The 56491-nt window shown below is 70.2% G+C and carries 55 protein-coding genes (2 of these 55 running past the window's edge); 45 read left to right on the forward strand and 10 right to left on the reverse strand.

What is annotated here, in order from left to right:
• Both ACFC1J_RS00290 and ACFC1J_RS00295 read right to left on the reverse strand, forming a co-directional pair.
• Positions 1-280, reverse strand: partial view of a hypothetical protein gene (locus ACFC1J_RS00290; RefSeq protein ID WP_375901462.1) — the 5' portion only. Its footprint begins 503 nt before the window's first position; 280 of the gene's 783 nt are visible here — the first part of the coding sequence; the start codon lies at positions 278-280; its stop codon lies beyond the left edge, outside the window.
• A gap of 84 nt (positions 281-364) precedes the next feature.
• The gene (locus ACFC1J_RS00295; protein ID WP_375901463.1) at positions 365-811 is read right to left on the reverse strand and encodes a YybH family protein; all 447 of its coding nucleotides are present in this window, start codon (positions 809-811) and stop codon (positions 365-367) included.
• 83 nt (positions 812-894) lie between these two features.
• Between ACFC1J_RS00295 and ACFC1J_RS00300 the strand changes: the two genes are divergently transcribed.
• The 6 genes from ACFC1J_RS00300 (at position 895) to ACFC1J_RS00325 (ending at position 5542) form a co-directional block, all read left to right on the forward strand.
• Positions 895-1533 carry a prepilin peptidase gene (locus ACFC1J_RS00300; RefSeq protein WP_375901465.1) on the forward strand — a complete coding sequence of 213 codons (639 nt, stop codon included), beginning with the start codon at positions 895-897 and terminating at the stop codon, positions 1531-1533.
• A gap of 94 nt (positions 1534-1627) precedes the next feature.
• Positions 1628-1840 carry a response regulator gene (locus tag ACFC1J_RS00305; protein ID WP_375901467.1) on the forward strand — a complete coding sequence of 71 codons (213 nt, stop codon included), beginning with the start codon at positions 1628-1630 and terminating at the stop codon, positions 1838-1840.
• Positions 1833-2447, forward strand: a complete 615-nt coding sequence (locus tag ACFC1J_RS00310; protein WP_375901468.1) for a CYTH domain-containing protein — start codon at positions 1833-1835, stop codon at positions 2445-2447. Before ACFC1J_RS00305 ends, ACFC1J_RS00310 begins: the two co-directional genes overlap by 8 nt.
• A gap of 93 nt (positions 2448-2540) precedes the next feature.
• The gene (locus ACFC1J_RS00315) at positions 2541-3695 is read left to right on the forward strand and encodes a type III polyketide synthase (RefSeq protein WP_375901470.1); all 1155 of its coding nucleotides are present in this window, start codon (positions 2541-2543) and stop codon (positions 3693-3695) included.
• Positions 3685-4407, forward strand: a complete 723-nt coding sequence (locus ACFC1J_RS00320; protein WP_375901472.1) for a methyltransferase domain-containing protein — start codon at positions 3685-3687, stop codon at positions 4405-4407. Before ACFC1J_RS00315 ends, ACFC1J_RS00320 begins: the two co-directional genes overlap by 11 nt.
• On the forward strand, positions 4394-5542 hold the full coding sequence (locus ACFC1J_RS00325) for an FAD-dependent oxidoreductase (RefSeq protein ID WP_375901473.1): 1149 nt from the start codon (positions 4394-4396) through the stop codon (positions 5540-5542). Before ACFC1J_RS00320 ends, ACFC1J_RS00325 begins: the two co-directional genes overlap by 14 nt.
• Positions 5543-5614: 72 nt before the next feature.
• Here the strand turns inward: ACFC1J_RS00325 and lpdA are convergent, their stop codons facing one another.
• Positions 5615-7012, reverse strand: a complete 1398-nt coding sequence (lpdA, locus tag ACFC1J_RS00330) for a dihydrolipoyl dehydrogenase (RefSeq protein ID WP_375901475.1) — start codon at positions 7010-7012, stop codon at positions 5615-5617.
• Between the two features lie 164 nt (positions 7013-7176).
• Between lpdA and ACFC1J_RS00335 the strand changes: the two genes are divergently transcribed.
• From ACFC1J_RS00335 to ACFC1J_RS00345, 3 genes are all read left to right on the forward strand, one after another.
• Positions 7177-7602, forward strand: coding sequence for an FHA domain-containing protein (locus ACFC1J_RS00335; RefSeq protein ID WP_105687337.1), 426 nt, complete (start codon positions 7177-7179; stop codon positions 7600-7602).
• Positions 7602-8279 (forward strand): MerR family transcriptional regulator, encoded by a 678-nt coding sequence (locus ACFC1J_RS00340; protein ID WP_375901477.1) that lies wholly within the window; start codon positions 7602-7604, stop codon positions 8277-8279. Before ACFC1J_RS00335 ends, ACFC1J_RS00340 begins: the two co-directional genes overlap by 1 nt.
• Positions 8280-8411: 132 nt before the next feature.
• Complete coding sequence (locus ACFC1J_RS00345; RefSeq protein ID WP_375901479.1) at positions 8412-8957, forward strand: MerR family transcriptional regulator; 546 nt, start codon at positions 8412-8414, stop codon at positions 8955-8957.
• An 84-nt stretch (positions 8958-9041) separates the two neighbouring features.
• Here the strand turns inward: ACFC1J_RS00345 and ACFC1J_RS00350 are convergent, their stop codons facing one another.
• Positions 9042-9851: a ParA family protein gene (locus tag ACFC1J_RS00350; protein ID WP_045272641.1), complete on the reverse strand. Its 810-nt coding sequence runs from the start codon at positions 9849-9851 to the stop codon at positions 9042-9044.
• Between the two features lie 82 nt (positions 9852-9933).
• Here ACFC1J_RS00350 and ACFC1J_RS00355 point away from each other — a divergent pair, with 82 nt between their 5' ends.
• The 3 genes from ACFC1J_RS00355 to ACFC1J_RS00365 all read left to right on the forward strand — a co-directional run bounded on the left by ACFC1J_RS00355 (position 9934) and on the right by ACFC1J_RS00365 (position 15985).
• Positions 9934-13347 (forward strand): pyruvate carboxylase, encoded by a 3414-nt coding sequence (locus ACFC1J_RS00355; RefSeq protein WP_375901480.1) that lies wholly within the window; start codon positions 9934-9936, stop codon positions 13345-13347.
• A gap of 137 nt (positions 13348-13484) precedes the next feature.
• The gene (locus tag ACFC1J_RS00360) at positions 13485-15494 is read left to right on the forward strand and encodes an AAA family ATPase (RefSeq protein ID WP_375901482.1); all 2010 of its coding nucleotides are present in this window, start codon (positions 13485-13487) and stop codon (positions 15492-15494) included.
• Complete coding sequence (locus ACFC1J_RS00365; protein ID WP_375901484.1) at positions 15494-15985, forward strand: peptide deformylase; 492 nt, start codon at positions 15494-15496, stop codon at positions 15983-15985. Before ACFC1J_RS00360 ends, ACFC1J_RS00365 begins: the two co-directional genes overlap by 1 nt.
• Positions 15986-16049: 64 nt before the next feature.
• Here the strand turns inward: ACFC1J_RS00365 and ACFC1J_RS00370 are convergent, their stop codons facing one another.
• On the reverse strand, positions 16050-17876 hold the full coding sequence (locus tag ACFC1J_RS00370; protein WP_375901485.1) for an AMP-dependent synthetase/ligase: 1827 nt from the start codon (positions 17874-17876) through the stop codon (positions 16050-16052).
• A gap of 168 nt (positions 17877-18044) precedes the next feature.
• Here ACFC1J_RS00370 and ACFC1J_RS00375 point away from each other — a divergent pair, with 168 nt between their 5' ends.
• On the forward strand, positions 18045-18734 hold the full coding sequence (locus ACFC1J_RS00375; RefSeq protein WP_375901487.1) for a lysophospholipid acyltransferase family protein: 690 nt from the start codon (positions 18045-18047) through the stop codon (positions 18732-18734).
• A 63-nt stretch (positions 18735-18797) separates the two neighbouring features.
• Positions 18798-20132, forward strand: a complete 1335-nt coding sequence (locus ACFC1J_RS00380; RefSeq protein ID WP_375901488.1) for a class II 3-deoxy-7-phosphoheptulonate synthase — start codon at positions 18798-18800, stop codon at positions 20130-20132.
• Between the two features lie 96 nt (positions 20133-20228).
• Here ACFC1J_RS00380 and pknB read toward each other — a convergent pair whose 3' ends face one another.
• Positions 20229-22157, reverse strand: a complete 1929-nt coding sequence (gene pknB, locus ACFC1J_RS00385; RefSeq protein ID WP_375901490.1) for a Stk1 family PASTA domain-containing Ser/Thr kinase — start codon at positions 22155-22157, stop codon at positions 20229-20231.
• Between the two features lie 91 nt (positions 22158-22248).
• On the reverse strand, positions 22249-23283 hold the full coding sequence (locus ACFC1J_RS00390) for a LysM peptidoglycan-binding domain-containing protein (RefSeq protein ID WP_375901492.1): 1035 nt from the start codon (positions 23281-23283) through the stop codon (positions 22249-22251).
• A 180-nt stretch (positions 23284-23463) separates the two neighbouring features.
• On the opposite strand from ACFC1J_RS00390, the gene ACFC1J_RS00395 reads away from it, so the two are divergent.
• Complete coding sequence (locus ACFC1J_RS00395; RefSeq protein ID WP_375902685.1) at positions 23464-23805, forward strand: Rv2175c family DNA-binding protein; 342 nt, start codon at positions 23464-23466, stop codon at positions 23803-23805.
• Between the two features lie 7 nt (positions 23806-23812).
• On the opposite strand, the gene ACFC1J_RS00400 is transcribed toward ACFC1J_RS00395, so the two are convergent.
• Entirely contained in the window at positions 23813-24898 is a 1086-nt protein-coding gene (locus ACFC1J_RS00400; RefSeq protein ID WP_375901494.1) for a polyprenyl synthetase family protein, read from the reverse strand.
• Between the two features lie 137 nt (positions 24899-25035).
• Here ACFC1J_RS00400 and ACFC1J_RS00405 point away from each other — a divergent pair, with 137 nt between their 5' ends.
• From ACFC1J_RS00405 to ACFC1J_RS00495, 19 genes are all read left to right on the forward strand, one after another.
• Entirely contained in the window at positions 25036-25407 is a 372-nt protein-coding gene (locus tag ACFC1J_RS00405; RefSeq protein WP_375901495.1) for a DUF3040 domain-containing protein, read from the forward strand.
• A gap of 261 nt (positions 25408-25668) precedes the next feature.
• On the forward strand, positions 25669-26100 hold the full coding sequence (gene mraZ, locus ACFC1J_RS00410; protein ID WP_045272464.1) for a division/cell wall cluster transcriptional repressor MraZ: 432 nt from the start codon (positions 25669-25671) through the stop codon (positions 26098-26100).
• A gap of 108 nt (positions 26101-26208) precedes the next feature.
• Positions 26209-27162, forward strand: a complete 954-nt coding sequence (gene rsmH / locus ACFC1J_RS00415; protein WP_375901498.1) for a 16S rRNA (cytosine(1402)-N(4))-methyltransferase RsmH — start codon at positions 26209-26211, stop codon at positions 27160-27162.
• A complete protein-coding gene (locus ACFC1J_RS00420; RefSeq protein ID WP_375901500.1) occupies positions 27159-27734 on the forward strand; it encodes a hypothetical protein in 576 nt (191 codons plus the stop codon). The genes rsmH and ACFC1J_RS00420 overlap by 4 nt, the downstream gene beginning before the upstream one ends.
• A 61-nt stretch (positions 27735-27795) precedes the next feature.
• Complete coding sequence (locus tag ACFC1J_RS00425) at positions 27796-29580, forward strand: peptidoglycan D,D-transpeptidase FtsI family protein (protein ID WP_375901502.1); 1785 nt, start codon at positions 27796-27798, stop codon at positions 29578-29580.
• 52 nt (positions 29581-29632) lie between these two features.
• On the forward strand, positions 29633-31045 hold the full coding sequence (murF, locus tag ACFC1J_RS00430; protein ID WP_375901503.1) for a UDP-N-acetylmuramoyl-tripeptide--D-alanyl-D-alanine ligase: 1413 nt from the start codon (positions 29633-29635) through the stop codon (positions 31043-31045).
• Positions 31042-32157: a phospho-N-acetylmuramoyl-pentapeptide-transferase gene (mraY, locus tag ACFC1J_RS00435; protein WP_375901505.1), complete on the forward strand. Its 1116-nt coding sequence runs from the start codon at positions 31042-31044 to the stop codon at positions 32155-32157. Before murF ends, mraY begins: the two co-directional genes overlap by 4 nt.
• Complete coding sequence (gene murD / locus ACFC1J_RS00440; protein ID WP_375901507.1) at positions 32154-33710, forward strand: UDP-N-acetylmuramoyl-L-alanine--D-glutamate ligase; 1557 nt, start codon at positions 32154-32156, stop codon at positions 33708-33710. The genes mraY and murD overlap by 4 nt, the downstream gene beginning before the upstream one ends.
• Positions 33673-34917, forward strand: a complete 1245-nt coding sequence (locus tag ACFC1J_RS00445; RefSeq protein ID WP_375901509.1) for an FtsW/RodA/SpoVE family cell cycle protein — start codon at positions 33673-33675, stop codon at positions 34915-34917. Before murD ends, ACFC1J_RS00445 begins: the two co-directional genes overlap by 38 nt.
• On the forward strand, positions 34914-35987 hold the full coding sequence (locus tag ACFC1J_RS00450; protein WP_375901511.1) for a glycosyltransferase: 1074 nt from the start codon (positions 34914-34916) through the stop codon (positions 35985-35987). The genes ACFC1J_RS00445 and ACFC1J_RS00450 overlap by 4 nt, the downstream gene beginning before the upstream one ends.
• A 69-nt stretch (positions 35988-36056) precedes the next feature.
• A complete protein-coding gene (gene murC / locus ACFC1J_RS00455) occupies positions 36057-37457 on the forward strand; it encodes a UDP-N-acetylmuramate--L-alanine ligase (protein WP_375901513.1) in 1401 nt (466 codons plus the stop codon).
• Positions 37458-37459: 2 nt separating this feature from the next.
• A complete protein-coding gene (locus ACFC1J_RS00460; RefSeq protein WP_375901515.1) occupies positions 37460-38476 on the forward strand; it encodes an FtsQ-type POTRA domain-containing protein in 1017 nt (338 codons plus the stop codon).
• Positions 38477-38643: 167 nt separating this feature from the next.
• A complete protein-coding gene (ftsZ, locus tag ACFC1J_RS00465) occupies positions 38644-39807 on the forward strand; it encodes a cell division protein FtsZ (RefSeq protein WP_375901517.1) in 1164 nt (387 codons plus the stop codon).
• The gene (locus ACFC1J_RS00470; RefSeq protein ID WP_375901519.1) at positions 39804-40487 is read left to right on the forward strand and encodes a YggS family pyridoxal phosphate-dependent enzyme; all 684 of its coding nucleotides are present in this window, start codon (positions 39804-39806) and stop codon (positions 40485-40487) included. Before ftsZ ends, ACFC1J_RS00470 begins: the two co-directional genes overlap by 4 nt.
• Before the next feature lie 39 nt (positions 40488-40526).
• The gene (locus ACFC1J_RS00475; RefSeq protein ID WP_375901521.1) at positions 40527-41027 is read left to right on the forward strand and encodes a cell division protein SepF; all 501 of its coding nucleotides are present in this window, start codon (positions 40527-40529) and stop codon (positions 41025-41027) included.
• A gap of 3 nt (positions 41028-41030) precedes the next feature.
• The gene (locus tag ACFC1J_RS00480; RefSeq protein ID WP_375901522.1) at positions 41031-41336 is read left to right on the forward strand and encodes a YggT family protein; all 306 of its coding nucleotides are present in this window, start codon (positions 41031-41033) and stop codon (positions 41334-41336) included.
• 135 nt (positions 41337-41471) lie between these two features.
• Positions 41472-42050: a DivIVA domain-containing protein gene (locus ACFC1J_RS00485; protein WP_375901524.1), complete on the forward strand. Its 579-nt coding sequence runs from the start codon at positions 41472-41474 to the stop codon at positions 42048-42050.
• 9 nt (positions 42051-42059) lie between these two features.
• Complete coding sequence (gene lspA, locus ACFC1J_RS00490; protein ID WP_375901525.1) at positions 42060-42716, forward strand: signal peptidase II; 657 nt, start codon at positions 42060-42062, stop codon at positions 42714-42716.
• A gap of 2 nt (positions 42717-42718) precedes the next feature.
• The gene (locus ACFC1J_RS00495) at positions 42719-43642 is read left to right on the forward strand and encodes an RluA family pseudouridine synthase (RefSeq protein WP_375901527.1); all 924 of its coding nucleotides are present in this window, start codon (positions 42719-42721) and stop codon (positions 43640-43642) included.
• Positions 43643-43668: 26 nt separating this feature from the next.
• Here the strand turns inward: ACFC1J_RS00495 and ACFC1J_RS00500 are convergent, their stop codons facing one another.
• Positions 43669-44268, reverse strand: a complete 600-nt coding sequence (locus ACFC1J_RS00500) for a TetR/AcrR family transcriptional regulator (RefSeq protein WP_375901529.1) — start codon at positions 44266-44268, stop codon at positions 43669-43671.
• 118 nt (positions 44269-44386) lie between these two features.
• On the opposite strand from ACFC1J_RS00500, the gene ACFC1J_RS00505 reads away from it, so the two are divergent.
• From ACFC1J_RS00505 to ACFC1J_RS00530, 6 genes are read left to right on the forward strand one after another with little or no spacing between them, the layout of a single operon-like run.
• On the forward strand, positions 44387-45001 hold the full coding sequence (locus tag ACFC1J_RS00505; protein WP_375901531.1) for a DUF6230 family protein: 615 nt from the start codon (positions 44387-44389) through the stop codon (positions 44999-45001).
• Between the two features lie 14 nt (positions 45002-45015).
• Entirely contained in the window at positions 45016-45564 is a 549-nt protein-coding gene (locus ACFC1J_RS00510; protein WP_375901533.1) for a DUF6114 domain-containing protein, read from the forward strand.
• On the forward strand, positions 45561-46289 hold the full coding sequence (locus ACFC1J_RS00515; RefSeq protein ID WP_375901535.1) for a hypothetical protein: 729 nt from the start codon (positions 45561-45563) through the stop codon (positions 46287-46289). Before ACFC1J_RS00510 ends, ACFC1J_RS00515 begins: the two co-directional genes overlap by 4 nt.
• Positions 46290-46338: 49 nt before the next feature.
• The gene (locus ACFC1J_RS00520; protein ID WP_375901537.1) at positions 46339-46911 is read left to right on the forward strand and encodes a GNAT family N-acetyltransferase; all 573 of its coding nucleotides are present in this window, start codon (positions 46339-46341) and stop codon (positions 46909-46911) included.
• A gap of 54 nt (positions 46912-46965) precedes the next feature.
• A complete protein-coding gene (locus tag ACFC1J_RS00525; RefSeq protein ID WP_375901539.1) occupies positions 46966-47556 on the forward strand; it encodes an RNA polymerase sigma factor in 591 nt (196 codons plus the stop codon).
• Complete coding sequence (locus ACFC1J_RS00530) at positions 47543-48691, forward strand: hypothetical protein (RefSeq protein WP_375901540.1); 1149 nt, start codon at positions 47543-47545, stop codon at positions 48689-48691. Before ACFC1J_RS00525 ends, ACFC1J_RS00530 begins: the two co-directional genes overlap by 14 nt.
• Here ACFC1J_RS00530 and ACFC1J_RS00535 read toward each other — a convergent pair.
• Complete coding sequence (locus ACFC1J_RS00535) at positions 48655-49176, reverse strand: NUDIX domain-containing protein (RefSeq protein ID WP_375901542.1); 522 nt, start codon at positions 49174-49176, stop codon at positions 48655-48657. The genes ACFC1J_RS00530 and ACFC1J_RS00535 overlap by 37 nt on opposite strands.
• Before the next feature lie 66 nt (positions 49177-49242).
• Here ACFC1J_RS00535 and dnaE point away from each other — a divergent pair, with 66 nt between their 5' ends.
• The 5 genes from dnaE to ACFC1J_RS00560 form a co-directional block, all read left to right on the forward strand.
• The gene (gene dnaE, locus ACFC1J_RS00540; RefSeq protein ID WP_375901544.1) at positions 49243-52761 is read left to right on the forward strand and encodes a DNA polymerase III subunit alpha; all 3519 of its coding nucleotides are present in this window, start codon (positions 49243-49245) and stop codon (positions 52759-52761) included.
• A 104-nt stretch (positions 52762-52865) separates the two neighbouring features.
• A complete protein-coding gene (locus tag ACFC1J_RS00545; RefSeq protein ID WP_375901546.1) occupies positions 52866-54320 on the forward strand; it encodes a hypothetical protein in 1455 nt (484 codons plus the stop codon).
• A 6-nt stretch (positions 54321-54326) separates the two neighbouring features.
• Positions 54327-55661 carry a histidinol dehydrogenase gene (gene hisD / locus ACFC1J_RS00550; protein WP_375901548.1) on the forward strand — a complete coding sequence of 445 codons (1335 nt, stop codon included), beginning with the start codon at positions 54327-54329 and terminating at the stop codon, positions 55659-55661.
• A gap of 10 nt (positions 55662-55671) precedes the next feature.
• Entirely contained in the window at positions 55672-56145 is a 474-nt protein-coding gene (gene nrdR, locus ACFC1J_RS00555; RefSeq protein WP_375901550.1) for a transcriptional regulator NrdR, read from the forward strand.
• 44 nt (positions 56146-56189) lie between these two features.
• On the forward strand, positions 56190-56491 hold the 5' portion of the coding sequence (locus tag ACFC1J_RS00560) for a quinone-dependent dihydroorotate dehydrogenase (RefSeq protein ID WP_375901552.1). The gene runs 721 nt beyond the window's last position; the window shows 302 of its 1023 coding nt (coding positions 1-302); it begins with the start codon at positions 56190-56192; its stop codon lies off the right edge, out of view.

Here is a 56491-nt window from a genome sequence, read left to right on the forward strand (position 1 = left end):
CGCCCAGGGTGGGCATGCCGACGGCGGCGCACCACGCACCGGTCCGCGAGGCGCCGGCGAGCAGCGCCCCGATGAGCCCAGGGGAGGGGGAGAGCTCGTAGGTCGTGCCGACCTGCAGGCCCCCTTCGGGGAGGATCGGCTCGAGGGGAGGGGGGACCGGGATCAGCGGCAGGTCGCTCCGGCGGCGCTGCATGCGGGTGATCTCGCGGCGCAGACGCACCACGTCCTCGGCGCGGGTGTCGGCGTCGGGGACGATCATGGAAGCGAGCGTCATCCCCATGACCTCCATTCTCGAATATCTCTTCTAATCCTGCAACTGCAGAGAAGACGATAACTCGTACATCCGACATGGAGGAAAGGGTGCTCAGACGGGGTGGGCCTCCTGGCGCACGTCCTCGTGGAGGTGCAGGATGCGCAGCGCGCCGTCCGCCCGGTGCTGCAGCACGGCGGTGTTGCGCGACAGCTCGGGGGAGACGGCCGCGCCATCGGGGTCCGTCCCATCCACCCGCAGCCACCAGGTCGCGACGAGGACGCCGCCGACCTCGCGCACGCGGAGATCCTCGACGGTCAGCGAGGTCTCCGTCCAGGTCGGCGCGCTCGGCTCCGCCGCGACCTCGGCGCGGCGGCCGCGGAGCACGGCGAGTTCCTCGAGCCCCGTCACCAGGGCGTCGGAGGCGGAGTCGAAGATCGTCACGTCCTCCGTGAGGCGGGCGTCGATCGCTGCGGGGGCGCCGCGCAGATAGTCGGCGTACATCCCCGTCAGCAGGCGATGCACGTCCTCGTGGGGCTGGGAGCGGTCGGTCGGATCCATCGCGCGAGGCTATCAGCTGTCGCGTCCGGTCCCGACTGTCACGCCGTTGACCCGGCGTGGACCACACGGCGTTCCAAGGAGCGGTGCGACGCTGGGCGGATGCGGGGGCGGACGCCGAGCTCGTCGAAGGAGCCCGGTCGCGGGTCATGGCGGGCGACGCCCCCGTGCTGCTCGTCCGGGTCGACAGCGCCGTGCACGCGGGTTATCCACACCCGCTCACGGCGGTCGCGTCGATCTCCTACCGTCGGGGGATGGATCCTGCTGCGGTGGTCGTCGTGCTGGCGCACCTCGGCCTGCTCGGGATCGGGATCAGACTGATCGCCGTCGACATCGCCGCGCACCGGCTGCCGGACCGGATCGTGCTGCCGACCCTCGGGGGAGCACTCCTGCTCGCGCTCGCCGACGCCGTGTTCGCGGGCGGGGGCGCCCGGCTGCCCGGAGCGCTGTGGGGGATGCTGATCCTCGGCGGCTTCTATGCGCTGCTGCGGGCGCTGAGCCGCGAGGGCATGGGCGGCGGCGACGTGAAGCTCGCCGCCCTCATCGGGCTGGTGCTGGGATGGCACGGGTGGCAGGCGCTCCTGGTGGGCGCGGCGTCCGCGTTCGTGCTGGGCGCCGTGCACGCGCTCTGGCTCATCGCGCTCCGCCGTGCGACCGGCGCGACGCACATCGCGTTCGGGCCGTGGATGATCGTCGGCAGCGCGCTCGGCGTCGCGGTCGCATGACGGCCGGCACGAGGACCCGGCGCGAAGGAGAGCGAGCGAGGAACGCCGTGCCGGGATCGCGTCCTGCGTGCGGGCGGGGGATTAGGGTGAGCACATGGCACTCGCACGGCTTCACGGCGGCCCGCTGGACGGGCAGATCCTCCCCCTCGCCGCGGAGGACGACAAGCTGATCCTCCCTTACAGCGAGACCCAGGTGGTCTACAACCGCCGGGGCGAGCCGAAGAACACCGGCCCGCACGACGGACCCACCGAGGTGGACTACTGGTACGAGGAGTCCCTCGAGGACATCGTGCCGTCCGATGACTGAACCGTCGCGCACGCTTGAGGTCGAGCGCAAGTACGACGTCGACGGCGACACGCCGCTGCCCGCCTGGGATGCAATCCCCGGCGTCGACGCGGTGACGGAGGGCGAACCCCGAGCTCTGGATGCCCGGTACTTCGACACCGCCGAGGGCGACCTCGCGCGGGCGGGCGTGGCGCTGCGGCGCCGCACCGGCGGTCCGGACGAGGGGTGGCATGTGAAGGGTCCGCGCAACCGGGACGGGCGCCTCGAGCTGGGCTGGCCGCTCGGCGAGGGCGACGAGCTGCCGTCCGCGGTCGCCGAGATCATCGCGCAGTGGACGACGCGTCCGGTCTTCCCCCTCGCCCGCATCGAGAACGCCCGCACCGCCTACCTGCTCACGGGTCCGGGCGGCGTGGTGGCCGAGTTCGTGGACGATCACGTCCGCGGCACGGATCTGCGCCGCGGCGGACAGCGGGAATGGCGCGAGTGGGAGATGGAGCTGGGGCCGGCGGCTCCGGCGGATGACGCGGGGCGGGACGTTTTCTTCCAGGCGGTCGAGCAGGCGGTCGTCGCCGCGGGAGGCCGCGAGTCGCTCTCCGGATCCAAGCTCGGGCGCGCGCTCGGATTCTGAACCGCCCGGGATCCGGATCCGCGAACCTGGCAGAGGCCGAGGAGGATCCGCAAGCCCCTTCCTGCCACGCGGGCGGCATGCTTGAGTGTCACCATGAGCAGCCCGGTGATGCTGAGGTCCCTGCAGACGGTGGTGCCGGACACGATCCTGCACCAGGACGAGGTGCGCGACGTGTTCGCCGCGCAACCGGGGCTCTCGCGGCTGGCGCGGCGGATCGTCACCGCCTCGTTCGATGGATCCGGCATCGACACCCGCCGCACCGTGCTCGACGAGCTCACGTGGACGGCGACCGACGCGGAGCCGGTGTTCTTCGACCGCGCGACGGGGGAGCTGCTGTCCCCGGCCACCGGCGTCCGCAACGATGTCTACGTGCGCGAGGCCGGCCGGCTGTTCGTCGCCGCCGCGCGCGCCGCCCTCGACGCCGACCCGGAGGTCGGGCCCGCCGAGGTCACGCACGTGATCACGGTCTCCTGCACGGGCTTCCACGCCCCGGGGCCGGAGTACGAGATCGTGCGCGCGCTGGGCCTCTCCGACTCCGTGCAGCGCTACCACCTCGGTTTCATGGGCTGCTATGCCTCGATGCCGGCGCTGCGTGCGGCGAGCCAGTTCTGCGCGGCGGATCCGAACGCCGTGGTGCTGGTGGTCAGCGTCGAGCTCTGCACGCTGCACCTGCGCTCCTCCGAGGATCCGGACGTGATCGTCGCCTCCTCGCTGTTCGCCGACGGCGCGGCGGCAGGCATCGTCACTGCGCGCCCGTCCGCCGCACCCGGGCTGCGCCTCGACCGGTTCCACACCGCGATCGCCCCGCAGGGCCAGAAGGACATGGCGTGGACGATCGGCGACCACGGCTTCGAGATGATCCTCTCCACCGCGGTGCCCCAGATCATCGGCGAGACCATCGTCGATGCGCTGCGTCCGCTCTATGCGGGGGAGCTGGGAGCGCCCTTCGAGGACGGCAGGATCGGCGAGGAGGTGCAGCACTGGGCGATTCATCCCGGTGGGCGCAGCATCCTCGACCGGGTGCAGGACCGGCTCGCGCTCAGCGACGCGCAGCTGCACCCCGCCCGTGAGACGCTGCGGCGGCACGGGAACATGTCCAGCGCGACGATCCTGTTCGTGCTGCGGCGCATCCTGGAGGAGGAGGGCGCGCGCGACGGCGAACGCGTCTCCGCGATGGCGTTCGGGCCAGGCCTGACCGCGGAGAGCGCGCTGATGACGGTCGTCGGCGCGGAGGGCGATGGGCGCTGACCTGTCCGCCCGCGCCGCCGATGTGCGCGAGCTGATGGACGACCCCGCCGCAGATCCGCAGACGCTGGAACGCACCTACCGTCGCTTCGGAGCGGTGAACGCCGTGGTCTCCCGTCCCGGCGCACTGTACCGGGGTGACATCCGGCCGTGCGCGAGGGCGGGGAAGGTGCGGATCCTGGACGTGGGGGCCGGTGGGGGAGATCTCTGCCGCGCGCTCGCCGCGCGGCTCGCCCGTGACGGACTCGCGGCCGAGATCACGGCGCTCGACGCGGACGAACGCGCCACGGCGTGGGCCGCCGCGCACGACGGCGGAGCCGGGGTGACCTACCGGCGTGCGCTCGTCGCCGATCTGGTCCGGGCGGGCGAGGTCTACGACATCGTGCTGTCCAACCACGTGCTGCACCACCTCGGTGCGGCCGAGCTGCAGGACATGCTCGCCGACACCGCGCGCCTCGCGGGGCCGGCGGGGCTCGTGGTGCATCGGGACATCGCGCGCAGCCGCATCGCCTATGCCCTGTTCGCGGCGGGGACGTGGCCGTTCGCCGGCAATCTGCTGGCCGGATCCTTCATCCGCGCCGACGGGCTGACCAGCATCCGCCGGTCGTACACGGCCGGAGAGCTGGCCGCCGTCGCACCGGCCGGATGGACCGTGCGGCGCGGGCTGCCCGCCCGCCTGGAGCTGCGCCGGGAGCCGGGCGATGAGCGATCCTGAGCAGCTGCTGGTCAGCACCACGCTGCTCGACCACGACGTCGTGATCGTCGGCGCCGGTCCGGTCGGGCTGCTGCTGGCCTGCCTGCTCGCCCAGGACGGCATCGATGTGGTGGTCTGCGAACGCCGCCGGGACGAAGATCCGCGCAGCCGCGCGATCGGAATACACGCGCCGGGCCTGGAGATGCTCGATCGCGCAGGAGTGGGCGCAGCGGCGCGTGCGGCATCGCTCGCGCTCGAAGGCGGCGACGTGCTCAGCCGGGGCCGAGTCCTCGCGTCGCTCGATTTCTCCGCGCACCGGCCCGTGCGCGTGCTCCCGCAGCAGCGCACGCACGCTCTGCTGCGGGAGCGGCTGCGGGCGCTCTCCGCGGGCGCTCTGCGTCCGGGCTGCAGCGTGCGCGCGGTCAGGGACGAGGGGGAGTTCGTGCGGCTCGCCGTGGACCGGCCCGCCGGTCGGCAGGAGGTCACCGCCGCGTTCGTGGTGCTCGCGGACGGCGTGCACAGCGCCCTGCGCCGGGAGCTCGGCTTCGGATGGCGCCGTCGCCCCGGCCGCGCCGCGTACACGATGGCCGATGTCATCGACCCCGCGGCCGGGGTTCGCGCCCAGCTGTACTGCGAACCCGGGGGGATCGTCGAGGCGTTCCCGCTGCCCGGCGGCCTGCGGCGCTGGGTGCTGCGGGGCGGCGGCGTGCACACCGGCGCGGAGTTCCGTGCGGCGATCGCGGAGCGGATCGGGCGGGATCCCGGGTTCGGCGACGAGGTCGGGCCGACGTGCTTCGTCGCGGCCCAGCACCTGAGCCAGGCCGTCGTCCGAGGCCGGGTGGCGCTGCTCGGCGACGCCGCGCACGAGATCAGCCCGATCGGCGGGCAGGGAATGAACCTGGGCTGGGTGAACGCCGGCCGGCTGGCTGTGGCGCTGCGCAGAGCCCTGGTGGGAGGCGAGACGGATCTCGGCGGCTACGCGCACGGGGCGTTGCGCGCGGCGCGCGCCGCCCAGAGGCGGAGTGCCTTCTACATGTCCATGGGCGCCCCGGCGCAGGGGGTTCCGCTCGCCCTGCGCGAGACGCTCATCCGGGTGATGGGGTCAGGGCCGCTCCGCCCGTGGGCCGCCGGGCTGGTGACGATGCGCGGCTTCTGACCGCTCGCGGCGGGACGACAAAGGGCCGGCCGCGCAGGAAGCGCGACCGGCCCTCGGCCTGTTCTGATGCGATCAGAGGTTGATCATGTGGCCCGCGAGCCCGTGGAACGCCTCCTGCAGCGCCTCCGACAGGGTCGGGTGCGTGTGCACGTTGCGGGCGGCCTCGAGAGCGGTCAGGTCCCACTTCTGCGCGAGGGTCAGCTCCGGCAGCAGCTCGGACACGTCGGGGCCGATCAGGTGGCCGCCGATGAGCTCGAGGTGCTCGGCGTCGGCGATGAGCTTGACGAAGCCCACCGGCTCGCCCAGGCCGTTGGCCTTGCCGTTCGCGCTGAACGGGAACTTCGCGACCTTGATCTCGCGCCCCTCGGCCCTGGCCTGCTCCTCGGTGAGGCCGAAGCTGGCGACCTGCGGCTGGCAGAACGTCGCGCGCGGCATCATCCGGTAGTCGCCCAGCGTCATGGTCTCGGCCTTGCCGATGGTCTCGGCGGCGACGACGGCCTGCGCCTCGGCGACGTGCGCGAGCTGCAGCTTGGCGGTGACGTCGCCGATCGCGTAGATGCCCTCGACGTTGGTGCGCATGTGGTCGTCGATGTCGATCGCGCCGCGGTCGGTGAGCGCGACGCCGGTGTTCTCCAGGCCGTAGCCGTTCACGTTCGGGGCGAAGCCGACGGACATGAGGACCTTGCCCGCCGTGATCTCGCCGGGCTGGCCGTCGCGCGTCTCGTACGTGACGTGCACGGAGGAGCCGTTGTCGGTGACGGTCTTGACCGCGGTCGAGGTGAGGATCTCGACGCCGAGCTTCTTGTACTGCTTCTGGATCTCCTTGGAGACCTCGACGTCCTCGTTGGGCAGCGCCCGGTCGAGGAATTCGATGATGGTGACCTTGACGCCGTAGTTGGACAGCACGTAGCCGAACTCCATGCCGATCGCGCCGGCTCCGACGATGACGATCGACTCGGGGAGGTCGCGGCTGAGGATCTGCTCCTCGAAGGTGACGACGTTGTCGCTCAGCTGCACGCCCGGCAGCAGGCGGACCGTGGATCCGGTCGCGATGATCGCGTTGTCGAACGTGACCTCTTCGGTCGTGCCGTCGGACTTCGCCACGGAGATGGCCTTCGGGGACGTGAAGGTCCCACGGCCGTCGTACTCGACGACCTTGTTCTTCTTCATCAGGAAGTGGATGCCCTTGACGTGGGTGTCAGCCACCTTGCGGCTGCGGTCGAACGCGGCGCCGAAATCGAAGTGCACGTCGCCCGAGATGCCGAAGAACTCGGCCTTGTGGGTGAACGTGTGCGCGATCTCCGCGTTCTTCAGGAGCGACTTGGAGGGGATGCAGCCCACGTTGAGGCACACACCGCCCCAGTACTTCTCCTCGATGATCGCGGTGGACAGACCGAGCTGGGCGCTGCGGACAGCGGCGACGTAACCGCCGGGGCCAGCGCCGAGGATGACGACGTCGTAGTGTGGCATGCTCCCAGCCTATCGCCCGCGCGGACGACCCCGGGCGGGCGATGCGGGGCGGATCCGGCTCCCGGGCGCCGCGTGCTTCCGATAGGCTGGAAAGCAAGAGGAGGGGGAGAACAGTGACTGAGAACGACGTTCCCGAAGGTGCTGTCCGCCGCGGCGGCGAGCCCATGCACGACACCACGCAGACGTTCGGCCACGACTCCGACCTGTCGTTCGTCCCGTTCGGCGCGGAGCTGACGGAGGTCGAGCAGGCGGCGATCGCCGCGCTGCCCTCCGGGTCGGCGCTGCTGCTGGTCCGCTCCGGCGCGCTCGCCGGCGCCCGGTACCTGCTCGACACAGCGGTGACCACGGTCGGCCGCCATCCCGAGGCGGACATCTTCTTCGACGACGTGACGGTCTCCCGTCGCCATGCCGAGGTCATCCGCACCGGCACGGCCTTCGAGGTCGTCGACCAGCGCTCGCTGAACGGCACCTACGTCAACGGCGAGCGGGTCGACCGCAGCGAACTGCGCAACGGCTACGAGGTGCGCGTCGGAAAGTTCCGGCTGAACTTCTTCGCCTCACCCGTGGATCTCGCGCAGGCGAACGACTGATGGCGGCATCGGCCGCCGAGCGTTCCGCCCCTTCCGGGCTGCTGAGCATCGGCCAGGTGCTCGCGCGCCTCACGCCGGAGTTCCCCGACGTGAGAGCCTCCAAGCTCCGCTTCCTGGAGGAGAAGGGCATCGTGAACCCGGTGCGCACCGCCTCCGGGTACCGCAAGTTCTCCGCGGCCGATCTGGAGCGCATCCGCATCGCGCTGACGCTGCAGCGCGACCAGTACCTGCCGCTCAAGGTCATCCGCGAACACCTCGACGCGCTCGAGGAATCCGGCGGTGCGCCGGAGCTGCCGGCGTCGATCGTGCAGGGACCGCGCCGGTACCGTCGCGACGAGCTCGTCCACGCCGCGGGTGCGTCGCACGCCCTGCTCGGCGATGCGGTGTCGAGCGGCATGCTGCCGGCGGCCGAGACCTACCCCGAGTCCGCGGTGTCGCTGCTGCGCGCTCTGGCGGCCCTGGACGGCCACGGCATCGGGCCGCGCCACCTGCGACCGCTGCGTCAGAGCGCCGAGCGCGACATCGCCCTCGTGCAGTCGGCGCTGTCCGCGCTGCTGCGCCGCACCGACACCCCGTCGCGGGCGCGGGCCAGCGAAATGGCCCCCGAACTGGCATCCCGCCTCGACGAGGTGCGCGCTCTCCTCGTCAAGGACGGGATCGGCCGGCTGCTGTCGTAACGAACTGATTGCGACACACCCCCGGCTCGGGACGGATGTCGTTGTCGCGGGTGCCGCGCTGTTCTAGCGTGGAGTCATCGACTTTCAGGTAGTGGTTGAAGGATGCTGTTCCTTCAGGATGAGGAGGATGCGATGAGCACCGAGGAACGGGGCGATGCACCGTCGTTCGGAGACGATCTCCTCTTCACCGACGGGCTTCCCGCGATGGACGACGAGGTCGGCTACCGCGGGGCCGTGGCGGCCCGTGCGGCCGGCATCACCTACCGTCAGCTGGACTACTGGGCGCGGACCGAGCTGGTCGTCCCGACCGTTCGCGGGGCGAACGGATCCGGATCCCAGCGCCTCTACGGCTTCCGCGACATCCTCGTGCTCAAGCTCGTCAAGGAGCTGCTGAACACCGGGATCTCGCTGCAGCAGATCCGCACCGCCGTCGACCAGCTCCGGGCCGCGGGCATCCGCGACCTCGCCGGTACCACGCTCATGAGCGACGGCGCCTCGGTCTACCTGTGCACCTCGAACGACGAGGTGATCGACCTGCTCAGCCGCGGTCAGGGCGTCTTCGGCATCGCGGTGGGCAAGGTGTTCCACGAGGTCGAGGCGACGCTCGTCGAGTTCGACGCCCTCGCTCCGGAGCCGATGGACGACCTCGCGGCACGCCGCTCCCGTCGCACCGCCTGACCGCGCGGCACGACAACGGAAAGAGCCGGCCCCTCGGGGACCGGCTCTCGTCGTATCTGGACTCTTCCGAGCCGCGGATTCCGTTCAGACGCGGGTGTCGTCGGGCAGCGCGATGCGCCCGGTGCGGATCACCCGGTCCAGGAGCGTGTCGAAGTCCGCGGCGAGCTCCTGCGCGGAGTCGCCGGGCCAGATGTGCAGCGGCTTCGCAGCGCCCTGGGCCTGCTGCAGCGAGGTGCGCTCCGGCAGCTGCGGCGAGAGCACGAGCGGGCCGAACATGTCGCGCAGCTCCTTGATGCGGAACTGGTGCTCGATGGACTGCGGGCGCACCCGGTTGACCACGATGCCGAGCGGCTGCAGTCGGGGGGACAGCCCGCGGCGGATCTCCTCGATCGCGCGCAGGGCGCGGTCGGCGGCGGCCACGGAGAACAGTCCAGGCTCGGTCACGACCATGACGCGGTCGCTCGCGGCCCACGCGGTGCGCGTGAGCGCGTTCAGCGACGGGGCGCAGTCGATCAGGACGAGGTCGTAGTCGGCCTCGACGGCGGCCAGCGCCTCCTCGAGCTTCCACACGTCGCGCACACTCGGATGCGGGCCGTCGAAGTTGATCGCGGACGGGCTGCCGATCAGCACGTCGATCGTCCCGGGGTGCACCTTCGCCCAGCCTGAAGACGTGATCGCCTGCCGGACCACCTTCTCCTTCGGGTTCGCCAGGACGTCGGCGACGTTGAGGCGCCCGGCGACCTGGATGTCCATGCCGGTGGAGACGTCGGACTGCGGGTCGAGGTCGACCACGAGGGTCCGGACGCCGCGGGCGAACGCTGCCGAGGCGAGGCCGAGGGTCACGGTGGTCTTGCCGACACCGCCCTTGAGGGAACTGACGCTGAGTACGTGCACGGAGACCACGTTACCTTCCTCTAGGCTGAGGAAACACTCAGCCCCCCGTGCGCGTCGTTGCGCAACCAGTGTTCGAGGTGCCATGTTCCAGAAGATCCTTGTGGCCAATCGTGGAGAGATCGCGATCCGGGCCTTCAGAGCCGCGTTCGAGGTCGGGGCGAAGACCGTCGCGGTCTTCCCTTGGGAGGATCGCGGATCCATCCACCGCCAGAAGGCCGACGAGTCGTATCAGATCGGCGAGGTCGGGCATCCGGTGCGGGCCTACCTCGACGTGGAGGAGATCATCCGCGTGGCGCGCGAGTGCGGCGCGGATGCGATCTACCCCGGCTACGGCTTCCTCTCCGAGAACCCGGAGCTGGCGTCGCGCGCGGCCGAGAACGGGATCGCCTTCATCGGGCCGCCGGCGCACGTGCTGGAGATGGCCGGCAACAAGGTGACGGCGAAGCAGCACGCGGTCGCCGCGGGCGTCCCCGTGCTGCGCTCGACCGATGCCTCGGACGACGTGGACGAGCTGGTCGCGCAGGCCGAGGGGATCGGATTCCCGATCTTCGTCAAGGCCGTCGCCGGCGGCGGCGGACGCGGGATGCGCCGGGTGGAGTCGATCGGCGAGCTCGCGCCCGCGCTGGCCGAGGCCATGCGCGAGGCGGGGAGCGCGTTCGGCGACGCGCGCGTCTTCCTCGAGCAGGCCGTGCAGCGGCCGCGGCACATCGAGGTGCAGGTGCTCGCCGACGGCACGGGGCACACCGTGCACCTGTTCGAGCGCGACTGCTCGGTGCAGCGCCGCCACCAGAAGGTGATCGAGATCGCCCCGGCGCCGAACCTCGACGACACGATCCGGAAGGCCCTGCACGGCTACGCCGTCGCCTTCGCGAAGTCCATCGGCTACGAGAACGCCGGCACGGTCGAGTTCCTCCTGGAGACGGCAGGCGAACGGGCCGGCGAGGTCGTCTTCATCGAGATGAACCCGCGGATCCAGGTCGAGCACACCGTGACGGAGGAGGTCACCGACGTCGACCTCGTGCAGTCGCAGATCCGGATCGCGGCGGGCGAGACCCTCGCCGACCTCGGCCTGGAGCAGGACAGCATCCAGCTGCGCGGCGCCGCGCTGCAGTGCCGCATCACGACCGAGGATCCGGCCCAGGGCTTCCGCCCCGACACCGGACGCATCACGACCTACCGCTCGCCCGGCGGCGCCGGCATCCGCCTCGACGGCGGCACCACGGCGGCCGGCTCGCAGATCAGCCCGCACTTCGACTCGATGCTCGCGAAGCTCACCTGCCGCGGGCGCGACTTCCCGGCGGCGGTGGCGCGCGCGAAGCGCGCTCTCGCCGAGTTCCGGATCCGCGGCGTCGCCACGAATATCCCGTTCCTGCGCGCCGTCCTCGACGACCCGGCCTTCGTCGCCGGCGACGTCTCGACCCTCTTCATCGAGGAGCGGCCGGGACTGCTCACCCGCAACCCGTCGAGGGACCGGGCCACGCGGCTGCTGAACTGGCTCGGCGATGTCACGGTGAACAAGCCGTACGGGGAGAAGCCGCTGTCGCCGTCGCCGGGCAGCAAGCTCCCCGGGATCGACCTGAGCGTCGAGCCGCCCGCCGGAGCCCGCGAGCGGCTGCTCCGCCTCGGCCCCGCAGGTTTCGCCCGCGCCCTCCGCGAGCAGACCGCGCTGGCCGTGACCGAGACCACCTACCGCGATGCGCATCAGTCGCTGCTGGCCACGCGCGTGCGCACCAGGGACCTGGTGCGCGTGGGCCCGCACGCGGCGCGCATGACGCCGCAGCTGCTCTCGATCGAAGCATGGGGCGGCGCGACCTACGACGTGGCACTGCGCTTCCTCGCCGAGGACCCGTGGGAGCGCCTGGAGGCGCTGCGGGCGGCGATTCCGAACATCCCCCTGCAGATGCTGCTGCGGGGGCGCAACACGGTCGGATACACGCCGCGGCCCGTCGAAGTGACGAACGCGTTCGTGCGCGAGGCGGCATCGACCGGGGTGGACATCTTCCGGATCTTCGACGCGCTCAACGACGTGTCGCAGATGCGTCCCGCGATCGACGCGGTGCTCGAGACCGGCACCGCCGTCGCCGAGGTGGCGCTCTGCTACACCGGCGATCTGCTCGATCCCGCGGAGCAGCTCTACACGCTGGACTACTACCTGCGGCTCGCGGAGCAGATCGTCGAGAGCGGTGCGCACATCCTGGCGATCAAGGACATGGCGGGGCTCCTCCGGCCCGCGGCCGCGGCGCGCCTCGTGTCCGCGCTGCGCGAGCGGTTCGACCTGCCGGTCCAGGTGCACACGCACGACACCGCCGGCGGGCAGCTCGCGACGCTGCTGGCGGCCAGCGCGGCGGGCGCCGACGCCGTCGACGCCGCCGCCGCGCCGATGTCCGGCACGACGAGCCAGCCGTCGCTGTCCGCCCTGGTGGCGGCTCTTGCGCACACCGAACGCGACACCGGGCTCGATCTGCAGGCGATCGGCGATCTCGAGCCGTACTGGGAGGGCGTCCGTCAGCTCTATCGGCCCTTCGAGTCGGGGCTGGCCGCGCCCACGGGACGCGTGTACCACCATGAGATCCCGGGCGGCCAGCTGTCGAACCTGCGGCAGCAGGCGATCGCACTGGGCCTCGCGGACGAGTTCGAGCGCATCGAGGACATGTACGCGGCGGCGGACCGGATCCTCGGCAGGATCCCCAAGGTGACGCCGTCCTCGAAGGTCGTCGGCGATCTGGCGCTCGCGCTCGTGGCCGCGGGCGCGGATCCTGCGGACTTCGAGCAGAACCCGCAGAACTACGACATCCCCGATTCGGTCGTCGGCTTCATGGCCGGTGAGCTGGGCGACCTGCCCGGCGGATGGCCGGAGCCGTTCCGCACGAAGGTGCTGGCGGGGCGCCAGGTGTCGATCGACGTCGTCCCGATCTCCGCCGACGAACAGCGCGCGCTCGACGGCGAGAGCCTCGAACGACGGCAGACGCTGAACCGCCTGCTGTTCCCCGGCCCGGCCGCCGAGTTCGAGCGCAATCGCGCCGCGTTCGGCGACCTGTCCGCCCTCGGCACGCCGGACTACCTCTACGGCCTCGTGCCGGGAGAGGAGCACGTCGCGGAGATCGATCCGGGGGTGCAGCTCTACGTCGGGCTCGAGGCGATCGGCGAGGCGGACGCGAAGGGCATCCGCACCGTCATGACGACGCTGAACGGCCAGCTCCGTCCCGTGTTCGTGCGGGACCGCTCCCTCAAGGTGGACGTCCGCGAGGTGGAGAAGGCCGACACGTCGAAGCCCGGTCAGGTGGCGGCGCCGTTCTCGGGCGTGGTGACTCTGAAGGCGGAGGTCGGCGACGCCGTCCGCGCCGGCGAGCCCATCGCCTCGATCGAGGCGATGAAGATGGAAGCGGCGATCACGGCGCCCGTCGACGGCGTCGTGATGCGTGTCGCGATCGCCGCCACGCAGCAGGTCGACGCCGGCGATCTCCTGGTCGTGATCCGCCCGTCCCACGTGGACTGAGCACGGCGGACAGGGGCGGAGGGCGCGCCGCGCAGCGGGCCCTCCAGCCCGGCCCGCCGCGTCGGGGTGCCGCGACGTGCACTAACCTTGTGCGTTGTGATGCGCGCCGACAGGGCGTATCACGGGGGAGAAGCATCATGAGCACAGAACGCAGGAACACACAGAGCGAGGATCCCGGGGAAGCCCTCGGAATCCTCGATGGCACCGGTGCCATCGGCACCGTCGGCATCGGGCTGCTCGGCGACGCCACGGCGCAGGTGCCGGTCGCTCTGCACGTCGCGGACGACGACGATCTCGTCGACGATGACGTCACCGACGGGGAGGCCTTCGCCGACCTCGTCCTCGACGCCGACCCCGCCGCTCTCGTCCGCGAGGACGACGGCATCGGACGGATCCATCTGGGAGCGGGCTTCTCGGACATCGTGATCGAGATCCCGGCGGCCGCAGCCGAGGACGTCGTGGTGGCCGAGATCGTCGAGGACGGCGCAGGGGCGGACCACGAGGCCGAAGCCGAAGTCGAGGACGAAACCGCCGAGCCGGCGCAGGAAGCGACTCCCGATGAGCCCGTCGTGTCCGAGGACGTGGCGGGCGAGGCCGACGGCGACGTCGCGGATGCGGAGCCTGTAGGCGAGGTGCCTGCGGACGAGGCGCCTGCAGACGACGTGCCCGCGGACGAGGTGCCCGCAGACGACGTGCCCGCAGACGACGTGCCCGCGGACGAGGCGCCTGCAGACAACGTGCCCGCGGATGACGTGCCCGCGGACGATGCGCTTGCCGACGAGGCGTCTGCTGACGAGGACTCCGTAGACGAAGCGCCCGTGGACGAGGTCGCTCCGACCGCTGCCGACGACACGTTCGAGGACGCCGAGGACCTCGCGGAGGCCGCGATCGCGGCCTCCGCGCCCGAAGCCGTCGAGGTCGTCCCGGGCTCCGGCCCGATCGAGACGGACACGCACGCCGACGATGCCGCGGAGCCCGCCGAGGAGCAGGACGCACCCGATCGGACGGAGCCGGCCACGGCGCCCGTCGCTGAGTCGATGGCACTCCGCGCCGTCGACGCGGCCGAACCCGCACCGGTGCCAGGGCTCGAGGGGAACACCGCACCCTCCGCCGCGGCCGAGGAGGAGACCATGACCGCCGACCACCCCCGCACACCAGACCCCGCCCTCGCGTCGCGTCGGCTGGACCAGTTCGGCGACCGGGAGCGGGAGAGCGCGGACCTGCTCACCGCCGACCGGCTGCTGGACCCGAGCAGGCTGGTGGGCCCCGAGCCCGAGGGGCTCTGGAGCCACCTGCTCTACACCGTCTCCGGCCGCCGCATCAACCTCGGAGACGGCAAGCGCGCGCAGCAGCGCAAGGCGCTGAGCGCGCGCATCGCCGCACCGCTGTCCGGAACGGCCCGCTTCGTCCCCGTGCTGAGCCGCAAGGGCGGTGTCGGCAAGACGACGGTGACGGCGCTGCTCGGGATGGCGCTTGCAGACTCGCGCGAGGACAGGGTCATCGCGGTCGACGCGAACCCCGACCGCGGCACGCTCGCCGACCGCATCGCGCGCACCAACAGCAAGACGGTGCGCGACCTGGTGCGGATCCATGACCAGGTCACCGGCTATCACGACATCTCCGCCGTCGTCTCGCGCGATGCGACCCGCCTCGACGTGCTGGCCTCGGATGCGGATCCGCGGGTCTCCGAGGCGTTCAGCGACGAGGACTACGACCAGGTCGCCTCGGTCGCCGCCCACTACTACTCGCTCGTGCTCACCGACACGGGCACCGGCATCGTCCACTCGGTGATGGGCGCGACCCTGGATCGTGCGGACACGATCGTGATCGTCGCCGGCCTCAGCGTCGACGAGGCGCGGCTCGCGTCCGAGACGCTCACGTGGCTGGAGACCAACGGATACGCCGACAAGGTGCGCGAAGCCGTCGTCGTGCTCAACCAGTCCACGCCCGGCTCGCCCATGGTGCGCCTCGGCGAGCTGGAGGCGCACTTCCGCACCCGCGTCGCGCACGTTCTGCGCATCCCGTACGACGCCCGGATCGCCGCCGGCAGCGCCATCACGTTCGCAGCGCTGCAGCCCGAGACTCGTCAGGCCGCGCGCGAGCTGGCCGCGATCGTGGTCGAGGGCCTGAGGGAGCAGGCGGCCTGATGGCGGTCCGCGAGATCCGGCTCTTCGGTGACCCCGTGCTGCGCACCGTGTGCGCGGAGATCGACACGATCGACGACGGCGTGCGCGCCCTCGTCGCCGACCTCGTCGACAGCGTCGAGCTTCCCGGCCGCGCCGGGGTCGCCGCCCCGCAAATCGGCGTGGCGCTGCGCGCCTTCAGCTACAACATCGACGGGGAGATCGGCTACGTGCTGAACCCGGTCCTGGTCGAGGTGCGCGGCGAGCCGGTGCCGACGGGCGAGGGCTGCCTGTCGGTGCCCGGTCTCTGGCACGACGCGCTGCGCTACCCGTGGGCCCGCGTGGAGGGCATCGACCTCGATGGCGAGCCCGTGGTGCTGGAGGGGGAAGGACTGCTGGCCCAGGCCCTGCAGCACGAGACGGACCACCTCGACGGCAAGGTCTATCTCTCCCGGCTCGCCCCCGAGACCCGCAAGGTCGCCATGCGCGAGGTGCGCGAGAGCTCCTGGTTCTGATACGACCCGACGACATGAGGAAGGGCCCCGGGGCATCCCCGGGGCCCTTCCTCATGTCGTGAGGTCAGCCCAGCGGCACCGTCGTGGTCGCGGTGGTCTCGTCGTAGATCGCGGCGACCTGAGGTGCGAAGTCCTTCATGATCACGTTGCGCTTGATCGAGAGCTTGGGCGTGAGATGCCCGCTCGCCTCGGTCCATTCGGAGGGCAGGATCGTGAACTTGCGGATCGACTCGGCACGCGACACGCGGGTGTTGGCGACGTCGATCGCGCGCTGCACCTCGGCGCGGACCGCATCGTTCGCGGCGGCGTCGGCGAGCGACATGTCCGCAGGGAGGCCGTTGTTGGCCAGCCACGACGGCAGCATCTCGGGGTCGAGCGTGACGAGGGCCGCGATGAACGGCTTCTGATCGCCCACCACGACCACCTGGCCGACGATCGGGTTGGCGCGGATCGGATCCTCGAGCGCGGCGGGGGAGACGTTCTTGCCGCCCGCGGTGACGATGATCTCCTTCTTGCGTCCCGTGATCGTCAGGAACCCCTCGTGGTCGAACGAGCCGAGGTCGCCGGTGCGGAACCAGCCGTCGTCGAATGCGGCGTCCGTGGCCTCCGGGTTGTTCCAGTACTCCTTGAAGACGTTGATGCCGCGCACCTCGATCTCGCCGTCGTCCGCGAGACGGATGCCCACTCCGGGCAGCGCGGGGCCGACCGTGCCGATCTTCGACTTGTCGGCGAGGTTCACCGTGGCAGGCGCTGTGGTCTCGGTGAGGCCGTAGCCCTCCAGGATCACCACGCCGAGGCTGTGGAAGAAGTGGCCGAGGCGGGCGCCGAGCGGCGCGGATCCGGAGATCGCGTACTGGATGTTGCCGCCCATCGCCTCGCGCAGCTTCGCGTAGACGAGCCTGTCGAACAGGGCGAACTTGATCTTCATGCCGAGCGGGATCTTCGCGCCCTCCTCGACGAGGCGGGAGTGCTCGATCGCGGTCGCCGCGGCGGCGCGGAAGATCTTGCCCTTGCCGCCGGCCTCGGCCTTCTGCTCGGCCGAGTTGTACACCTTCTCGAACACGCGCGGCACGGCGAGGAGGAACGTGGGCTTGAAGGATCCGAGCGCCGGGAGCAGCTGCTTGGTGTCGGGCTGGTGGCCCGTGCGCACGCCGGCGTGGATGTCGAGGATCGAGATGAACCGCGCGAACACGTGCGCGGTCGTGATGAACAGCACGGTCGAGGCGCCCTGGATGGAGACCACGTCGTCGAGCGACTTCGCCGCGTTGCGGGAGAGCTCCACGAAGTTGCTGTGGGTCAGCACGCAGCCCTTGGGGCGGCCGGTCGAACCGGACGTGTAGATGAGCGTGGCGATGTCCGCACCGTTCGCGATGACGCGACGACGCTCGACCTCCTCGTCCGGCACGTCGGCGCCCTGCGCCGTGAGCTGGGCGATCGCGCCGAGGTGCATCTGCCACACGTCGCGGACGAGGGGGAGGTCGCCGCGCACCTCGTCGAAGCGGGTGAAGTGCTCCGGGGACTCGACCATGAGCGAGATCGCCCCCGAGTCCTCCATGATCCACTGGATCTGCGAAGGGGAACTGGTCTCGTAGATCGGCACCATGACGGCGCCGGCGTAGAACAGCGCGAAGTCGACCAGGGTCCACTCGTAGGTGGTGCGGGCCAGGAAGCCGACCTTCTCTCCCGGCTGGATCCCGGCTGCGACGAATCCCTTCGCGAGGGCGATCACCGCGGTGCGGAAGTCCGCGGCCGTGATGTCGCGCCATCCTGCGCCGTCCGGCACGGAGAACAGTGCGAGGTTCGGGGTCTTCTGCACCCGCTGCTCGAGGAGGTCGGTGATGTTGTCCTCGGGTGCGGCTTTCACGATCGCGGGGACTTCGAACTGGACCACGGCAACTCCTTCGGGGCCGGACGCGTACATGCTTCCCAGGAGTCTATGCCATGGGGCGCCTGGGGAAAGGGCACCCGTCGTGAGATTCAGTCGCACGATCGGTGGAACTGCGTCGCAAGCGCGCACCCTTTCTCGCCCTGGTGCCGGTGGCGGGATAGACTGCGGGCGATGATCTACTGGTTCATGAAGTACATCGCCATCGGCCCGCTGGTGAAGGCGATCTTCCGTCCGTGGGTCGTGGGGCGTCAGCATGTGCCCGTCACGGGTGCCGCGATCATGGCGAGCAACCATCTGTCCTTCTCGGACTCGATCTTCCTGCCGCTCATGCTGGACCGGAGGATGTCCTTCCTCGCCAAGAGCGACTACTTCACGGGCAGAGGCCTCAAGGGCTGGGCCACCCGGATGTTCATGAAGGGCACGGGTCAGCTCCCCATCGACCGCTCCGGCGGCAAGGCCTCCGAGGCCTCACTCAACACCGGGCTGGGCGTGCTCGGCCGCGGCGATCTGCTCGGCATCTATCCGGAGGGCACGCGCAGCCCTGACGGCAAGCTCTATCGCGGACGCACCGGCATCGCGCGGATGGCCCTGGAGGCGAAGGTCCCGGTGGTCCCGGTGGTGATGGTCGACACCGACGTCGCGATGCCGACCGGTCAGCGCATTCCGAACATCATGCGGGTGGGAATAGTGATCGGTGAGCCCCTCGACTTCTCCCGCTACGCCGGTATGGAGAACGACCGCTACATCCTGCGCTCGGTGACCGACGAGATCATGGTCGCGCTGCAGCGGCTGGGGGAGCAGCGTTACGAGGACGTCTACGCCTCCGCCGTGAAGGAGCGCCTGGCCTCGCAGGCTTCCTAGCACGCCGGCCGTGGACGCTTCATAGAGCGATCCGCCCCCTTCCCGGCACCCTAGGATGGGGGGATGCCTCAGCCTCTCGATCTCGACTCGTGGCGCGCCCTCCCGATCAAGCAGCAGCCGCAGTGGCCGGACGCCGAACGCGTCGCCGAGGTCTCCTCGCAGATCGCCGCGCTGCCGCCTCTGGTGTTCGCCGGTGAGGTGGACAACCTCCGCGAGCGCCTCGCCCGTGCCGCATCCGGACAGGCGTTCCTGCTCCAGGGCGGCGACTGCGCCGAGACCTTCGCCGGCGCCACCGCCGACCAGATCCGCAACCGGATCAAGACGGTCCTGCAGATGGCGGTCGTGCTCACCTATGGCGCCTCCATGCCGGTGGTGAAGATGGGGCGCATGGCGGGGCAGTTCGCCAAGCCGCGCTCGAGCGACACCGAGACCCGCGGCGACGTCACCCTTCCCGCGTACCGCGGCGACATCGTCAACGGCTACGACTTCACCGAGGGCTCCCGTGAGGCGAACCCCGCGCGGCTGCTGCAGGGCTACCACACGGCCGCCTCGACGCTGAACCTCATCCGCGCCTTCACCCAGGGCGGCTTCGCGGATCTCCGCGAGGTGCACTCCTGGAACCAGGGCTTCGCGAAGAACCCGGCCAACCAGCGCTACGAGCGCATGGCTGCCGAGATCGACCGCGCGATCAAGTTCATGGAGGCGGCGGGCGCCGACTTCGACGAGCTCAAGCGGGTCGAGTTCTTCACGGGCCACGAGGGCCTGCTGATGGACTACGAGCGTCCGATGACCCGCATCGACTCCCGCACGCTCACGCCGTACAACACGGCGGCGCACTTCCTGTGGGTCGGGGAGCGCACCCGTGAGCTGGACGGTGCGCACATCGACTACTTCTCGAAGATCCGCAACCCTATCGGCGTGAAGCTCGGTCCGACCACGACGACCGACACGGCGCTCGCCCTCATCGACAAGCTCGACCCGAACCGCGAGCCCGGCCGACTCACGTTCATCACGCGCATGGGCGCCGGAAAGATCCGCGAGGCGCTGCCGCCGCTGCTGCAGGCCGTGAAGGACTCCGGTGCGCAGCCGCTGTGGGTCACGGATCCGATGCACGGCAACGGCATCACCACGCCTACCGGGTACAAGACCCGTCGCTTCGACGACGTGGTCGACGAGGTCCGCGGCTTCTTCGAGGCGCACCGCGCCGTCGGTACCTTCCCCGGCGGTATTCACGTCGAGCTCACGGGCGACGACGTGACCGAGTGCCTGGGCGGATCCGAGCAGATCGACGAGGCCGCCCTCGCGACCCGCTACGAGTCGCTGTGCGACCCGCGCCTGAACCACATGCAGTCGCTCGAGCTGGCCTTCCTCGTCGCCGAGGAGCTCGAGAAGCGCTGACACCGACGACACAGAAGGCCCGGCACTGCGCAGCGGTGCCGGGCCTTCTGCGTCGTATCCGGGGGCAGGCGGCTCGCAGCGCGGCATCCGCCTGGATCAGCCGGAGACCTTGACCCGGATGGTCGTGTTCTTCTCCACGCTGTCGCCGGCCTTGGGATCCGTCCCCGTCACCTGGAACAGGCTCCAGACGACCTCTGGCACGCTGGTCTGCGGGTTCAGGCCGGCGTTCGTGAGGGTCTGCATGGCCTCGGCGAGGTTCTTGCCGACGACATCGGGCACCGTGACGGGCTCAGGACCCTTGGACACGTTCAGCACGATCGTGTCGCCCGGCCGCCAGTTCCCGCCGCCCTCGCGGTCGCCGATGCCGATCACGCGGCCCTTCGGCACGCTGTCGCTGTAGGAGGCGGACGAACCGGAGTCTGCGTTCAGCCCCACCGCCTTGAGCTTGCTCGTGGCGTCGTCCACGGTCAGGCCTGTTACGTCCGGCACCGGACCCAGTGACACGAGGAGGCGGATCTGGTCGCCCTCGAAGACGCTGCAGCCCTCGCCGCATTCGTAGGCGTCGCCTCCCGCACGCGGGGTGACCTCGGCGTTGATCACGAGTCCGCTGTCCGCGCCGGAGAAGAGGGATACGGAGTCCTGCAGGGTCAGGTGGAAATCTACGAGCGCCTGCTTGGCCTGCTGCTCGGTCATGCCGTCGAGCTTGGGGATGTCGTGCGTGGCGGGGCCTGCGGAGATCAGCACGGTGACCTTCGCCTTCTTGTCCACGCGGGAGCCCGCGCCGGGATCCGTGCGGATCGCCTGGCCCGCCGGCACCTTGAGGGAATTCTCACTGCCCTGCACAGGCGTGAGGCCTTCCTTCGTGATCGAGGCCGCGGCGACCTCCCAGGTCTTGCCCGCGACGTCCGGCACCGAGAGCTTCGAGCCGGGGCCGGATCCGAACCACCAGCCGGTCCCGCCGGCCAGGACGGCCAGCAGCAGCACGAGCACGAGCAGCAGCGCCCCGCGGGAGCGCCGGTGCGCCGTACGGCGGCGCAGCAGCGTCGCGTTGTCGAGCGGGGCGTCCGCCGTCGGCGCCGGCGCGGTCGCCGTCGGGATGCCCGGCAGCACCAGGGTCTGATCCCCGGTGTCGCGCATCGGCACGACGGTGGTCTTGGCGGTGGTCGGCGTGGGTGAGACGCCCAGCTCGCGCTCGATCACGCGCAGCCGCTCGAGCATCTCCTGCGCGTCGTTCGGGCGCTCGTCCGGTGACTTCTCGGTCGCCCACAGCACGAGCTCGTCGAGCTGCTCCGGAACGCCCGGATTGCGCACGCTCGGACGCGGCACCGAATCGGTCGCATGCTGGAACGCGATCTGCATGGGCTGCTCGCCCTTGTACGGCTGCTCGCCGACGAGCATCTCGTAGAGCATGATGCCGAGCGCGTAGATGTCGCTGCGGGCGTCCGCGGTGCCGCGGGTGACGAGCTCGGGGGCGAGGTAGGCGATCGTGCCCATCAGCTGGGCGCCGGAGGCGGTGTTCGCCGTGGTCGCGCGGGCCAGGCCGAAATCGCCGATCTTGATCCGGCCGTCCTCCGCCAGCAGCACGTTCTCTGGCTTGACGTCGCGGTGCACGATGCCGGCGCGGTGCGCGGCGGCGAGCCCTGACAGCACCGCGTCCATGATCGTGATGGTCTGCGGGACGGTGAGGCGGCGCTGCTCGCGCATGAGTTCGCGCAGCGTGATGCCGGGCAGGTACTCCATCACGAGGTAGGCGAGCTCCCCGTCCTGGCCCTGATCGAAGACGTTGACGACGTGCGGGTCGGCGAGGCGGGCGGCCGCGCGCGCCTCCTGGATGAAGCGGCTCTGGAACACCGAGTCGTCGCTGAGGTGGCCGTGCATGACCTTCAGCGCGATCCGACGTTCGAGGCGCAGATCCGTGGCGACGTACACGGTCGCCATGCCGCCACGCGCGATCCGCGCGCGGACGCGATAGCGACCGTCGACGAGCCGCCCGATGAGGGGGTCGGCTTGTTGGCTGGTCGTCACGGCAAGAGTCTATGGAGAACTCGCTGAGAGCCCGGGGAACGGCTCGCGTGCGAGCCCTTTTCCGTTCGCCGCGAGCGGATCCCGCGGCGGCTCAGCCGAGTGCCGCGAGCCAGTCGTCCGCCTGCGACTCCCACAGGCCGTAGCGGGCGGGGAAGGCGGAGATCTGCACGTCCTGCGCGGCCTCGCTGAAGCCGAGGCCCTCCCAGCCGGGGATGTCGAGGAGGCCGTTGGTGTGCGGCGTGCCGATGAAGAAGGCCCTGATCGCGTAGTCCGCGTCGGCGATCTGCTCCGGCGTGCCCCAGCCGGTGCTGGGGCGCTGCTGGAACAGGCCGATCGAGTCGCGGTCCCCGGACGGGGTGTTCACGAGGCCGGACTCGACCATCGCGGTGGCCAGGGCGATCGCGATGCCGCGATCGCTCACGCCCAGCTCCCGGCCGACGCGGATGATGTGCTGCGCGTTGGCGGTCTGCACCTCGCTCAGCACGACCTGCGGGGCCGTATAGGTGTCCGGGGCCGGCTGGGGGGCGGGAGCGGACGCCGCGAGCGCAGGAGCCGGAGCGGGTGCGGAGAACCGCAGGGTCTGGCCGGGGTAGATGATCGAGTCGGGGGAGAGGCCGTTCGCCGCGTAGAGCTCCGCGAGCGTGATCCCGTGCTGGTGCGCGATCGACCACAGCGTGTCGCCGGCGACCACGTCGTATCCGGGGCCTGCGGCGTCGGACGCCGGGGCCGGGGCTGCCGCCTCCGCGGGAGCGGCGGCGGGGACGGACTCGGGGGCGGACCCGCCGAGAGCGAGCACCTGGCCGGGGTAGATGATCGAATCGGATCCGAGACCGTTCGCCGCGTACAGTGCGGCGACGCTGGTGCCGCTGGCGCGCGCGATGTCCCAGAGCGTGTCGCCGTCCTGCACCGTGTAGTGCGTCGGCGGCGCGATCTCCGTGGGCACGATCCGCGCCGACAGCGCGGACGCGACCGCACCGGTCGGGAGCGCGGTCAGCGGAGGCAGGGGAGCGCGTGCGGGACTGTGCGCCTGAGCGGGTGCCGCGACGAGCGCGGTCGCGACGGTGGTCAGCAGCACGGTCGGCACCGCAAGGCAGAGTGCGCGGCGCGGACTCGTCGTGGTTGTCATGGATCCCCCGATTCTGACGTCTGACCTGCACGCCTCTTCGCGTATCGGCCTTATGACGCTGTCACGGATGTGAAGTCAAGTCAACTGAAGTGATCAATGTGAAAGATGTGATCACGGCCGGAGAAGAGTGCTGTGATCACCGGGCGCCTCAGGGGATGAGAACATTGCTGGGTGTCTGATATGGAAACGGCGGCCCCGGTGGCCGAATGGCTGACCCTGCCCGAGCTGGTCGAGATCCTCGGCGAGTCGCTCGGACGCGTGCGCAGACTGTTCGATGAGCAGTACCTCATCGGCTCGCGCCGCAATGGAGCGCTCGCCGTCCCCGCGGTCTTCCTCAAGGACGACCAGCCGCTCGGATCCCTGCGCGGCACGATCATCGTGCTCAAGGACGCCGGGTTCAGCGATGACGAGGCCATCGACTGGCTGCTCGCGGAGGAGGAATCGATGGGCCGCGCGCCGATCGCCGCCCTGCGCGAGGGCCACAAGAGCGAGGTGCGCCGGGTCGCTCGGGCCCTGGCCTGAGCCGGCGTCAGGCGGTGCGCTGCGTCGCGTCGCGAGCGAGCCCGCGCAGCAGGTCGAGTGCCCCGGCATCCAGCGGGGCGCCCTGCAGCGCCGCTTCGCCGGCCTCGGCGTACTCGGTGATGAGCCGCTCCATGCGGGCCAGCGCCCCTGACTCGACGATGATCTCCTGCAGGCTCGCGATCTGATCCGCCGTGAGGTGCGGGTCGCCGAGCAGCTCGTCGACGATGCGCCGCCCCTGCGGAGCCAGGGCCTGGCGGGTCCAGGCGATGAGCAGCGTGCGCTTGCCCTCGCGCAAGTCGTCGCCCGCGGGCTTGCCGGTGACCTTCTCGTCGCCGAACACCCCGAGCGCGTCGTCGCGCAGCTGGAACGCCATCCCCAGCGGGTGACCGAACGCGCGCAGCGCCGTCTGCTGCGTCGCATCGGCGCCGGCGATCGCCGCCCCGATCAGCAGCGGCTGCTCGACGCTGTACCGCGCGGCCTTGAGCGAGACGACGCGCAGGGCGCGCTCCGCGTGGCCGTCGTCGACGTTCACGCTCCACGCCGACTCCTCGGCGATGTCCAGGAACTGGCCGATCGTGACGTCGCGGCGCATTCTGGCGTACTCCGCGCGGACGGCGTCGGCATGCGGACTCGCCGCGATGCCCGCCTCCAGCAGATCGTCGCTCCAGGCGACCAGCAGGTCGCCGAGCAGCACGGCGGCCGCGCGACCGAAGTCCACGGCGTTCCCGCTCCATCCCTGTCCGACGTGCGCCGCCTCGAGAGCGCGATGCGCGGAGGGGCGGCCCCGGCGGGTGTCGGAGTTGTCGATCAGATCGTCGTGCACGAGCGCGGCGGACTGGAACACCTCGAGCGCGGCGCAGGCGTCCCAGAGGGCGGCCGGCTCGACGTCGATCTCGTCGAGCCCCGCGACCGACGCCCACCCCGCGTGACAGAACCTGGCGCGCAGACGCTTGCCGCCGCGGAGGGTCGCCTCGGCCGACGTGACGAAGGCCGAGGCATCGGGACCGTACGTCGCGGTCTCCTCGCGCATCCGGGCGACGAAGGCGTCGAGACGGGCGGAGACCTGGTCGATCACAGCGGAGGAGGATGCCACCGGATCAGCCTACCCAGCGCCGTCATCACGGGTCGTGAGCTCGCTCCGCAAGGTGATGCCCAACTCCCAGGCGAATCCCTACCCTGGTGCATCCCGGCGCGCGTAGACTATGGGGAAGACCACCCGAGGGGGACGAAATGCCACTCTCCGAACAGGAGCAGCGTCTGCTCGACGAGATGGAACGCCATCTCATGCAGAACGACGCCGACGTCGTTTCCGCGCATGCAGGAGACCGCGCGCTCAGCTATCGCAATCTGATCTACGGAGCCGTGCTGCTGCTGGCCGGCGTCGGCGGCCTGATCGTGGGCGTCGTGGTCGGCAACATCGGCGGCATCATCATCGGTGTCATCGCCTTCGCGGCGATGCTCGGCGGGCTCATGCTGGCCCTGACACCCGTGCACCAGAGCAGTGGGCACGACGGGGGAACCGCCGCGAAGACGAAAGAGCCGTCTCCGTCGTTCATGGATCGCATGAATGACCGGTGGGATCGACGCCACGAGGAGCGCTGACCTCTTCGCTCAGACTTCCTGAGGGCTCGGACGCTGCGGCGTCCGGGCCCTCCGTCGTCCGCAGGACCCGCCCGCCCCCGGATCCTCCCTTTCGTCCCACGGATCCCTCCACTCCTCTCCACAGGCCCCTTTTCCGCGTGATTCCGCGGAGCAGGGGCCTTTTTCGTTCCCGCGGGCATGCCCTCACGGACACGAATGGGTATCAAAATGGAGGGATGTGGAGTAAAGTGGAGGAAACGGCGGCGAAAGGGGGATAGGCGCATGTTGCTCGGCACGCATTCCCCCAAGCTCGACGACAAGGGCCGCGTCATCCTCCCGGCCAAGTTCCGCGAGGATCTGGCCGGCGGCATCGTCGTCACCCGTGGCCAGGACCGCTGCCTGTACGTGTTCAGCACGGCCGAGTTCGAGAGCGTGCACGAGCGCATCCGCCAGGCGCCGCTCGCGAACAAGGAGGCGCGGGCATTCCTGCGCATGTTCCTCTCCGGGGCGAGCGCCGAGATGCCGGACAGCCAGAACCGCATCACCATCCCCGCCCACCTGCGTTCGTACGCCGGCCTGGGCAAGGAACTCATCGTCACCGGTGTCGGCGCGCACGCCGAGATCTGGGACGCGGCGGCGTGGAACGCGTACGCCGAAGGACACGAAGACGCCTTCGCCGAACTCGAGGAGGAGGTGATCCCCGGCCTGTTCTGAACGGGCCCCTGGCTGTGACTCCCAGCCGCTCCCGCCCCGGCGCACCTTCCCCGGTGCCGGGTCGAGCGGATGGGGATCAGGGCCAGGGACCGGAGGGCCGAAGGAACCATGGACATCCGTCGCATACACACCCCTGTGATGCTCGAGCGCTGCGTCGAGCTGCTGGCGCCCGCCCTGCAGCACGACGGGGCCATCCTCGTCGATGCCACGCTCGGCATGGGCGGGCACTCCGAGGCGTTCCTCGAGCGTCTGCCCCACATCCGCCTGGTCGGCCTCGACCGCGACACCGACGCCTTGCGGATCGCGGGGGAACGGCTGGCCCGCTTCGGCGATCGCGTCACGCTCGTGCACACCGTCTATGACGCGATCGGCACGCACGCCGAGGGCGCCTCCGGAATACTCTTCGACCTCGGCGTGTCTTCGCTGCAGCTGGACGAGGCGGAGCGCGGCTTCGCATACGCCAAGGATGCGCCGCTGGACATGCGGATGGATCAGTCGAGCGGCGTCACCGCCGCCGAGGTGCTCGCCACCTACAGCGAGGGCCAGTTGCGCCGCATCTTCGAGCGCTACGGCGAGGAGAAGCTGGCCGGACGCTACGCACGAGCCATCGTCTCGGCCCGGCAGTCCGCTCCGCTGGAGCGATCAGGGCGCCTGGTCGAGGTGCTGCAGGACGCGACCCCCGCCGCCGTGGCGCGTGCAGGCCATCCCGCCAAGCGGGTGTTCCAGGCCTTGCGGATCGAGGTGAACCGCGAACTGAACGTGCTCGCCGACGCGATCCCGGCCGCGATGGACGCCCTCGTCGTGGGCGGACGGATCGTCGTCATGTCCTACCAGTCCCTCGAGGACCGGCTCGTCAAGCAGGCCTTCGCCGCGGCCTCGGCCTCGACGGCGCCCGCGGGCCTGCCGGTCGAGCTGCCGGAGCACGCGCCGCGGTTCAAGACGCTCACCAAGGGCGCGGAGCTCGCCGATGAGGAGGAGCGCGCGGCCAACCCCCGCGCCATCCCGGTGCGCCTGCGCGCCGCGGAACGCGTGAGAGAAGATCAGAGGAGTGCCGCGCGATGAGCCTGGCCGAGAACGCCCTGCGGCAACTGGAATTCGACGAGCCGGAGCGCTCGCGCCATCTCCGCGCGGTCGAACGCCCCGTCCGCCGCCGTCGTCCGCGTCTGGCGTACGCCATCGTCGCCCTCGCCGGGGCCGCGCTCATCGCCGGAGCGCAGATCGCGCTCACGATCGCGACCACGCAGGACTCGTTCGAGGTGGCCAAGCTGAGCCAGCAGAACAAGCAGCTGACGTGGCAGGCGCAGGCCGCCGCTCAGGACCTCGACGGGATCAGCTCGCCGCAGGCTCTCGCGGCGGATGCGGCCAAGCTCGGTCTCGTCGTCGGCGGCAGCGCGAACTATCTGCGGCTCAGCGACGGCAGCGTGATCGGCGCGGCGGGGCCCGCGGCCTGGGCGTCGACGGTCAACCCCACGGGGGCGAACGCCGTTCCGAACGCGCTGGTCCACGACACGCCGCCGCCGGCCGAGACCAAGCCGGGGGGTGCGGGCGTAGAACCGAAGACACCGGAGACGGCTCCGGTGCAGCCGGAGGTGCCGCCGACGGCGGAGGGCCTGCCGACTCCGACCATCCGCTGACCATGCACCGCCGACGCCCCAGCCCGACGATGACAGAACGCGAGCCCCGGATGGAGATCCGATGACACCCCGAGCAACCCGGACCCCGCGCCGGCGGACCGTCCTCGCCCTCGCCGTGATCCTCGCGGTCATGTGCGGTTTCCTGGTGCGCCTGGTCGACATCCAGGTGCTGAGCGCGTCCGCGAACGTGAAGGACTCCATCGATACCGGCAAGCTCGGTACCACGAGGGCGATCGATGGGGCGCGCGGCACGATCCAGGACTCGAACGGCACGGTCCTCGCAGAGAGCCAGCTCGTCTACGACATCACCATGGACCCGTCTGCGATGAAGGGTCTGGAGGAGGCGAAGACGAAGCCGAAGCTCCCATGGGCGGAGGCTTCCGACAAGATCGCCGAGATCATCGGCGAGTCGGGCGACGCCGTGCGCAAGGAGGTCGCGGACGCGCTCAAGGCGAACCCCGAGTCGCAGTACGTCCAGCTGAAGAAGGGCGTCAACACCGACCAGTTCCTCAAGCTCCGCGCGCTCGATCTGGCCTACCTCTGGCCGATGCCGCGCTCCGTCCGCGTGTACCCGAACGGTGCGGTCGCGGGAAACCTCATCGGCTTCATCTCCGGCGATGGGGAGCTCACGGGGCTGGAGCAGACCCAGAACAAGTGCTTGAGCGCGACCAAGGGTCAGGAGTCCTACCTCACGGGCCGGGACGGCGTCGTCATCCCCGGGAGCCAGCAGGAGAAGCCCGCGATCGACGGTGGCACGGTGAAGCTCACGATCAACACCGAGCTGCAGTGGTACCTGCAGCAGATGATCTCCGAGGAGGTCAAGGCGCAGGGGGCGAAGGCCGGGACGGTCACCGTCGTCGAGGTCGGCACGGGCAAGATCCGCGCGGCCGCGGAGTTCCCGAGCGTCGACCCCAACGACCCCGGCGCCGCGAATCCCGAGGACCGCGGATCGCGGATCTTCAGCACGAGCTTCGAGCCGGGATCCACGTTCAAGGCGATCACCGCCGCGTCCGTCATGGAGTACGCGAACGCCGATGCCTCGACCTCGATCACCGGGGCGTCCAGCCACGAGGAGTTCCCGAACGGCGCGGTCATCAACGATGCCTTCGAGCACCCGGCCTACGACTACACGCTCGCCGGCGCGCTCATCGACTCGTCGAACGTCGCGCTGTCGAAGTTCGGGGACATGGTGTCCGACCAGCAGCGCTACGACGAGCTGGTCAAGTTCGGCGTCGGCAGCAAGACCGCGATCGACTTCCCCGGTGAGGCCTCCGGTGTCATCCACCCGGTCAAGGACTGGGACTACCAGTCGCACTACACGACCACCTTCGGCCAGTACTACACGGTCACGGCCCCGCAGGTCGCGAGCGCCTACCAGGCCATCGCGAACGGCGGCGTGAAGATCCCGCTGTCGCTCGTGGAGTCCTGCACGGACGGCACGGGCAAGGTCACCGAGGCCCCGGCGCCCAAGCCGCAGCGCGTGCTGGATGCGACCAAGGACGCCGAGCTCAGCCGGATGATCGAGAACGTGGCCGAGCAGGGCAGCGTCTCCGACCTGATCAAGGTCCCCGGCTACCGGATCGCGGCGAAGACCGGAACCGCGCAGAAGCCGGATCCTGAGACCGGCGCGTACAAGGAGGGGATCTACTTCACCAGCATGGTGGGATACGCCCCCGCCGACCATCCCGAGTACGTCGTCGTGGTCACCCTCGACGAGCCCACTAGGGTAACCTCGTCTGCGGCCACCGCGCCCGCCTTCCAGAAGGCCATGACGCAGGTGCTGAAGACCTATCGCGTGCAGCCCTCCACCACACCTATGGAACCGCTGCTGCCCAAGTACAAGTGATGGCCGCCGTCGCCCGAGAACGGCGGCATCGCCCACGGAGGATCCCATCCCCATGATCGCTCTGTCCCTCGCGGAGATCGCCGAGATCATCGGCGGCGACCTGCACCCCGTCGCAGGTCACGATCCCGCATCGATCGTATCCGGAGTCGTCGACACCGACTCGCGTCAGATGACCCCCGGCGGCGTCTTCGTCGCCAAGCCCGGTGAGACCACCGACGGGCACCGCTTCGTCGGCGCCGCGATCGAGAACGGCGCCGTGCTGGCGCTGGTCGAGCACCCCGTCGACGAGGCGATCTCGCAGATCGTCGTGCCGGACGTCATCGACGCCATCGCGGAGCTCGCCCGTGCGGTCGTCGCCCGTGTCCGTGCTGCCGGCGACCTGCGGATCGTCGGGGTCACCGGGTCGAACGGCAAGACGACCACCAAGAACTTCCTCGCCCGGATCCTGCAGGACGAGGGCGAGACCATCTCTCCGATCGCGTCCTACAACAACGAGGTCGGCGCCCCGCTCACGATGCTGCGGATCACCGACACGACCCGCTTCCTGGTGTGCGAGTTCGGCGCGAGCGCGCCGGGCGAGATCGCGCGCCTCGCGGGACTCGTGAACCCCGATGTCGTGATCGAGCTCATGGTCGGTCTCGCGCACGCCGGCGGATTCGGGGGCATCGAGGAGACCGCTCGCGCCAAGGCGGAGCTCATCGCGGCCGCAGCCCCCGGCGGGACCGCCGTGCTGAACCTCGACGACCCCCGCGTGGCGGGCATGGCGTCGCTCGCCGAGGAGCAGGGACTGCGCATCGTCGGCTTCGGCCAGGGGGCGACTGCCGCCGTGCGCGCGGCCGGCATCGATGTCACCGCATCCGGCACCTCGTGCATCGTGCACGTGGACGGCCAGGAGCTGCCGCTGCGGCTGCAGGTGCTCGGTGCGCACCACGTCAACAACGCCCTCGCCGGGATCGCCGCCGCCCGGGCGCTCGGCGTCGCTCCGGCCGACGCCATCGCGCGCCTGGAGACGGTGCAGCTCGCCGAGCGCTGGCGCATGCAGCCGATGGGCGGCGCCGAGGTGCGCATCATCAACGACGCGTACAACGCGAGCCCCGACTCCATGGCGGCGGCGCTCCGCACGCTCGCGCAGATCACCGGCCCCGATGAGCGCACCGTCGCGGTTCTGGGCGCGATGAGCGAGCTCGGCGAGACCGCCGGCGATGAGCACGACCGGATCGGCCTGCTCGCCGTGCGCCTGAACATCCAGCGCATCGTCGTCGTGGGCGCCGACGCGCGCCGTCTCTACCTCGCGGCCGTGGGCGAAGGGTCGTGGGACGGCGAGGCCGTGCACCTCGCCGACGCCGACGCCGCCTTCGAGTACCTCCAGGGCGAGCTGCGCCCCGGGGATCGCGTGCTCGTCAAGTCGTCCAACTCCGCCGGACTCCGGTTCCTCGGCGATCGTCTGGGAGAATCGTTCTCGTGAGATCCCTGCTTACCTCCGCCGCGATCTCCCTCGCGTTCACGCTCCTGCTGACCCCGGTCTTCCTCCGGCTGTTCCGGAAGTGGGGCTGGGGGCAGGTCATCCGCACCCCGGAATCGATCAGCAACCCCAGCCACCAGGCCAAGCGCGGCACGCCCACGATGGGCGGCGTGATCTTCATCCTCGGCACCGTCGTCGGATACATGGTCGGCACCTTCACCGGAGGGAGCTATCCCACGGTCTCCGGGCTGCTGGTGATCTGGCTCATGCTGGGCTTCGGCGCGGTCGGGTTCATCGACGACTACATGAAGCTGCGCCAGCGGAACAGCCTCGGGCTGTCCGGCTGGCGCAAGATCCTCGGACAGGTGCTCGTCATGGTGCCCTTCGGCATCGTGGCGCTGACGGTGCGCAGCGCCTCGGGCAACACCCCGGCCAGCGCGTTCGTCTCGCTCTTCCGCGACATCCCCGTGCTGTGGCTCTTCGCGCTCGGCCCGATCGTCGGCTGGCTGCTCTACCTGCTCTGGATCTCGGTGATCGGCATCGCCACCTCCAACAGCGTGAACCTCACGGACGGCCTGGACGGCCTGGCCGCCGGCTGCGCGGTGTTCGTGATCGGCGCCTACAGCCTGATCTCGTTCTGGCAGTTCAAGCAGTCCTGCGCGGCGGAATCGCTGTCACCGTCGTCCCTGGCCGGCTGCTACGACGTCGCGCACCCGTTCGATCTCGCCGTCATCTCCGCGTCGTTCGTCGGCGCGCTGATCGGGTTCCTGTGGTGGAACGCGCCCAAGGCGAAGGTCTTCATGGGCGATGTCGGATCCATGTCGATCGGCGGCGTGATCGCGGCGCTCGCGATCCTGACCCGCACCGAGCTGCTGCTCGTGCTGCTGGCCGGCGTCTTCATCATCGCCTCCGGCTCCGTGATCGTGCAGCTGGCCTACTTCAAGCTCACCCGCGGCAAGCGGCTGTTCCTGCAGAGCCCGTTCCACCACCACCTCGAGATGCGCGGGTGGCCGGAGGCGACGATCGTGGTGCGCATGTGGATCATCGCCGGTCTGCTGTCGGTGTCGGCGTTCGGCCTGTTCTACGTCGAGTGGCTGAGGCTGACCAGCTCATGACGCGAGATCTCGACGCCCTGACCAGCTGGCACGCCGACTGGAGGGGACTGCGGGTCGCGGTACTGGGCCTGTCCGTGACGGGATTCTCGGTCGCGGACACTCTGACCGAGCTCGGCGCCGAGGTGCTCGTGCTCTCCGAGAGCGCCACCGAGGAGTACGAACGGCTGGTGCCGCTGATCGGCGCCGATCTGTGGATCGGTGATCTCGGATCCGTTCCGGAGCGGCTCGTCGAGTTCGCGCCGGAGGTCGTCATCGCCTCGCCGGGGTTCGCGCCCGCCCATCCCGTGATCGCGTGGATCCGCACGCAGCCCATCGCCCTGTGGGGCGACATCGAGCTCGCCTGGCGCGTGCGGGACAAGATCCTCCGCGGCGACGGCACCCCCGCGGAGTGGGTGCTGATCACGGGCACGAACGGCAAGACCACCACGACCCAGCTCACCGCGACCATGCTCGTCGCCGGCGGGCTGCGCGCCGCCCCGTGCGGCAACATCGGGGTCCCCGTCCTCGACGCGGTGCGCGATCCCGGAGGCTTCGACGTTCTCGTGGTCGAGCTGTCCAGCCACCAGCTCTGGTATCTCGGGCTCTCCGAGCCGGCGGGTCAGCCGGTGCCGTGGGCGGCCGCGTGCCTCAATCTCGCCGACGACCACCTCGTCTGGCATGGAAGCGCGGAGGCATACCGCGAGGCCAAGGCCCTGGTCTACCGCAACACGCGCGTGGCGTGCGTCTACAACAAGGCGGACGAGGCCACGCAGCGCATGGTCGAGGACGCGGACGTGATCGAAGGCGCCCGCGCGATCGGGTTCGGGCTCGGCATCCCCGGCCCCAGCGATCTGGGCGTGGTCGAGGGGATCCTGGCGGACAGAGCCTTCCTCGACGACCGGCGCAACAGCGCGCTCGAACTCACGACCGTGGCCGACCTCGCCGCGCACGGGCTGAACGCCCCGCACATCGTGCAGAACATCCTCGCCGCCGCGGCCCTCAGCCGCTCCCTCGGGGTCGACCCCGCGGCCGTCAAGACGGCGCTGGACGGCTTCCGCCTCGACGCGCACCGTATCGAGGTCATCGCCCGTGCCGGCGGGATCACCTGGGTGGACGACTCCAAGGCGACGAACCCGCATGCCGCGCAATCGTCGCTGCAGGCGTTCCCCGGTGCGATCTGGATCGTCGGCGGGGATCTGAAGGGCGTCGATCTGTCGGATCTCGTCGCGGGCGCCGGTGCGACGGCGCGCGCTGCCGTCGTGATCGGCGTCGACCGCGATCATCTGCTCGAGGCGTTCGCGCGACACGCGCCGGCGGTGCAGGTCCTGGAGGTCGTCCCCGGCGACACTGAAGAGGTCATGACCCGCGTCGTGGAACTGGCCGCGGGCATCGCCCAGGAGGGGGACACCGTGCTCCTCGCTCCGGCGGCGGCGTCCTTCGACCAGTTCGCGAGCTACGCGGATCGCGGCCACCGCTTCGCCGAGGCGGTGCGGCAGTGGATCGATCAGGGACGGTCGAGCGATCAGGGGAGCGCCGATGACGCAGGTGGCACCACGCCCGACACCGGCGCCTGAGCCCCGGGTCGACGGACTCGCCGCCCGGGTCAGGCTGGGCCGGGTCTTCCGGCCGGTGTCGACAGAGTTCGCGCTGATCGCCTCGACCTCGCTGCTGCTCACCGTGTTCGGCCTGGTGATGATCCTCTCGGCCTCCAGTGCGAACGCCGTGGACCAGGGGCAGGGCCCGTTCTCGATCGTGCTGACGCAGGCGCTCGTCGCCGCGATCGGCGTGCCGCTGATGTTCCTGATGAGCCGCTTCCCCGTGCAGTTCTGGAAGCGCACCGCGTGGCTCGTGCTGATCCTCTCCGTGGGTCTGCAGATGCTCGTCTACACGCCGCTCGGCTACGAGAACGACGGCAACACGAACTGGCTCAAGATCGGCAGCCAGGTGATCCAGCCCTCGGAGTTCATCAAACTCGCGCTCGCGGTGTGGGCCGGGTTCATCCTGTGGCGCAAGCAGGAGCTCCTGGGCCGCTGGAAGCACGTGTTCATCCCGCTGATCCCGGTCGGCTTCCTCGCGATCGCGGCCGTTCTGGGCGGCAAGGACCTCGGTACGTCGATGGTCCTGTTCCTGATCATCCTGGGCGCGCTCTTCTTCTCCGGCGTGCGACTGCGGCTCTTCATCCTGCCGCTGCTGATCTCGGTGGTCGCGGTGCTCGGCTTCGCGTTCGCCGACGAGCGCCGCAGGTCGCTGATCCTCGGCGTCTTCGACCACTCGAACGACACCAGCTGCTACCTGACGACGTGCTACCAGCAGGTGCACGCGATCTGGGGGATGGCGAACGGCGGCATCTTCGGGGTGGGCCTCGGCAACTCCCGCGAGAAGTACGGCTGGCTCCCCGCCGCGTCCAACGACTACATCTTCGCGATCGTGGGGGAGGAGCTGGGGCTCATCGGCTGCGCCCTCGTGCTCGCGCTCTTCGTGCTGTTCGCGGTCGCCGTGTTCCGCATGATCCGCCGCACCGACGACCTCTTCGTGCGCATCACCTCCGGTGGGATCGTGGTGTGGATCCTGTCGCAGGCGCTCATCAACATCGGCGTCGTGCTGCGGATCTTCCCGGTGCTCGGCGTGCCGCTGCCGTTCATGTCGCAGGGCGGCACCTCGCTGCTGTCGGTGCTGCTCGCCTGCGGAGTGCTGCTCTCGTTCGCCCGCACGCTGCCCGCGCCTGCGCCCGCCGCCGCACTGAGCCGGCCCGCAGGACGGTCGGGTAGCCTCGGGAAGTGACCACGTATCTTCTGGCCGGCGGTGGCACCGCCGGCCATGTCAATCCGCTGCTCGCCGTCGCCGACGGCCTGCGCGCCCGCGACCCGGAAACAGGAGTCCTCGTGCTCGGCACGCGTGAGGGGCTCGAGGCGAGGCTCGTGCCGCAGCGCGGCTACGAGCTTCTCACGGTCGACAAGGTGCCGTTCCCGCGCCGCCCGAACGGTGCCGCCCTCGCGTTCCCTGTGCGGTTCTCACGCGCGGTCAAGCAGGTGCGCGCGTACATCCGCGCGCACGGCGTCGATGCGGTGATCGGCTTCGGCGGCTACGCCTCGGCGCCGGCCTACGTGGCCGCCCGTCGCGAGCGCGTGCCGTTCATCGTGCACGAGGCCAACGCCCGCCCCGGCATGGCGAACGTGCTGGGCGCCCGCTCCGCGGCCGCGGTCGGCGTCGCGTTCCCCGGAACGCCCCTGCGCGGCGGCGAGGTCGTCGGGATGCCGCTGCGGCGCGAGATCGTCGACCTGGACCGTGCGGCGCTCCGCGCCGAGGCGGCGGAGGAGTTCGGCCTGGACCCGGAGCGGCCTGTTCTGCTCGTGTTCGGCGGCTCCCTCGGCGCGCAGCGCCTGAACGAGGCGGTCGCCGGATCCTGGCAGGACATCCTCGACGCGGGGTGGCAGATCCTGCACGCGACCGGCGACCGCTCCGACATGCCGGATCCCGGCGTTCCCGGCTACGCCCTGCGCCGCTACCTGGACCGGATGGATCTCGCGTTCGCCCTGGCGGACCTGATCCTCTCCCGCTCGGGATCGGCGACAGTGAGCGAGATCAGCGCTCTCGGCATCCCCGCGATCTACGTGCCCTATGCCGTCGGCAACGGCGAGCAGCGCCTGAACGCCGCGGCCGCGATCGACGCGGGCGCCGCCGTGCTGATCGAGGACGGGCAGCTCACTCCGGAGCGTGTGAGGGGCGAGGTGGTCCCGCTGCTGGGCGACGAGGTCCGTCGCGCCGCGATGCGACAGGCCGCGGAGCGCGTCGGATCGCGCACCGGAACCGAGGATCTCATCGCCCTCGCCGACCGCGCGCTCGCGCGCTGAGCACCCCGCAGCCCTGACCCGGCGAGCCGGGCCTCAGGCCTCCTCGCCCCGACTTAGGATGATTCAGCCATGATCAGACCCGACCTCTCCCTGCCGATCCCGGATGACATCACCGCCGCGCACTTCATCGGCATCGGCGGCTCCGGAATGTCGGGCCTCGCCCGTATGTTCCTCGACGCGGGGATCCGCGTGTCCGGCAGCGATCGCGCGGACAGCGCCAACCTCCAGGCCCTTGCCGCGCTCGGCGCCGACGTGCATGTCGGCCACGACGCGGCGAACCTGGGTGACGCCGACACGGTCGTGCACACGGGCGCGATCTGGCCCGAGAACCCCGAGTTCCTGCTTGCCAAGGAGCGCGGACTGCCCGTGATCCACCGGTCGCAGGCGCTGCACTGGCTGATCCGCGGACGGCACCTCGTGTCGGTCGCCGGCGCGCACGGCAAGACCAGTTCGACGGGCATGATCGTCACCGCCCTGCAGGCGCTCGGCGCCGATCCGAACTTCGTCAACGGCGGCGTGATCGAGCAGCTCGGCGCCTCCAGCTCCTCGGGCGCGGACGACCTCTTCGTGATCGAGGCCGACGAATCCGACGGCACGTTCCTGCTCTACGACACCTCCGTCGCGCTGATCACGAATGTCGACCCCGATCACCTGGATCACTACGGGTCCGACGAGGCCTTCCACGACGCGTTCGTGACGTTCGCGAACGCCGCGGGGGAGGCCGTCGTGATCTCGAGCGACGATCCCGGCGCGCTGCGCGTGCGGGCGGGCATCACCCATCCGAACGTGATCTCATTCGGCCTCGCGGACGACGCGGATCTGCGGATCACCGACATCGTCACGGACGGCCCTGTCGCCGCGACCCTGACCATGGGCGGGGCGTCCGCCCGCATGCAGCTCGCGGTTCCCGGCGTGCACAACGCCATCAACGCGGCCGGTGCGGTCGCCGTGCTCACGACGCTCGGCTACTCGCTGGCCGACGCGGCCCGCGCGATGGAGGGCTTCGCAGGCACGGTCCGCCGGCTCGAGCTGCACGGCAGCGCACGCGGAGTCAGCGTCTACGACGACTACTCGCATCATCCGACAGAGGTGCGCGCGGCGCTGGAGGCCATGCGGACGATCGTCGGAGAGGGCCGGATCATCGCGATCCAGCAGCCGCACACGTACTCGCGCACGCAGCACATGTACCGCGAGTTCGCCGAGGTGCTCGAGACCTACGCCGATCACACGGTCATGCTCGACGTCTACGGCGCCCGCGAGGATCCGGTTCCCGGCGTCACCGGCGAGCTGGTCAGCGGCGCGTTCGCCGACCCGCATCACGTGCACTATGTGGCGGACTGGCAGCAGGCCGCCGACTACACCGCATCCGTGGCGCGCGACGGCGACTACGTGATCACGCTCGGCTGCGGCAACGTCTACCAGATCATCCCGCAGGTGCTGGACGCGCTGCGGACCACCGCCGAGGGCTGACCGTGCGCCGGCCGTCCGCGATCCCCTCTCCCGCGCCTCCGGTCGAGCCGGAGCGTCCGGCCGGGGCGCAGCCGTTCGACGGCGCGCGGAGACGGGCGACGGGCTTCGGCATCGACGCCTCGGCGGGTGCCGAGCCCGACGCGACCGCGATCGGGCCGGAGGACGCGAACGCGACCGTGCCGATCCTGCTCGAACGCGGGATCTCGACGGCCCGCGAGCATGCGGAGAGGCCGGACCCGACGGCGCCGCAGGACGACGTGCCGCTGACCGCCCGCGACCTCTGGCAGGCGACCCGTGCGCGCCGGAAGGCGCTGCGCACCGAGATCCGTCGCTTCACGCAGCGCTCCCGGCGTCGGAGGATCGGCTGGATCGCGGGGGCCGCGCTCGCCCTGCTCGTCGTGGGCGGGAGCGTCGGTGCGGCGTACAGCCCGCTGTTCGCGGTGGAGACGGTCACGGTCGAGGGGACGAGCGCGCTCAAGGCCGCCGACGTGCAGAAGGCGCTGTCGGGGCAGATCGGCCGGCCGCTGGCGCTCGTGGACTCGAGTGCCGTCAAAGCCGCGCTCGTCGCCTTCCCGCTGATCGAGACCTACCGTCTCGAGGCGCACCCTCCGCACGATCTCGTGGTGCGGATCGTGGAGCGCACGCCGGTAGGCGTGCTCCAGGCGGACGACGGGCGCTTCACCGTCGTCGATGCGGCCGGAGTGGTCCTCTCGACCACTGAGGCGCGGCCCGCCGGATACGCCCTGATCGACGTCGCCGGCGGCACCGGATCCAAGGCGTTCGCCGCGGTGGGCACGGCGCTCCGCTCGCTGCCCGCCGAGCTGCGCGGCCAGGTCGACGGCGCGACGGCGTCCACCCCGGACGACATCGTGCTGAAGCTGTCCGGCGGCGCCCAGGTGGTGTGGGGGAGCGCCGAGCAGTCGGCGCTCAAGACCCGCTCCCTGCAGGCGCTGATGACGGCGAATCCGGGTGCGGCTTCGTACGACGTGTCCTCGCCGGGCGTCGGCATCGTCGGCTGAGCACGAATATCCGAAACGATCGCGTCCAGGCGCGTGTCGCTTGGCTTCCGGGCGCCGTGCGCCGCTTACCTTCGATCCAGGAGAAAGCAATACCGGGAAATACTTTAACCTTCTGCTTGAGGTTGAAGGTTCCCCGGATCGGGGCTCGAAATACATCGGAGGACGGGATGAGCCAGAACCAGAACTACCTTGCCGTGATCAAGGTCGTCGGTGTCGGCGGTGGCGGCGTCAACGCCGTCAATCGCATGATCGATCTCGGCCTTCGCGGCGTCGAGTTCATCGCGATCAACACCGATGCGCAGGCGCTGCTGATGAGCGACGCCGACGTCAAGCTCGACGTCGGACGCGACCTCACCCGCGGCCTCGGCGCAGGCGCCGACCCCGAGGTCGGACGCCGCGCCGCCGAGGACCACGCGGAGGAGATCGAGCAGGCGCTGACCGGCGCCGACATGGTCTTCGTCACCGCGGGCGAGGGCGGCGGCACCGGCACCGGTGGCGCGCCGATCGTGGCGCGCATCGCCAAGTCGATCGGCGCCCTGACCATCGGCGTCGTGACCAAGCCGTTCTCGTTCGAGGGCCGCCGTCGGCAGAGCCAGGCCGATGCCGGCGTGGCGAAGCTGAAGGAAGAGGTCGACACCCTCATCGTGGTGCCGAACGACCGTCTGCTCGAGATCAGCGACCGCGGCATCTCGATGATCGAGGCCTTCGCGACCGCGGACCAGGTGCTCCTCGCAGGTGTGCAGGGCATCACCGATCTGATCACCACGCCGGGTCTCATCAACCTCGACTTCAACGACGTCAAGTCGGTCATGCAGGGGGCCGGATCCGCGCTCATGGGCATCGGCTCCGCCCGCGGCGCCGACCGCGCGATCAAGGCGGCGGAGCTCGCGGTCGAATCGCCCCTGCTCGAGGCGTCGATCGAGGGCGCGCACGGCGTGCTGCTGTCCATCCAGGGCGGATCGAACCTGGGCATCTTCGAGATCCACGACGCGGCGGACCTGGTCAAGGAGGCGGCGCACCCCGAGGCCAACATCATCTTCGGTACGGTCATCGACGACACCCTCGGCGACGAGGTGCGCGTCACGGTGATCGCGGCGGGCTTCGACAGCGGTGAGCCCACGCTGCGCCTCGACCCGCAGATCTTCTCCCGCACGACGACCCCCGCGGTCGCCGAGAAGCCCGCGGTCGAGGAGCGCGAGGACTCGGCCCAGGCCGAGGAGTCGCCGCGCGAGACCGCTCCCGTGACCGTGCCGTCGATCCCGCCGGTGCGCACCAGCATCGAGCCGGCGTTCGATGAGAGCGACCTCGACATCCCCGAGTTCCTGAAGTGACCGCGGTCGCCGAGCGGCTGTCCGCGATCGATGCAGCGATCGCGGACGCCGCACGGCGCGTGGGACGGGATCCCGCGGAGATCACGCGCATCGTCGTGACCAAGTTCCACCCGGCCGCCCTGGTGAGCGAGCTGTACGGCCTCGGCGTCCGCGAGGTGGGCGAGAACCGGCAGCAGGAGCTCTCGGCGAAGGCCGAGGCCCTTGCCGGGCTGCGCGATCTGCGCTGGCACTTCATCGGGCAGGCGCAGACGAACAAGGCCGGAGCGATCCGCCGTGCGGCGCAGGCCGTGCACTCGGTGGACCGCCTGCGCATCGCCGAGGCGCTCGACCGTGCGGCAGCCGACGACGAGCTGCTTGACGTCCTGCTGCAGATCAATCTCACCGACGATCCGGCCCGCGGGGGAGTAGCCCCCGCCGAGCTCGAGCGGCTCGCCGAGCGGGTGCTCGCGCTGCCGACGCTGCGGCTGCGCGGCGTGATGGCCGTCGCCCCGCTCGACGAGGACCCGGCCGCCGCGTTCGCCCGCGTTCACGAGTCCGCGCAGCGCCTGCGCGCGGTCGCGCCGGAAGCCGACTGGATCTCGGCCGGGATGACGGGCGATTTCGTCGAGGCGATCGCGGCCGGCGCGACACACCTACGCATCGGCTCCGCAATCACGGGGCCAAGACCCGCACAGGGTTAGCCTCGAAACAGAACCACCCCTACACGTTCGGAGGACACGATGGGGAACCCGCTGAAGAAGACCATGGTCTACCTCGGCCTCGCCGATGAGGAAGAGGTCTACGAGGAGCAGGCTCCGGCCGCGCAGAGCGCCCGCCAGGAGCAGATCCGCCACGAGCCCATCCGCCGTGACGAGGTGCGTCGCGAGCGCGAGGAGGCGAAGCCGGCTCCTGTGACGCCGCTGCGCCGTCCGACCGCCGTGCGTCAGCCGTCCGTCGGCGCCGTGAACGAGATCCTCACGGTGCACCCGAAGCAGTACCGCGATGCTCAGGTCATCGCCGAGAGCTTCCGCGACGGGATCCCGGTGATCATCAACCTCTCGCAGATGAGCGACGCCGACGCGCGCCGACTGATCGACTTCGCGAGCGGACTCTCGCTCGGCCTCTACGGGCGCATCGAGCGCGTGACGAGCAAGGTCTTCCTGCTGTCGCCCGAGAGTATCGCGGTGTCGGGACAGGGCGGGATCGCCGGGGGCGACGAGCCCGCGCTCGCGAACTCCTGACGCGTGGTGGTGCCGCCCGCGGTCTCCGTGATCGCAGCGATTCTCAACATCCTGCTGCTGCTGTACCTGCTCACGCTGTTCGCCCGGTTGATCCTGGAGTACATCCCCATCTTCAACCGCTCCTGGCGCCCACGCGGTGCGGGCCTGATCGCCGCCGAGATCGTCTACACACTCACGGATCCGCCGATCCGACTGTTCCGACGCCTCATTCCTCCGCTGAGGATCGGACCCGTCGCGCTCGACCTGGGCTTCACGCTCACCATGATCATCGTGCTCATCCTGATGTCGATCACCCGATCGTTCATCTAGGGCACTCGCCGCGCCCGCTCGCGCCCGCCTTCGCGGCGGCGCGATCGGAAGGCTATGCTTTTCTGAAGGTGCACGCCGAGGGGCAGGCGCCATTTCCACCCGGCCACCGAGAACTCATCGAAAGAGGAGCCACCCATGGCACTGACCCCGGATGACGTCGTCACCAAGCAGTTCCAGCACGTCCGCTTCAAGGACGGCTTCGACCCCGACGAGGTCGACGACTTCCTCGACGAGGTCGTGCTCGAGTGGCGCAAGGCCCTCGACGAGAACGCCGAGTTGAAGGCGAAGCTGGCCGCGTATGAGTCCGGCGAGAAGGCCGCTCCCGCGGCCGAGGCTCCCGCCGCCGCCGCTGCGCCTGCGCCCGTCGCCGCCCCGGTCGCCGAGACCGGTGCGCCGGCTGCCGCGACCGCCGGCATCATCGAGCTGGCGCAGCGCCTGCACGACGAGCACGTCGCCGAGGGCAAGTCCCAGCGCGACCAGCTCATCGCGGACGCCAAGGCGCAGGCGTCGAAGATCCTCGCCGACGCCGAGCAGAAGCAGCGCGAAGAGACCTCGCGTCTCGAGCGCGAGCGCAACGTGCTCGAGAGCAAGATCAGCGAACTGCACACGTTCGAGCGGGACTACCGCACGCAGCTGCGCAGCTACATCGAGGGTCAGCTCCGCGACCTCGACGAGAAGGGCGGCCCCAACGGGGACGCCTCCTCCGCGCAGTAAGGAGCCCCGTTGACCCGGCGTCAACCGCTTCACGGTTCGGCGGCCGGCGCGATCATTGCGATTCTCGCAGTGCTCGTGCTGGCCGCCGATCAGTTTGTGAAGCATCTCACCATCACCCGCCTGCCTTCGGAGCAGGTCGTTCCCGTGCTCGGGGGCTTCCTGCAGCTGTTCTACATCCGCAATTCCGGGGCGGCGTTCTCGATCGGCGCGGGCCACACGTGGATCTTCACGATCGCGCTGGCCGTCGTCGCGTGCGTGATCGTCTGGAAGGCGTTCTCGGTGCGCGCACGGCTGTGGGCGGTGGTGCTCGGGGCGCTGCTGGGCGGTGTGCTCGGAAACCTCACGGACCGGATCTTCCGCGAACCGGGATTCGGTGTCGGGCACGTCGTCGACATGATCTCGATGCCGTGGATGCTGCCGGCCATCTTCAACGTGGCGGACATCTTCATCGTCTGCGGGATGATCTCGATCGCCCTGCTGATCATCGTGGGACTCCGCCTCGACGGCACCCGCGAGCGGGACCACAAGGACGAGTCGACGACCGAGCCTGCTCAGGACGGCGAGGCCGAGGCGCCTGTCGTGGACGGCGTTCCTGCGGACGACGCGGTGACCAGCGCGGACCCGCCGCGTGCGGCGCGGCGCGACGGCGCCGGATCCGAGGACTGATCGTGGAATCCCGCTCGCTTCCCGTCCCGGACGGGCTGGACGGAGTCAGGGTCGACGCGGCGCTCGCGAAGATGCTCGGCTTCTCGCGCACGTTCGCGGCCGAGGTCGCGGAAGCCGGGGGAGTGACGCTCGACGGCACGGTGCTCGGGAAGTCGGACAAACTGCGCGCCGGCGGCTGGTTGGACGTGGAGTGGGCGCCGAAGCAGGAGCCGCGCATCGAGCCCATCGCCGTGCCGGAGCTCGGCATCGTCTACGACGATGACGACATCGTGGTGGTCGACAAGCCCACCGGCGTCGCCGCGCACCCGTCCCTGGGCTGGGAGGGGCCGACGGTGGTCGGCGCTCTCGCCGCCGCAGGATTCCGGATCGCCACGAGCGGCGCCCCCGAGCGTCAGGGCGTCGTGCACCGACTCGACGTCGGAACCAGCGGCCTCATGGTGGTCGCGAAGTCCGAGGCCGCGTATTCCGCGCTCAAGCGCGCCTTCAAGGAGCGCACGGTCGAGAAGATCTACCACGCGGTCGTGCAGGGGCATCCTGATCCGCTCGCCGGCACGATCGATGCGCCGATCGGGCGGCACCCGAACCACTCCTGGAAGTTCGCGGTGATCCCTGACGGCAAGCCCTCGGTCACCCACTACGAGACGCTCGAGGCCTTCCCCGGCGCATCGCTGCTGGAGATCCACCTCGAAACCGGGCGGACGCATCAGATCCGCGTGCACATGGCCGCGCATCGGCACCCGTGCGTGGGGGATCCGCTGTACGGGGCCGACCCGACGATGTCGGCGCGCCTCGGGCTGACGAGGCAATGGCTGCACGCGCACCGGCTGGGCTTCGCCCATCCGACCACGGGCGAGTGGGTCCAGACGGAATCGCCGTATCCCGCCGACTTCCAGCACGCGCTCGACGTGCTCCGCGGCGAGGACTGAGCTCGCCGCCCGGCGTCCCCCTGGGCTCAGAGGGGCAGCTCGCCCGTCGCGGACACCACGCCGTCGAGCGTCGCTTCCAGGAATCGGACGACGACCTCCGGATCCGCGTCGCGGTCGATGACGAGGCTGATCAGGGTCTCCTCGGTGAAGGACACCCAGGAGCGAAGGGCGACCCGCAGCGCCGGGGTGTCCGGAGCACCGAGCTCGGTGAACGCGTCGAGCAGCCGCTCGGCGTTGAGATCGCGGGATTCGTCGACCACACGCCGCACGGCGGGGTCGCCGCTCGCGATACCGCGCACGAGCGAGTGGAACGTGCCCTGGTGCTGGCGTACGAACTCCGTGATGCGCAGGAGCGTATCGCGGATCCGTGCGCGCGGCTCCAGGTCGTCGCGGGGTTCTGAGGCGAGCAGCAGGCTGTCCCTGGCCATGGTGACGACCGCCAGGTGCATGCCCTGCCGGGTGTCGAAGTAGTGGAACAGCAGGGGCCGGGAGACACCGGCGCGCTGAGCGAGCACGTCCATGGTGAGCTCGTCCAAGGAGTGCTCGGCGAGGAAGTTCACTCCGGTCGCGATGAGCTGCGCGCGACGTTCCTCCGGTGTCAGGCGGGCGCGTCGCAGGTCGGGCATGCCCCGAGCCTAGCGGGCGGGAAGCGGCGACCGTGCCCGGTATTGACTCTGAGTCAACAGCCAATATACTCGACCAGGTGAGCGCCGCCATCGCAGCCGGCGCGCTGAAGGAGGATCGATGAAGTTCCCGAATTCCGACCGTGTCCGCAAGCTCGGCTCATCCCACGCCGGGCGCATCGCCCTCGTGGCGATCCCCGCAGGCCTGGTCGCCGCGGCGCTGATGGGCGGGGTCGCCCAGGGGGCCGTGCCCGTCTCGTTCGCCGTGTCGGGGAGCCAGTTCCAGATCGGCGCCTCCCAGTTGGAGGGCAGTGGCTTCTCGCAGTACGCCGGCGTCGCGAAGGACACGGAGGGCAAGGAGCACACGGTCGCGATCGCGAACATCAAGAGCGCGACACTCACCGACCTCTGCCAGTCCGTGATCACCGACACGCCGCTCGGCAAGGTCGGCGTGCTCATCAAGGCGGGCAGCAACGGCAACCCGGCCTCTGCCAGCGACCTACAGATCGGCATGACAGGCCTCAAGGGCGACGCGTCGTTCGGCGAGATCCGCATCGGCGTGGACGCCTCGACCGTCAACACCGATGCCAAGGGCTCCGCGGGCGACTTCGCCCAGGATGCCGACACCGTCTCGATCAAGAACCTGCAGCAGACGGCCTGGAGCACCCAGGCCTCGGTGTTCACCCTCACGGGCATGACGCTGGAGCTGACGGACGGTTCGCAGGGATGCTTCTGAACGACGAGGCTGCGATGAGCGACGAGGCGAGCACGCGCGGATCCGCACGGCGCAATCCGCGACGGGCCGATGCGCCCGCGCTGCGGCCCGTGCGCCCGTCGATCGAGTCCGCGTCGTCCGTCGACGCCGGAGCCGCCGAGGACTCCGACGCCATGGTCGCCGGGACGGCGGATGCGGCGCCCGCCCAGGGGTTCCGGCGCTGGCGGCGGCAGCGGCCGTTCATCGGCGGTCTGCTCGTAGCGCTCGGCGGCATCGAGATGTTCTTCTCCGGGCAGCTCGACATCGGGCACCTGCACGTGCAGCTCGGGATCGAGGGGCTGCAGGCGACGATCATCCCGATCGCGCTGCTGCTGCTCGGGATCCTCGCGGTCACGATGCCCGCGCATCACGTGTTCTACGGCATCATCGCCCTGGTCGTCGCGATCTACTCGCTGATCGGCGTGAACCTCGGCGGGTTCATCGTCGGCATGCTCCTCGCCGGCACCGGGGCGGTGCTCGTGGTCGCCTGGATGGGACCGCGCGAGCCCGCACCCGTCGGCGGAACCGAGGAGGCCGCGTCGTGAAGCCGCAGCGTCGCCACGGCGCCGTTCTCCTGGCGGCGCTCGCGCTCGTCGCGCCGATGACGCTGGGAGCCGCGATCGCCCCGGGGTCGCAGCCGACAGGGCTGTGCATCCCGCTGCTCTGGTGCCCCTCTCCGAGTCCGACCCCGACGACGCCTCCGCCGACGTCGGGGACGCCCGGTCCCTCGGTACCAGGAGTCCCCCCGGTGCCCGGCACGCCGTCCGCACCCGGCGCCACAACGCCGAGCACTCCGGGAGATCCTGCCCCGACACCCGCGCCGACCCCGGTCGCCGCGACGAGGGACGCGAGCGCGCCCGTCTTCACGAAGACCCCTGCCTCGATGGGATCGCAGGGGCTGTCCTTCACCGGGCTGAGCGGGATCTCGATCGTCGATGTGCCGACCATCGACGGCAGCACGATCCGCGCCCTCAAGATCTCGGCAGACTCGATCACGATCTCGGGGTTCTCGCTCACCGTCCGCCCGCCGGACAAGGCCGGTCTCGTGACGAACGCGGACACCATGACCCTCACCGGGCACGTGAGCGTATACCTCGGGTCGGTCACCGCGACCACGCAGGACGGCCGCGCGCTGACTCTGGGAACAGACACGCCGCCGCCGCTGGACGATGTCAAGCCGGGCCTGCTGCGCGTCACGATGGGTCTCGTCGGCACGATCGCCGACTCGATCACCTACACGAACACGGACCAGCGCATCGTCGAACGCTGAATTCGTCGTGCGCCGCGTGGATGTCCGGCACCCGAGGCAGGATGGGCTCATGAGCATCGAGGTGCGCCCTGCGACCCTGTTCGAGGACGTCGCCGCACTGGTGGGACCCAAGAATCCGCGGTCGAACGTGTGCTTCTGCCTGAGCTACCGGATCGGGAACAAGGAGAACGTCGCGTTGCGAGGGCCGGCTCGGGCCGAGCGGGTGCGGGAACTGTGCCATCAGGATCCGGCCCCCGGGGTGATCGCCTATCTCGACGACGAGCCGATCGGATGGGCGGCGGTGCACCCGCGGCGCGACACGAGTTTCGCGCGCAACAGGCTGATCCCTCAGATCGACGATCTCGACGCATGGTCGCTGTGGTGCTTCCGCGTGCGCCCCGGCCACCGGAAGCAGGGAATATCGCACGCTCTCATCGAGGGCGCCGTCGCGTATGCGCGGGACAGCGGCGCGCCGGCGATCGAGGGGTACCCCGTCGACAACGGAGCGGCGAGGGTGAACCTCACGATGGCCTATGCCGGTACGCGCGGCCTTTTCGAGTCGGCGGGCTTCGAGAAGGCCGCCGACACCGGATCGGTCCTCGACGGCTTCCCCCGGGTGCTGATGCGACTCGACCTGAGATGAGCGCGGCTCCGCAAATACCGTGAACCCGATGAGCGTGCTCAGACAATACATAGCGTGAGCACAGACAGCGAGATCATCCAGAGGTCTCTTGAGCAGCCGGAGGCGTTCGCCGAATTCTTCGACCGGCACGCGCGGAGCGTGAACGCCTTCGCGACCTATCGCGTGGGCCGCGCTGCGGCGGAGGACGTGCTGAGCGAGACGTTCCTGACGGCCTTTCGCCGGCGTGCCGACTTCGACCTCACCGTCGAGTCGGGCGTTCCCTGGCTCCTCGGCATCGCCGCACGGTTGATCCGCCGGCATCGCGCGGTGGAGGCGAAGCAGTGGAGGTCATTCAGCGCATCCGCGGGGCGAGAGGAGCTCTCGTCTTCGGGGGGAGTCGATGAGGCGCTATCGCGCGTCGATGCAGAACGCGAGGTGGCGGCGCTCAAGACGCGGATCGCCGCCCTCGCGCCGAGAGACAGGGAGACACTCCTGCTCTACGCCTGGCACGGACTGAGCTACGACGAGGTGGCGGAAGCCCTCGGCGTCCCCGTCGGAACGGTGCGTTCGCGGCTCAACCGCGTGCGCCGCCGCCTGGATCCGGATCGCCGGATCGAGGCGTTCGAGAAGAAGCAGCAGAAGGGAGCGAGCGTTGGACGTGTTTGAGAAGGTCGAGAGGATCAAGCCCGAGATCGAGGGCGTCGAGGAGAGCATCGCGGCCGCGCGGATGCGGCTCATGACAGAGATCCGCGGCGAGGAACGCCCCGTGCGCGCACGTCCTGTCCGACGGACGTGGTTCCTCGCTGCGGGAGCCACCGGTGCCCTGGCGGCGGCGACAGTCGGCGTGCTCTTCGTCGGCGGCATGACCGCACCGAAGCCGCCTGTCGTTGCGCATCCGGCCCCGACTCCGGCGCAGACCGCTTCTCCCGCTCCCGGAGCCACCCCGACGCCGACCGTTTCCGCGGCGCCGGAGACGGTGCAAGGCGTGTTCACGGCTGCGTCGGCGTCCGCGATCCACGGAGGACTCACGCCGCAGCCCGGACAGTACCGGCGCGTCACCTGGACATCGGATCTCCTCCTTGTCAGCGACGGCACCACCATCACGCAGCCGGGCTACGGTCTGTCCCATGCGATGGCGACGCGCGCCTGGGTCGTCCGGACCGGCGGCGAGTTCTACGTCTCGGCGGATGTGACGGGGGACTGGTACTTCTCGCCGTCGACGCCACCGGTGGTCCTCTCGGCGTACGGACAGGATGCTGCCGCCGACGTGCAGATGCAGCAGTATCTGGACCGCTGGAACGCTGAGGGCGCCCCCGGAGGATTCCGCGCCGGCGGAGGGCCGCTGCCGGACGGGGACGGGATGCTTCGCAGCGAGTTCCTGACGTCTCTGCCCGAGGATGCGGATGGGGTGCTCGCCTGGTTCCGCGCCCGTCAGGGGAGCTCGTCCGACTATCATCACGACGCGATGGTCGGATGGACGCTGATGACCCTGCTGGCCTGCAACGCGGGGACCGGGGAAGTGCGTGCCGCCATGTTGAAGGCGCTGGGGGCACTTCCGGGCGCATCGATCGTCGGCAGCCACGGCTCTGTGCGTACGATCGCGTTCGATTCGACCTTTCAGGAAGAACCCGAGCGGCCCGGCGAGGTCCGGCGCCATCAGACGATCACGGTCGATGTCTCCACCGGACGCGTGACGGGACTCTCGGACAGCACCAATCCCGGCGGGAGCATTGTCCCTGACGATGTCGTGGACGAGCGGGACGACTACACGGTCGATCTCGTGGACGGGCTGCCGGGCTGAGGCGCCCGCGGCGGCCTCCCGCCGCGGAAGTGCGCAGGATCGTCCTCCGCCACGGCGAGGGCGATCTTGCGCACGTGGGCGTCGTCGACGTCGCCCATCGCGGCGAGGTCGTAGAAGCCGACCTCCGTGAGCTCGCCGTCGGCCGGGTACGGCTCACCCGAGACCCAGGTGCAGCGGAAGACCAGATCGAGGTAGTCGACCTCGTCGCCGTTCGCGTACGTCACGCGGGGGAGCTGCTGCACGAGGGCGAGCCGCTCCACCTTCACCGCCACGCCGGCCTCCTCGAGGCACTCCCGCACCGCCGTGTCTGCGGGCTCCTCGCCGGGCTCCACGATCCCGGAGACCGCCTGCCAGGCACCGTTGTCCGCGCGCTTGCCGAGCAGCACCTTCTCGTCGCGGAACACGATCGCGGTGACGCCGACCAGGTTCAGCGGGGCGTGCCCCACATGGTCCCGGAGCGCGAGGACGAAGTCGGGAGTGGTCATGGGTTTCAGGCTATCGGCAGGGCGTGCGAGGCCTCGATGTCCCACCCCGAAACGTAGACTCGAAGCATGGCATCAGACTCCTTCGTCCACCTGCACGTGCACAGCGAGTACTCGATGCTGGACGGGGCCGCGCGCATCGGACCGCTCGTGCAGGAGGCCGTCGCGCAGGGCATGCCGGCCGTCGCCGTAACCGACCACGGCAACACGTTCGCCGCGTTCGAGTTCTACAAGGCCGCGCAGGCGGCCGGGGTCAAGCCGATCATCGGCATCGAGGCCTACGTCACCCCCGGCACGCACCGCAGCGACAAGTCGCGGGTGCAGTGGGGCTCACCGGAGCAGCGCCGCGACGACGTCTCCGGATCCGGCGCCTACACGCACATGACCCTGCTCTCCGAGACCACGGAGGGTATGCACAACCTGTTCCGGCTCTCCTCGACCTCGAGCCTGGAGGGCTACTACTTCAAACCGCGCATGGACCGCGAGATCCTGCAGAAGTACTCGAAGGGCCTGATCGCCACGACGGGCTGCCCCTCGGGCGAGATCCAGACCCGGCTGCGCCTGGGGCAGTACGACGCGGCCCGTGCGGCGGCCGCCGAGTTCCAGGACATCTTCGGCAAGGAGAACTACTTCGCCGAGATCATGGACCACGGGCTCGAGATCGAGCGGCGCGTCACCGGCGACCTGCTGAAGATCGCGAAGGATCTGGGGATCCCGCTGGTCGGCACGAACGACCTGCACTACACGCACCAGCACGACTCGACCAGCCACGCGGCGCTGCTCTGCGTGCAGTCCGGCTCGACCCTGGACGATCCGAACCGATTCAAGTTCGACGGCGACGGCTACTACGTGAAGTCCGCGGCGGAGATGCGTCAGGTGTTCCGCGAGCACCCCGAGGCGTGCGACAACACGCTGCTCATCGCCGAGCGCTGCGACGTCTCGTTCAACACCGGGGCCAACTTCATGCCGCGCTTCCCGGTCCCCGACGGCGAGACCGAGGAGAGCTGGTTCATCAAGGAGGTCGAGAACGGCCTGCGCTACCGCTACCCGGGCGGAATCCCGGACGCGGTGCGCAAGCAGGCGAACTACGAGGTCGAGGTCATCTCGTCCATGGGGTTCCCCGGCTACTTCCTCGTCGTCGCCGACTTCATCAACTGGGCCAAGGACAACGGCGTGCGCGTCGGTCCTGGCCGCGGATCCGGAGCCGGATCCATGGCGGCCTATGCCATGCGGATCACCGACCTCGACCCGCTCGAGCACGGTCTCATCTTCGAGCGGTTCCTGAACCCGGACCGCGTCTCCATGCCCGACTTCGACGTCGACTTCGACGACCGTCGTCGCGGCGAGGTGATCCAGTACGTCACCGAGAAGTACGGCGACGAGCGCGTCGCGCAGATCGTGACCTACGGCACGATCAAGGCCAAGCAGGCGCTGAAGGATGCGGGCCGCGTGCTCGGCTTCCCGTTCAGCATGGGGGAGAAGCTCACCAAGGCGATGCCCCCCGCGGTGATGGGCAAGGACATGCCGCTGGACGGCATGTTCAACCCGGAGCACCCGCGGTACAAGGAGGCCAGCGAGTTCCGCGTCGTGATCGAGTCCGATCCCGAGGCGAAGACCGTGTTCGACACGGCGCTGGGCCTGGAGAACCTGAAGCGCCAGTGGGGCGTGCACGCGGCCGGCGTCATCATGTCCTCGCACCCGCTGATCGACATCATCCCGATCATGAAGCGCGAGCAGGACGGCCAGATCGTCACGCAGTTCGACTACCCGTCCTGCGAGTCGCTCGGACTCATCAAGATGGACTTCCTGGGGCTGCGCAACCTCACGATCATCTCGGACGCGCTCGCCAACATCCGGACGAACCGGGGCGAGGAGCTCGTGCTCGAGGACCTCGCGCTCGACGACCGCCCCTCCTACGACCTGCTGGGGCGTGGCGACTCACTCGGCGTGTTCCAGCTCGACGGCGGACCGATGCGCGCGCTCATGCGCCTGATGAAGCCGGACAACTTCGGCGACATCTCGGCCCTCATCGCGCTGTACCGCCCGGGCCCGATGGGTGCCAACTCGCACACGAACTACGCCCTCCGCAAGAACGGCCTGCAGGAGATCACGCCGATCCATCCCGAGTTCGCGGAGTCGCTCAAAGACATCCTGGACGAGAGCTACGGCCTCATCATCTACCAGGAGCAGGTGATGGCGATCGCCCAGCGCGTGGCAGGGTTCTCGCTCGGTCAGGCGGACATCCTCCGCCGCGCGATGGGCAAGAAGAAGAAGAGCGAGCTGGACAAGCAGTTCGAGGGCTTCCAGGCCGGAATGCACGCGAACGGCTATTCGGACGGGGCGGTCAACGCGCTCTGGGAGATCCTGCTGCCCTTCTCCGACTACGCCTTCAACAAAGCGCACTCCGCGGCCTACGGCGTGATCTCGTACTGGACGGCGTATCTCAAGGCGCACTATCCGGCCGAGTACATGGCGGCGCTGCTGACCAGCGTCGGCGACTCCAAGGACAAGATGGCGCTGTACCTGAACGAGTGCCGTCGCATGGGCATCAAGGTGCTGCCACCGGACGTCCGGGAGTCGATCAACTTCTTCGCGGCCGTCGGCGAGGACATCCGCTTCGGTCTCGGCGCGGTGCGCAACGTCGGATCCAACGTCGTCGAGGGCATCGTGCAGGGGCGTCAGGAGGAGAACTTCGCCTCCTTCCACGATTTCCTGAAGAAGGTGCCGCTGCACGTCGCGAACAAGCGCACGGTCGAGTCGCTCATCAAGGCGGGGGCGTTCGACTCGATGGGAGACACGCGGCGGGCGCTCGTGGAGATCCACGAGGATGCCGTCGAGGCGTCGGTGGGTCAGAAGCGCAACGAGGCGCAGGGCGCGATCGGCTTCGACTTCGACAGCCTGTACGACGAGATCGAAGAGGTCGCGCCGCCCAAGGTGCCCGCCCGTCCGGAGTGGACGAAGAAGGACAAGCTCGCGTTCGAGCGCGAGATGCTCGGCCTGTACGTGTCGGATCATCCGCTCGCGGGCCTCGAGGTCCCGCTCGCGAAGCACGCCTCGATCGCGATCAACAGCCTGCTGGAATCCGAGGACCTGCAGGACGGCGACCAGGTCACGATCGCCGGGCTCGTCACGAGCGTGCAGCACCGCGTTGCCAAGGCCAGCGGCAACCCGTACGGCATGATCACCGTCGAGGACTTCGGCGGCGAGATCACGATCATGTTCATGGGCAAGACGTACCTGGAGTTCCAGAGCATGCTGCAGCAGGACTCGATCCTCGCGGTGCGCGGGCGCGTCTCCCGTCGTGACGACGGCATGAACCTGCATGCGCAGTCGGCGTTCACGCCCGACGTCGGCTCGTTCGATGCGGCGGGCCCGCTGTCTCTGCTGGTGCCGGAGCAACGCGCCACCGAGCGGGTCATCGAGGATCTGGCGGACGTGCTGCGCCGCCATGCCGGCGAGACCGAGGTGATGCTGAAGATGCATCGCGGCGGGCGCGCCAAGGTGTTCGAGGTGCCCATGCCGGTGACCGTCACCGCGGACCTGTTCGGCGACCTGAAGTCGCTGCTCGGCCCGCAGTGCCTGGGCTGATCGCGTACGGACGTCGCTCAGGAGGTCTCCACCGCCGCCGGGTAATATCGGGTCCCGTTCGACGGCCGAGTCCCCCAGCGGCCGCACGACGAAAGGAAACACCGATGACCGGCGACGTCCCCTCCGCCGAGATGGCGCAGGAAGAGCAGGATCCGACTTCGAACACGTACCCCTCGTCCGACATGGAGGTCGACGACGGACCCCTTCCCACCGCGGCGCCGCAGCAGGGCTGGTTCGGCTTCTCGCTGCGCGAGCTGATCATGATCGGCGCGTGGGTGATCGCCTTCGCGCTGTCGTTCGTGCCGGGCGGCGGCAGCGTCCTGGACAGCACCGCGACGGTGTGGACGATGAACGGCGCCTGGGCGCTGGCCATCGGCGTACCCACCGCCGCCGTGTTCCTCGTCGTGCTCCGCCGGCTCTCTCCCGAGGGGATCCGGCGCGTCGGATCGCTCGGCATCGACCAGTTCGCCTCCGTGGCCTTCTCGGTCGCGCTCGTGAGCTGGATCGTCCTGCTGTGGCAGCAGCTGGATCTGGTCGGGGCGACCCGGCGGTCCCCGCTGGTCACCTGGCCGTTGTGGCTGGAGATCCTGCTGATGCTGGTCCTCGTCGTGGTGACCGTCTTCGCGGCGCTCATCCCCGGGATCCGCGAGGACTTCGAGGAGCGGACGGAGACCCTCGCGCATCGCCGCGCGAACCCCGTGCGTCCCGTGTTCTCGCGCCCCCGTCCGGTGCGGGCGAGAGGGAGCGTCTCCGACCCGCAGAACGAGGACGATGTGGATCCGGGTCTGCTGCACGAGAACGAGGTCGGCGCCGCGGAGCATCTCTCGGCCACGGGCGTCACGGGCGCGGTGGTCCAGGGCGAGGCGGGCTACGTCCCCGAGCACCACCGCGAATCCTTCCTGGCATCGGGGGAGAACCCCGTCGTCGCCGAGGGGCAGCCTCTGGCCGGCGCCCAGGCGACGGCGCCCGCGGACGATGAGCTCACCGGCGTCGTGCCGACCGAGGACGCCCCGACCGAGGCGATCCTCGACGTCGTGCCTCCGGCGCTCCGGGGCGAGGAGACGCAGGCTCCCGCCGAGGAAGCCGCCGAGGAGAGCGAACCCGCGATGGGGGCAGACGCCCGACGCGCCGCCACCCTCGCGGAGACCGAGCCGGAGGCCGACTCCGACGAGGACGCCGCCTCCGCGCCCGCCGAAGCGCCGGGCGCGACCGCCGCACCGCAGGGCCTCACCGACACCATGACGGACGTGCTCGGCGACCTGCTCGAGCCGTCGTCCGCGGACGAGGCGGCCACGCACGCGGTCGACGTCGTGCCGGAAGACGGCGGCCGTGAGCCGGAAACGGCGGGCTCCGTGGCGACGGGGGAGCAGCTCCAGCCGTTCTGGGCGCTCGCGCCCGATACCCGGGTCGTTCATGACGCGCGGGGCGACTCGATTTTCACGATCGGGCCGGAAGCGTGGATCCTTGTTCTCGAGGACCGCGGCGGCGCCTTCGTCGTGCGCCACGACGATGGTCGCGTGGGCTACCTGCACGACACCGAGAACATGACCCGAGGCTGAGGACGCATGCAGACGATCGACCTGAGGGGACGCACCCTCTCCACCGCCGAGATGCTGGCGGCCGTGCCGCGCGCGACCGCGGCGCGCGCGGAAGCCCTGGCGACCGCCACCGCGATCGTGGAGGACGTGCGCGTGCGCGGCGAGGAGGCCCTGCGCGAGCAGGCCGAGCGTTTCGACCGCGTCGGCGGGCACGCGATCCGGGTTCCGCGAGAGCACCTCGACGAGGCGCTCGCCGGCGTCGACCCGCAGGTCCGCGCGGCGCTCGAAGTCGCCATCGAGAGAGTGCGTCAAGGCTCCGCGGCACAGGTTCCCGCGCCGCGCGTGACCGAGATCGGTCCGGGCGCGCGCATCGTGCAGCGCTGGCAGCCGGTCGGGCGCGTCGGCGTCTACATCCCCGGCGGCAAGGCGCCGCTCGCGTCGAGCGTCGTCATGAACGTGGTTCCCGCACAGGTCGCGGGCGTCGGGAGCATCGCGCTGGCGTCCCCTCCGCAGTCCAGCGAGGACGGCCGCATCCACCCCACGATCCTCGCTGCCGCGGCCCTGCTCGGAGTGGACGAGGTCTACGCGATCGGTGGCGCCGGAGCGATCGGTGCTCTCGCCTACGGTGTCGAGGCGATAGGGCTCGAGCCGGTCGACGTCATCTCCGGGCCCGGCAACAACTACGTCGCGTCGGCCAAGCGCGCCGTCGCCGGCGTCGTCGGGACGGACTCCGAGGCGGGAGCGACGGAGATCCTGATCGTCGCGGACGCCGCCGCGGATCCTCGTCTCATCGCCGTGGATCTGATCAGCCAGGCCGAGCACGACGAGCAGGCGTCGGCGGTCCTCGTCACCGACTCCGCGGAGCTCGCGGACCGTGTGGCCGTCGAGGTCGCGAAGGCCGCCGCCACGACTCGGCACAGTGTCCGCGTGCAGACCGCCCTGGACGGACCGCAGTCGGCGATCGTGCTGGTCGACGATCGCGCCGCCGCCGTGGCCTTCAGCAACGCCTACGCGCCGGAGCACCTCGAACTGCACCTCGTGGATGCAGAGGAGGCGGCCGCGGTCTTCACGAGCGCCGGTGCCGTGTTCGTCGGAGACCAGACTCCGGTGAGCCTGGGCGACTACATGGCCGGAAGCAATCACGTGCTGCCGACCGGGGGACAGGCGCGCTACGCCTCGGGACTCGGGTCGTACACCTTCCTCCGCCCGCAGCAGGTGATCTCCTACGATCGGGACGCGCTGGCGCGCGCTCGCGTCGGCGTCGTCGCGCTCGCCGACGCCGAGGTGCTGCCGGCGCATGGCGAGGCCGTTGAGGCGCGGTTCGCAGCCGTGCCTGACTCCGCCGCCGCTGCCGGGGCGTAGGCTTTCTCGAATGCACTGCCCGTTCTGCCGTCATCCGGACTCCCGCGTCATCGACTCTCGCACGAGCGACGACGGGCTGTCGATCCGCAGGCGCCGTCAGTGCCCCGAATGCGGGGGACGGTTCACGACCACCGAGACCGCCAGCCTGAACGTCATCAAGCGCTCCGGCGTGATGGAGCCCTTCAGCCGCGAGAAGGTGATCTCCGGCGTCCGCAAGGCCTGCCAGGGGCGTCCCGTCACCGAGGCGGATCTTGCGATCCTGGCGCAGCGCGTCGAGGAGGCGGTGCGCCAGACCGGCGTCTCGCAGCTGGACACGAACGAGATCGGCCTCGCGATCCTCGGCCCGCTCCGGGACCTGGACGAGGTCGCCTACCTCCGTTTCGCGAGCGTCTACCAGGCGTTCGATTCGCTCGAGGACTTCGAGGCGTCGATCGCCGAGCTGCGTGCCGACCACCACCGGGCCGCCGAGCAGACCGCGCTCTGAACCCTCGGTCGGATCCATCGCGTCCGACCGGTAGCCTGGCAGGGATGTATGCCCTGCTCTTCCGCCTCGTCCTCGCGCGCTTCGATCCCGAATTCGCCCACCATGCCGGCATGGTCGTGGTGCGGATCCTCGGAGTGCCTCCGTTCTCGTGGGCGGCGCGTGCGCTGACCCGTCCGGCGCCCGGCGATGAGGTGCAGGCGCTGGGGCTCACGTTCCCCACGCCCTTCGGCATCGCTGCGGGCTTCGACAAGAACGCCGTCGGCGTGCGCGGGTTGTCCGCGCTCGGCTTCGGGCACGTCGAGGTCGGCACGATCACGGCTGTCCCGCAGCCGGGCAACCCCAAGCC

Origin of the sequence: Microbacterium sp. NPDC056052, assembly GCF_042266785.1 — a bacterium.
Taxonomy (GTDB): Bacteria; Actinomycetota; Actinomycetes; order Actinomycetales; family Microbacteriaceae; genus Microbacterium.

Bases quoted from the DNA above. Each gene is read 5' to 3' on its own strand.
- ACFC1J_RS00295 (WP_375901463.1), bottom strand. From the start codon at position 811: ATGGATCCGACCGACCGCTCCCAGCCCCACGAGGACGTGCATCGCCTG.
- ACFC1J_RS00340 (WP_375901477.1), top strand. From the start codon at position 7,602: ATGGCGGCATCGGCCGCCGAGCGTTCCGCCCCTTCCGGGCTGCTGAGC.
- ACFC1J_RS00315 (WP_375901470.1), top strand. From the start codon at position 2,541: ATGAGCAGCCCGGTGATGCTGAGGTCCCTGCAGACGGTGGTGCCGGAC.
- ACFC1J_RS00375 (WP_375901487.1), top strand. From the start codon at position 18,045: ATGATCTACTGGTTCATGAAGTACATCGCCATCGGCCCGCTGGTGAAG.
- ACFC1J_RS00310 (WP_375901468.1), top strand. From the start codon at position 1,833: ATGACTGAACCGTCGCGCACGCTTGAGGTCGAGCGCAAGTACGACGTC.
- lpdA (WP_375901475.1), bottom strand. From the start codon at position 7,012: ATGCCACACTACGACGTCGTCATCCTCGGCGCTGGCCCCGGCGGTTAC.
- ACFC1J_RS00365 (WP_375901484.1), top strand. From the start codon at position 15,494: ATGGCGGTCCGCGAGATCCGGCTCTTCGGTGACCCCGTGCTGCGCACC.
- murF (WP_375901503.1), top strand. From the start codon at position 29,633: ATGATCGCTCTGTCCCTCGCGGAGATCGCCGAGATCATCGGCGGCGAC.
- ACFC1J_RS00420 (WP_375901500.1), top strand. From the start codon at position 27,159: ATGAGCCTGGCCGAGAACGCCCTGCGGCAACTGGAATTCGACGAGCCG.
- rsmH (WP_375901498.1), top strand. From the start codon at position 26,209: ATGGACATCCGTCGCATACACACCCCTGTGATGCTCGAGCGCTGCGTC.
- ACFC1J_RS00445 (WP_375901509.1), top strand. From the start codon at position 33,673: ATGACGCAGGTGGCACCACGCCCGACACCGGCGCCTGAGCCCCGGGTC.
- murD (WP_375901507.1), top strand. From the start codon at position 32,154: ATGACGCGAGATCTCGACGCCCTGACCAGCTGGCACGCCGACTGGAGG.
- ACFC1J_RS00395 (WP_375902685.1), top strand. From the start codon at position 23,464: ATGGAAACGGCGGCCCCGGTGGCCGAATGGCTGACCCTGCCCGAGCTG.
- ACFC1J_RS00510 (WP_375901533.1), top strand. From the start codon at position 45,016: ATGAGCGACGAGGCGAGCACGCGCGGATCCGCACGGCGCAATCCGCGA.
- ACFC1J_RS00475 (WP_375901521.1), top strand. From the start codon at position 40,527: ATGGGGAACCCGCTGAAGAAGACCATGGTCTACCTCGGCCTCGCCGAT.
- ACFC1J_RS00520 (WP_375901537.1), top strand. From the start codon at position 46,339: ATGAGCATCGAGGTGCGCCCTGCGACCCTGTTCGAGGACGTCGCCGCA.
- ACFC1J_RS00305 (WP_375901467.1), top strand. From the start codon at position 1,628: ATGGCACTCGCACGGCTTCACGGCGGCCCGCTGGACGGGCAGATCCTC.
- murC (WP_375901513.1), top strand. From the start codon at position 36,057: ATGATCAGACCCGACCTCTCCCTGCCGATCCCGGATGACATCACCGCC.
- dnaE (WP_375901544.1), top strand. From the start codon at position 49,243: ATGGCATCAGACTCCTTCGTCCACCTGCACGTGCACAGCGAGTACTCG.
- ACFC1J_RS00390 (WP_375901492.1), bottom strand. From the start codon at position 23,283: ATGACAACCACGACGAGTCCGCGCCGCGCACTCTGCCTTGCGGTGCCG.
- ACFC1J_RS00405 (WP_375901495.1), top strand. From the start codon at position 25,036: ATGCCACTCTCCGAACAGGAGCAGCGTCTGCTCGACGAGATGGAACGC.
- nrdR (WP_375901550.1), top strand. From the start codon at position 55,672: ATGCACTGCCCGTTCTGCCGTCATCCGGACTCCCGCGTCATCGACTCT.
- ACFC1J_RS00505 (WP_375901531.1), top strand. From the start codon at position 44,387: ATGAAGTTCCCGAATTCCGACCGTGTCCGCAAGCTCGGCTCATCCCAC.
- ACFC1J_RS00360 (WP_375901482.1), top strand. From the start codon at position 13,485: ATGAGCACAGAACGCAGGAACACACAGAGCGAGGATCCCGGGGAAGCC.
- ACFC1J_RS00380 (WP_375901488.1), top strand. From the start codon at position 18,798: ATGCCTCAGCCTCTCGATCTCGACTCGTGGCGCGCCCTCCCGATCAAG.
- ftsZ (WP_375901517.1), top strand. From the start codon at position 38,644: ATGAGCCAGAACCAGAACTACCTTGCCGTGATCAAGGTCGTCGGTGTC.
- ACFC1J_RS00500 (WP_375901529.1), bottom strand. From the start codon at position 44,268: ATGCCCGACCTGCGACGCGCCCGCCTGACACCGGAGGAACGTCGCGCG.
- hisD (WP_375901548.1), top strand. From the start codon at position 54,327: ATGCAGACGATCGACCTGAGGGGACGCACCCTCTCCACCGCCGAGATG.
- ACFC1J_RS00355 (WP_375901480.1), top strand. From the start codon at position 9,934: ATGTTCCAGAAGATCCTTGTGGCCAATCGTGGAGAGATCGCGATCCGG.
- ACFC1J_RS00335 (WP_105687337.1), top strand. From the start codon at position 7,177: ATGCACGACACCACGCAGACGTTCGGCCACGACTCCGACCTGTCGTTC.
- ACFC1J_RS00425 (WP_375901502.1), top strand. From the start codon at position 27,796: ATGACACCCCGAGCAACCCGGACCCCGCGCCGGCGGACCGTCCTCGCC.
- ACFC1J_RS00485 (WP_375901524.1), top strand. From the start codon at position 41,472: ATGGCACTGACCCCGGATGACGTCGTCACCAAGCAGTTCCAGCACGTC.
- ACFC1J_RS00345 (WP_375901479.1), top strand. From the start codon at position 8,412: ATGAGCACCGAGGAACGGGGCGATGCACCGTCGTTCGGAGACGATCTC.
- ACFC1J_RS00325 (WP_375901473.1), top strand. From the start codon at position 4,394: ATGAGCGATCCTGAGCAGCTGCTGGTCAGCACCACGCTGCTCGACCAC.
- ACFC1J_RS00320 (WP_375901472.1), top strand. From the start codon at position 3,685: ATGGGCGCTGACCTGTCCGCCCGCGCCGCCGATGTGCGCGAGCTGATG.
- ACFC1J_RS00535 (WP_375901542.1), bottom strand. From the start codon at position 49,176: ATGACCACTCCCGACTTCGTCCTCGCGCTCCGGGACCATGTGGGGCAC.
- mraZ (WP_045272464.1), top strand. From the start codon at position 25,669: ATGTTGCTCGGCACGCATTCCCCCAAGCTCGACGACAAGGGCCGCGTC.
- ACFC1J_RS00545 (WP_375901546.1), top strand. From the start codon at position 52,866: ATGACCGGCGACGTCCCCTCCGCCGAGATGGCGCAGGAAGAGCAGGAT.